The organism is Arthrobacter sp. K5, from assembly GCF_040448525.1.
Lineage (GTDB): Bacteria > Actinomycetota > Actinomycetes > Actinomycetales > Micrococcaceae > Arthrobacter > Arthrobacter globiformis.
Genome location: NZ_CP159279.1, coordinates 3,599,224 through 3,656,036, shown reverse-complemented (window position 1 = coordinate 3,656,036; position 56,813 = coordinate 3,599,224). Strand labels below are relative to the sequence as shown.

51 protein-coding genes, 1 tRNA gene and 1 pseudogene (2 of these 53 only partly in view) are annotated in these 56,813 nt (G+C 66.7%); 24 read left to right on the top strand and 29 right to left on the bottom strand.

The features are described from left to right. Both malQ and ABRP34_RS16595 read right to left on the bottom strand, forming a co-directional pair. Window positions 1-2,034, bottom strand: the 5' portion of a protein-coding gene (gene malQ / locus ABRP34_RS16600) for a 4-alpha-glucanotransferase (protein ID WP_353711033.1). 225 nt of this gene lie to the left of the window's left edge; 2,034 of the gene's 2,259 nt are visible here — the first part of the coding sequence; the start codon lies at window positions 2,032-2,034; the stop codon falls past the left edge of the window. A gap of 121 nt (window positions 2,035-2,155) precedes the next feature. Next, entirely contained in the window at window positions 2,156-2,494 is a 339-nt protein-coding gene (locus ABRP34_RS16595) for a hypothetical protein (protein WP_003799352.1), read from the bottom strand. A 482-nt stretch (window positions 2,495-2,976) separates the two neighbouring features. Between ABRP34_RS16595 and ABRP34_RS16590 the strand changes: the two genes are divergently transcribed. Beyond that, a complete protein-coding gene (locus ABRP34_RS16590) occupies window positions 2,977-5,454 on the top strand; it encodes a GH32 C-terminal domain-containing protein (protein ID WP_353713385.1) in 2,478 nt (825 codons plus the stop codon). Between the two features lie 120 nt (window positions 5,455-5,574). Here the strand turns inward: ABRP34_RS16590 and ABRP34_RS16585 are convergent, their stop codons facing one another. Next, complete coding sequence (locus ABRP34_RS16585) at window positions 5,575-5,868, bottom strand: putative quinol monooxygenase (RefSeq protein WP_003799355.1); 294 nt, start codon at window positions 5,866-5,868, stop codon at window positions 5,575-5,577. A 43-nt stretch (window positions 5,869-5,911) separates the two neighbouring features. Continuing rightward, window positions 5,912-6,910, bottom strand: a complete 999-nt coding sequence (locus tag ABRP34_RS16580; protein WP_003799357.1) for a LacI family DNA-binding transcriptional regulator — start codon at window positions 6,908-6,910, stop codon at window positions 5,912-5,914. Between the two features lie 164 nt (window positions 6,911-7,074). Here ABRP34_RS16580 and ABRP34_RS16575 point away from each other — a divergent pair, with 164 nt between their 5' ends. The 5 genes from ABRP34_RS16575 (at window position 7,075) to ABRP34_RS16555 (ending at window position 11,810) form a co-directional block, all read left to right on the top strand. Then, window positions 7,075-8,193, top strand: coding sequence for a substrate-binding domain-containing protein (locus ABRP34_RS16575; RefSeq protein ID WP_353711032.1), 1,119 nt, complete (start codon window positions 7,075-7,077; stop codon window positions 8,191-8,193). Window positions 8,194-8,342: 149 nt separating this feature from the next. Then, on the top strand, window positions 8,343-9,389 hold the full coding sequence (locus ABRP34_RS16570) for an ABC transporter permease (protein WP_353711031.1): 1,047 nt from the start codon (window positions 8,343-8,345) through the stop codon (window positions 9,387-9,389). Continuing rightward, window positions 9,386-10,180 (top strand): ATP-binding cassette domain-containing protein, encoded by a 795-nt coding sequence (locus ABRP34_RS16565; protein WP_003799362.1) that lies wholly within the window; start codon window positions 9,386-9,388, stop codon window positions 10,178-10,180. The genes ABRP34_RS16570 and ABRP34_RS16565 overlap by 4 nt, the downstream gene beginning before the upstream one ends. A 119-nt stretch (window positions 10,181-10,299) precedes the next feature. Beyond that, window positions 10,300-11,310: a carbohydrate kinase gene (locus ABRP34_RS16560; protein ID WP_353711030.1), complete on the top strand. Its 1,011-nt coding sequence runs from the start codon at window positions 10,300-10,302 to the stop codon at window positions 11,308-11,310. Window positions 11,311-11,423: 113 nt separating this feature from the next. Next, window positions 11,424-11,810, top strand: coding sequence for a VOC family protein (locus ABRP34_RS16555; RefSeq protein ID WP_353711029.1), 387 nt, complete (start codon window positions 11,424-11,426; stop codon window positions 11,808-11,810). Here ABRP34_RS16555 and ABRP34_RS16550 read toward each other — a convergent pair. Together ABRP34_RS16550 and ABRP34_RS16545 are read right to left on the bottom strand one after the other, a co-directional pair. Next, a complete protein-coding gene (locus tag ABRP34_RS16550; RefSeq protein ID WP_353711028.1) occupies window positions 11,807-13,471 on the bottom strand; it encodes an amidohydrolase in 1,665 nt (554 codons plus the stop codon). The genes ABRP34_RS16555 and ABRP34_RS16550 overlap by 4 nt on opposite strands. Beyond that, a complete protein-coding gene (locus tag ABRP34_RS16545; protein ID WP_353711027.1) occupies window positions 13,461-14,918 on the bottom strand; it encodes an APC family permease in 1,458 nt (485 codons plus the stop codon). The genes ABRP34_RS16550 and ABRP34_RS16545 overlap by 11 nt, the downstream gene beginning before the upstream one ends. A 159-nt stretch (window positions 14,919-15,077) precedes the next feature. Here ABRP34_RS16545 and ABRP34_RS16540 point away from each other — a divergent pair, with 159 nt between their 5' ends. Further along, on the top strand, window positions 15,078-15,701 hold the full coding sequence (locus tag ABRP34_RS16540; protein WP_353711026.1) for a TetR/AcrR family transcriptional regulator C-terminal domain-containing protein: 624 nt from the start codon (window positions 15,078-15,080) through the stop codon (window positions 15,699-15,701). On the opposite strand, the gene ABRP34_RS16535 is transcribed toward ABRP34_RS16540, so the two are convergent. The 10 genes from ABRP34_RS16535 to ABRP34_RS16490 form a co-directional block, all read right to left on the bottom strand. Then, window positions 15,698-16,741: a nickel transporter gene (locus ABRP34_RS16535; protein WP_003799375.1), complete on the bottom strand. Its 1,044-nt coding sequence runs from the start codon at window positions 16,739-16,741 to the stop codon at window positions 15,698-15,700. The two genes, ABRP34_RS16540 and ABRP34_RS16535, sit on opposite strands and share 4 nt — an antisense overlap. Continuing rightward, window positions 16,741-17,571, bottom strand: a complete 831-nt coding sequence (locus ABRP34_RS16530; RefSeq protein WP_083839591.1) for an urease accessory protein UreD — start codon at window positions 17,569-17,571, stop codon at window positions 16,741-16,743. Before ABRP34_RS16530 ends, ABRP34_RS16535 begins: the two co-directional genes overlap by 1 nt. A 59-nt stretch (window positions 17,572-17,630) precedes the next feature. Beyond that, window positions 17,631-18,248: an urease accessory protein UreG gene (gene ureG, locus ABRP34_RS16525; protein ID WP_003799379.1), complete on the bottom strand. Its 618-nt coding sequence runs from the start codon at window positions 18,246-18,248 to the stop codon at window positions 17,631-17,633. A gap of 12 nt (window positions 18,249-18,260) precedes the next feature. Further along, window positions 18,261-18,965 carry an urease accessory protein UreF gene (locus ABRP34_RS16520; protein ID WP_353711025.1) on the bottom strand — a complete coding sequence of 235 codons (705 nt, stop codon included), beginning with the start codon at window positions 18,963-18,965 and terminating at the stop codon, window positions 18,261-18,263. Next, a complete protein-coding gene (ureE, locus tag ABRP34_RS16515) occupies window positions 18,946-19,425 on the bottom strand; it encodes an urease accessory protein UreE (protein WP_003799382.1) in 480 nt (159 codons plus the stop codon). Before ureE ends, ABRP34_RS16520 begins: the two co-directional genes overlap by 20 nt. A 15-nt stretch (window positions 19,426-19,440) precedes the next feature. Continuing rightward, window positions 19,441-21,183, bottom strand: a complete 1,743-nt coding sequence (gene ureC / locus ABRP34_RS16510; protein ID WP_353711024.1) for an urease subunit alpha — start codon at window positions 21,181-21,183, stop codon at window positions 19,441-19,443. Then, window positions 21,180-21,512 (bottom strand): urease subunit beta, encoded by a 333-nt coding sequence (locus tag ABRP34_RS16505; RefSeq protein ID WP_353711023.1) that lies wholly within the window; start codon window positions 21,510-21,512, stop codon window positions 21,180-21,182. Before ABRP34_RS16505 ends, ureC begins: the two co-directional genes overlap by 4 nt. An 8-nt stretch (window positions 21,513-21,520) precedes the next feature. Then, window positions 21,521-21,823 carry an urease subunit gamma gene (locus ABRP34_RS16500; RefSeq protein WP_307099209.1) on the bottom strand — a complete coding sequence of 101 codons (303 nt, stop codon included), beginning with the start codon at window positions 21,821-21,823 and terminating at the stop codon, window positions 21,521-21,523. 122 nt (window positions 21,824-21,945) lie between these two features. Beyond that, the gene (locus tag ABRP34_RS16495) at window positions 21,946-22,515 is read right to left on the bottom strand and encodes an isochorismatase family cysteine hydrolase (protein ID WP_353711022.1); all 570 of its coding nucleotides are present in this window, start codon (window positions 22,513-22,515) and stop codon (window positions 21,946-21,948) included. Window positions 22,516-22,542: 27 nt separating this feature from the next. Further along, the gene (locus ABRP34_RS16490) at window positions 22,543-23,550 is read right to left on the bottom strand and encodes a LacI family DNA-binding transcriptional regulator (RefSeq protein ID WP_353711021.1); all 1,008 of its coding nucleotides are present in this window, start codon (window positions 23,548-23,550) and stop codon (window positions 22,543-22,545) included. On the opposite strand from ABRP34_RS16490, the pseudogene ABRP34_RS16485 reads away from it, so the two are divergent. Beyond that, window positions 23,549-25,222: pseudogene (locus ABRP34_RS16485) on the top strand (glutamyl-tRNA reductase); the annotation flags it as partial. The gene ABRP34_RS16490 and the pseudogene ABRP34_RS16485 overlap by 2 nt on opposite strands. A gap of 109 nt (window positions 25,223-25,331) precedes the next feature. Here the strand turns inward: ABRP34_RS16485 and ABRP34_RS16480 are convergent. Further along, window positions 25,332-25,404, bottom strand: a tRNA-Lys gene (locus ABRP34_RS16480). Between the two features lie 235 nt (window positions 25,405-25,639). On the opposite strand from ABRP34_RS16480, the gene ABRP34_RS16475 reads away from it, so the two are divergent. From ABRP34_RS16475 to ABRP34_RS16465, 3 genes are all read left to right on the top strand, one after another. Next, entirely contained in the window at window positions 25,640-26,299 is a 660-nt protein-coding gene (locus tag ABRP34_RS16475) for a hypothetical protein (protein WP_003799392.1), read from the top strand. A 257-nt stretch (window positions 26,300-26,556) separates the two neighbouring features. Then, window positions 26,557-27,174 (top strand): hypothetical protein, encoded by a 618-nt coding sequence (locus ABRP34_RS16470; RefSeq protein ID WP_003799394.1) that lies wholly within the window; start codon window positions 26,557-26,559, stop codon window positions 27,172-27,174. A gap of 1 nt (window position 27,175) precedes the next feature. Further along, window positions 27,176-28,192 (top strand): inorganic phosphate transporter, encoded by a 1,017-nt coding sequence (locus tag ABRP34_RS16465; protein ID WP_003799397.1) that lies wholly within the window; start codon window positions 27,176-27,178, stop codon window positions 28,190-28,192. A gap of 287 nt (window positions 28,193-28,479) precedes the next feature. Here the strand turns inward: ABRP34_RS16465 and pstB are convergent, their stop codons facing one another. The 4 genes from pstB to pstS all read right to left on the bottom strand — a co-directional run bounded on the left by pstB (window position 28,480) and on the right by pstS (window position 32,628). Beyond that, entirely contained in the window at window positions 28,480-29,259 is a 780-nt protein-coding gene (gene pstB / locus ABRP34_RS16460) for a phosphate ABC transporter ATP-binding protein PstB (protein ID WP_003799400.1), read from the bottom strand. Window positions 29,260-29,342: 83 nt separating this feature from the next. Continuing rightward, the gene (gene pstA / locus ABRP34_RS16455) at window positions 29,343-30,452 is read right to left on the bottom strand and encodes a phosphate ABC transporter permease PstA (RefSeq protein ID WP_003799402.1); all 1,110 of its coding nucleotides are present in this window, start codon (window positions 30,450-30,452) and stop codon (window positions 29,343-29,345) included. Beyond that, window positions 30,453-31,385: a phosphate ABC transporter permease subunit PstC gene (gene pstC, locus ABRP34_RS16450; RefSeq protein ID WP_306920474.1), complete on the bottom strand. Its 933-nt coding sequence runs from the start codon at window positions 31,383-31,385 to the stop codon at window positions 30,453-30,455. A gap of 121 nt (window positions 31,386-31,506) precedes the next feature. Then, complete coding sequence (gene pstS, locus ABRP34_RS16445; RefSeq protein ID WP_353711020.1) at window positions 31,507-32,628, bottom strand: phosphate ABC transporter substrate-binding protein PstS; 1,122 nt, start codon at window positions 32,626-32,628, stop codon at window positions 31,507-31,509. A 260-nt stretch (window positions 32,629-32,888) separates the two neighbouring features. Between pstS and ABRP34_RS16440 the strand changes: the two genes are divergently transcribed. After that, window positions 32,889-33,440, top strand: coding sequence for a flavin reductase family protein (locus tag ABRP34_RS16440; protein ID WP_353711019.1), 552 nt, complete (start codon window positions 32,889-32,891; stop codon window positions 33,438-33,440). A 91-nt stretch (window positions 33,441-33,531) separates the two neighbouring features. On the opposite strand, the gene ABRP34_RS16435 is transcribed toward ABRP34_RS16440, so the two are convergent. Both ABRP34_RS16435 and ABRP34_RS16430 read right to left on the bottom strand, forming a co-directional pair. After that, on the bottom strand, window positions 33,532-34,275 hold the full coding sequence (locus ABRP34_RS16435) for a hypothetical protein (RefSeq protein WP_353711018.1): 744 nt from the start codon (window positions 34,273-34,275) through the stop codon (window positions 33,532-33,534). Between the two features lie 75 nt (window positions 34,276-34,350). Then, on the bottom strand, window positions 34,351-35,085 hold the full coding sequence (locus ABRP34_RS16430; protein WP_353711017.1) for a DUF5058 family protein: 735 nt from the start codon (window positions 35,083-35,085) through the stop codon (window positions 34,351-34,353). A 285-nt stretch (window positions 35,086-35,370) separates the two neighbouring features. Here ABRP34_RS16430 and ABRP34_RS16425 point away from each other — a divergent pair, with 285 nt between their 5' ends. Then, window positions 35,371-36,804 (top strand): amidase family protein, encoded by a 1,434-nt coding sequence (locus ABRP34_RS16425; RefSeq protein WP_353711016.1) that lies wholly within the window; start codon window positions 35,371-35,373, stop codon window positions 36,802-36,804. Here ABRP34_RS16425 and ABRP34_RS16420 read toward each other — a convergent pair. The 3 genes from ABRP34_RS16420 to ABRP34_RS16410 are packed head-to-tail and all read right to left on the bottom strand — an operon-like array spanning window position 36,788 to window position 40,173. After that, complete coding sequence (locus tag ABRP34_RS16420) at window positions 36,788-37,741, bottom strand: Lrp/AsnC family transcriptional regulator (protein ID WP_353711015.1); 954 nt, start codon at window positions 37,739-37,741, stop codon at window positions 36,788-36,790. The genes ABRP34_RS16425 and ABRP34_RS16420 overlap by 17 nt on opposite strands. A 32-nt stretch (window positions 37,742-37,773) precedes the next feature. Then, window positions 37,774-38,247 (bottom strand): hypothetical protein, encoded by a 474-nt coding sequence (locus ABRP34_RS16415; protein ID WP_353711014.1) that lies wholly within the window; start codon window positions 38,245-38,247, stop codon window positions 37,774-37,776. 9 nt (window positions 38,248-38,256) lie between these two features. Then, window positions 38,257-40,173: a primary-amine oxidase gene (locus ABRP34_RS16410; RefSeq protein ID WP_353711013.1), complete on the bottom strand. Its 1,917-nt coding sequence runs from the start codon at window positions 40,171-40,173 to the stop codon at window positions 38,257-38,259. Between the two features lie 121 nt (window positions 40,174-40,294). Between ABRP34_RS16410 and ABRP34_RS16405 the strand changes: the two genes are divergently transcribed. The 3 genes from ABRP34_RS16405 (at window position 40,295) to ABRP34_RS16395 (ending at window position 43,180) form a co-directional block, all read left to right on the top strand. Continuing rightward, complete coding sequence (locus ABRP34_RS16405; RefSeq protein WP_043417887.1) at window positions 40,295-40,885, top strand: TetR/AcrR family transcriptional regulator; 591 nt, start codon at window positions 40,295-40,297, stop codon at window positions 40,883-40,885. Between the two features lie 85 nt (window positions 40,886-40,970). Next, entirely contained in the window at window positions 40,971-42,068 is a 1,098-nt protein-coding gene (locus ABRP34_RS16400) for a D-TA family PLP-dependent enzyme (RefSeq protein WP_353711012.1), read from the top strand. 152 nt (window positions 42,069-42,220) lie between these two features. Then, complete coding sequence (locus tag ABRP34_RS16395; protein ID WP_353711011.1) at window positions 42,221-43,180, top strand: helix-turn-helix domain-containing protein; 960 nt, start codon at window positions 42,221-42,223, stop codon at window positions 43,178-43,180. Between the two features lie 30 nt (window positions 43,181-43,210). Here ABRP34_RS16395 and gdhA read toward each other — a convergent pair whose 3' ends face one another. After that, a complete protein-coding gene (gene gdhA, locus ABRP34_RS16390; RefSeq protein WP_003799429.1) occupies window positions 43,211-44,548 on the bottom strand; it encodes an NADP-specific glutamate dehydrogenase in 1,338 nt (445 codons plus the stop codon). Window positions 44,549-44,745: 197 nt separating this feature from the next. Between gdhA and ABRP34_RS16385 the strand changes: the two genes are divergently transcribed. Continuing rightward, the gene (locus ABRP34_RS16385; RefSeq protein ID WP_353711010.1) at window positions 44,746-45,441 is read left to right on the top strand and encodes an AmiS/UreI family transporter; all 696 of its coding nucleotides are present in this window, start codon (window positions 44,746-44,748) and stop codon (window positions 45,439-45,441) included. On the opposite strand, the gene ABRP34_RS16380 is transcribed toward ABRP34_RS16385, so the two are convergent. Next, on the bottom strand, window positions 45,397-46,893 hold the full coding sequence (locus tag ABRP34_RS16380; protein ID WP_353711009.1) for an APC family permease: 1,497 nt from the start codon (window positions 46,891-46,893) through the stop codon (window positions 45,397-45,399). The two genes, ABRP34_RS16385 and ABRP34_RS16380, sit on opposite strands and share 45 nt — an antisense overlap. Before the next feature lie 356 nt (window positions 46,894-47,249). Further along, window positions 47,250-49,232 (bottom strand): FAD-binding monooxygenase, encoded by a 1,983-nt coding sequence (locus ABRP34_RS16375; RefSeq protein ID WP_353711008.1) that lies wholly within the window; start codon window positions 49,230-49,232, stop codon window positions 47,250-47,252. Between the two features lie 224 nt (window positions 49,233-49,456). Here ABRP34_RS16375 and ABRP34_RS16370 point away from each other — a divergent pair, with 224 nt between their 5' ends. The 7 genes from ABRP34_RS16370 to ABRP34_RS16340 form a co-directional block, all read left to right on the top strand. Further along, a complete protein-coding gene (locus ABRP34_RS16370) occupies window positions 49,457-50,923 on the top strand; it encodes a fumarylacetoacetate hydrolase family protein (RefSeq protein WP_353711007.1) in 1,467 nt (488 codons plus the stop codon). Beyond that, window positions 50,916-51,623 carry a GntR family transcriptional regulator gene (locus tag ABRP34_RS16365; protein ID WP_353711006.1) on the top strand — a complete coding sequence of 236 codons (708 nt, stop codon included), beginning with the start codon at window positions 50,916-50,918 and terminating at the stop codon, window positions 51,621-51,623. The genes ABRP34_RS16370 and ABRP34_RS16365 overlap by 8 nt, the downstream gene beginning before the upstream one ends. A 24-nt stretch (window positions 51,624-51,647) precedes the next feature. Then, on the top strand, window positions 51,648-53,162 hold the full coding sequence (gene hpaE / locus ABRP34_RS16360; RefSeq protein ID WP_353711005.1) for a 5-carboxymethyl-2-hydroxymuconate semialdehyde dehydrogenase: 1,515 nt from the start codon (window positions 51,648-51,650) through the stop codon (window positions 53,160-53,162). Window positions 53,163-53,198: 36 nt separating this feature from the next. Then, a complete protein-coding gene (hpaD, locus tag ABRP34_RS16355; protein WP_353711004.1) occupies window positions 53,199-54,281 on the top strand; it encodes a 3,4-dihydroxyphenylacetate 2,3-dioxygenase in 1,083 nt (360 codons plus the stop codon). Window positions 54,282-54,284: 3 nt separating this feature from the next. Beyond that, window positions 54,285-55,070, top strand: a complete 786-nt coding sequence (gene hpaH / locus ABRP34_RS16350) for a 2-oxo-hept-4-ene-1,7-dioate hydratase (RefSeq protein ID WP_003799448.1) — start codon at window positions 54,285-54,287, stop codon at window positions 55,068-55,070. Continuing rightward, entirely contained in the window at window positions 55,055-55,858 is an 804-nt protein-coding gene (locus tag ABRP34_RS16345) for an HpcH/HpaI aldolase/citrate lyase family protein (protein ID WP_353711003.1), read from the top strand. Before hpaH ends, ABRP34_RS16345 begins: the two co-directional genes overlap by 16 nt. Window positions 55,859-55,941: 83 nt before the next feature. Next, window positions 55,942-56,813, top strand: partial view of an NAD-dependent succinate-semialdehyde dehydrogenase gene (locus tag ABRP34_RS16340; protein ID WP_353711002.1) — the 5' portion only. It continues 649 nt past the right edge of the window; 872 of the gene's 1,521 nt are visible here — the first part of the coding sequence; it begins with the start codon at window positions 55,942-55,944; its stop codon lies beyond the right edge, outside the window.

The window sequence follows — 56,813 nt, the reverse complement described above, 5'->3', positions numbered from 1 at the left end:
GTGCAGCGCCTCGATGCGTTCCTGTTCGGAGCCGGCGTCGCTGGACGAAAGGAGGCCCCGCTGCCGGAGCAGGTCCATCATTTTCTCCAGCTTGGCGTTGTGCTCCAGGCGCTCCTCCTCCGCGGAACGCTCCAGCAGCCCCAGCGCGTTCCGGAGCGTCACGTGGTCACCGGCGAGGTACCCGGCCGTGGGCGGCAGGTCGTGCGTGTTCACGCTGGAGAGGGCCTGCAGCCGGTACTGTTCGGGCGGCAGCGGAGCGTCGCCGTCGTTCTCAAACCACAGGATCGAGGTGCCCAGGATGCCCCGCGCGGCCAGGTAATCCCGGACCCACGGCTCGAAGGTGCCCAGATCCTCGCCGATCACCACTGCGCCGGCACGGTGGGCCTCCAGGGCGAGGATGCCGATCATGGCGTCGTGGTCGAACCGGACGTAGGCGCCGTCCACCGGCGAGTTCCCTTCCGGCACCCACCACAGCCGGAAGAAGCCGAGGATGTGGTCCACCCGGATGCCGCCCGAATGCCGCAGCACGGTCGCGAGCATCTCCCGGAACGGCTTGTACCCGGCTTCGGCGAGGCGGGTGGGGTGCCATGGCGGCTGGTGCCAGTCCTGACCCAGCTGGTTGTACATGTCCGGCGGAGCGCCAACGCTGACGCCGGGCGCAAGGACGCCGTGCAGCGTCCAGGCATCGGAGCTCTGAAGGTCCACGCCCACGGCAAGGTCGTTCACCACGCCCAGGCGCATGCCGGCGTTGCGGGCGGCCTGCTGGGCGGATTCAAGCTGCTCGTCACAGAGCCACTGCAGCCAGCGGTGGAATTCGATCCTTTCCGCCAGCTCACCCCGCAGTTTCTCCGCCAGTGGCGAGCCCAGCGCTGCCGTCGGGTCCGCCCAAAACGGGTCGTCGGCATCGAGGTCCTCACGGATGGCGCACCAGAGCGCAAAGTCATCCAGGCCGGCGCCGGCACGGCGGCAGTAGTCCTCAAACGCGAGTTGCCGCGACGGCGAACGGCGGACGTCAAAGATCAGCTCCAGCGCTGCCAGCTTTGCGGAATAGACCTTGTCCCGGTCAAGCCGCGTCGCATCGTTGTTCAGCTTCCGCGCCCGCTTCATGAGGTTGTGGACCAGCGACTGCTTCTTGGGTTTCAGGTACGCAAGTTCGGCAATGGCCTCGATCCGAAGGTACAGGGGGTTGAAGAAGCGGCGGGTCGACGGTGAATAAGGCGACGGCTCCAGGGGCGGCACGGGATCGGCCGCGTGCAGGGGATTCACCAGCACGTAGTCTGCCCCGCGTGCGCCGGCAACCGCCGCCAGCTCGGCGAGGTCGGAAAAATCCCCCACACCCCAGGACCGCTTGGAGCGGACGGAGTACAGCTGCGTGGCCAGTCCCCAGCCCCGGCGCTGCTCAAGGTCGGCTGCCGTGGACAGCCGGGCGGGGGTCACCACCAGCGTGGCTTCGGCAACCACCCCGGCCGCCTTGGCACGCAGGGTGTGCCATCCAAGGCCCGTATTTTGTGGCACGGCGAAGGTGGCGCGGCCGGTCAGAATGCCGTCCACGTCGCGGGGTTCCACCCAGACATCTTCCTGGACGGCCTCCAGCTCGCGTCCGTCCTCGGTGATGGCCCACATACGGACGCTGGAACCGTGCGGGACATGGACGCTCACCTGCCCCGGCGTGCCCTCCTGAATCACGACGGCGGGCGGCAGCATGCGGCGCCAGGGCGCCAGTTCCGCCTCGGCCAGTTCGTGTTCGATGAGCTGATCGGTATGGGCGTGCACGCCCAGCGCGGCCAGGACACTGATCAGGGTTTCAGCCGCAACGTCATGCGGCTGCCCGTCCCACCCCTGGTAGGAGGTTCCGACGCCGTACGCCTCCGCCAGCCAGCGCAGCAGCTCGGGATTGACTGCGGTGCCGGCTACCGGGGCTCCGGTGTCCGCCGGCGCTTCAGAAGAACTTTCAGGTGAAGAAGGCTCAGGGGAAGAGGTTGCCGGGAAAGATGCCCCTGGGGAAGTCGCGTGCTGCTGGCTGGGAGCCTTCATATGTCCGCCTCGTCTGCTGTGATGGGCCCGAAACTAACGCTGCTGCCCGTTGCGGCCGGCCGTTTTCAGCACCCCCGCAACTGCTGGTTCCGATTATTGCAGGCTGCGCTGACTCCACGGTTCAGGCGGCGGCGCAGGCCTTCTGAAGCTCGCGGACAGAATCGCTGGGAACCTTGTCGCCCGCTTGGGCGATCTCCTTCAAGGGTCCGGTGATTTCGGCGGGCACGCCGGCTGTTTCGGCGCCGGCGACAAGGCCCGCGAGCGCAGCCTTGTCCGAGGCGCTCACCAGGCCGTCCTCGATCACGGTGCAGATCTGCCCCTTCACCTGTTCGGCCGCCGCGTTGGCCACCTGGGACACTGCCGAGCTAGCCGCATTCTGGGCTGCTTCCTCGGCCTGGGCGCAGCCCGCCAGCAGAACGACGACAGGAAGCATGGACATGGCGAGCAGGCTGCGTTTCATGATTCCACCCTAGCAACGGCGCCCCCGGCGAAGTTCGACGCCGGGCGTGTGACAACGGTGTCTGCCCTTGCCTTCTCCCCTGGAGACGGCGGCGGTACTGCCAGGCGCTTCCACCGGGGGCTGACAGCCGCTGGCCTGGCGGCAACCCCAGGGGCCTCCAGACCAGGCCCTAGGACGACGAACAGCCAGCCGATTTGCCGCCGTCGAATCCGTTGACTTGTCTTGTGGACATCACCTAGCGTTCCAGTCATTGACAACGTTGTCTACCTACCTGCGGGTGGGGAAAGGCACGCGCGATGAAGGGCGACACCAGCACAATGCACCAGAGAAAATTTGGCAGACTACAGCTATGTACCGCGTTGACCGTGGCCGGTCTCAGCCTGGCCACGGTACTCGCCGGAGCAGCGACGGCAACGGCGGCGGGCACTGCCGGCGACGAGCAGTTTCGGCCGGCATATCACTACACGCCACAGCAGAACTGGATGAACGATCCCAACGGGATGGTGTTCTACAAGGGCGTCTACCACCTCTACTACCAGCACAATCCGTCCGGCAACCAGTGGGGCAACATGTCCTGGGGACACGCCACGTCAACAGACCTGGTGCACTGGAAGGAACAGCCCCTGGCCATCGCCACGGACGACCAGCAGGACATCTTCTCCGGCAGTGTGGTGGTGGACAAGAACAACAGCTCCGGCCTGGGCACGGCCGAGAACCCTCCTCTGGTGGCGATCTTCACCAGCGCCTACAAGGACGCCTCACCGTACAAGGGGCTGCAGGCACAATCCCTTGCGTACAGCCTGGATGAGGGCAAGACCTGGACCAAGTACAGCGGCAACCCGGTGCTGAACCGCAACTCGGCGAACTTCCGGGACCCAAAGGTGTTTTGGTACGACTCCCCCGGCGGAGGCGGCTACTGGGTGATGACTGCCGTCGAGGCCACCGAGCACAAGGTGGTGCTGTACAAGTCCGGCAACCTCAAGGACTGGACGCAGCTCAGCGAGTTCGGCCCGGCGAATGCCACGGGCGGGCTCTGGGAATGCCCCGACCTGTTCCCGCTTGCCGTCGACGGCGACCCCGCGAACGTCAAGTGGGTGATGGTGGTCAACATCAACCCGGGAGGCGTGGCCGGCGGCTCGGCAGGGCAGTATTTCGTGGGCAATTTCGACGGCACCACATTCACCTCGGAGACAACGAAGGCCAGTGACGCGCTGCCCGCGGGCACTCCCCTGGCAGGCTTCAACGACGGCACGTACAACGGCTGGACGGTGAACAACGAACCCGGCAACTGGAAGGACGGGCCATTCGCCGGGGCACCCGCCGCCGGCACGATTGCCGGGCAGAACGCCGTCACCGGCTTTGCCGGCGCCGGCCTGATCAATTCATTCAACGACGGCGACTGGCCGCTGGGATCGATGACCTCGCCGCAGTTCACCGTGGACAGCGATTACCTCAACTTCCTGGTGGGCGGCGGACAGCACCCGCGAGTCTCGGACAAGCTGGACAACACCCCGCCGCCCGGGGACCTGTTGTTCAACGGCTTTGAGGTACCGGACGGCTCCACGCTGGCCGACGCCGGGTGGACAGGAACCGGGGATCTGGCCCCGGCGTTCCAGCCGGCAACCTCCGGCGGCGACTTCTATATCGGCGCCAAGCGGATCAACACGTTCGATACGGCAGGCGCGCCCGGCGACGACAGGCAGGGAACCCTGACGTCGCCGTCGTTCACGGTAAACCGGAACTTCATGAGCATGCTGGTGGGCGGCGGACACCGCACGGCCGGCTCCGGGCAGACGCTGGAAGCGCAGCTGCTGGTGAATGGCAACGTGGTCCGCAGCCTCGCCGGCGATGACGCTGGAGCCCTGAATTGGAAGGGCTGGGACGTATCCGAGTTCGCCGGGCAGCAGGCACAGCTGCGGATCGTGGACCAGGCCACCGGCGGCTGGGGACACCTCACCCTGGACCACGTCATGCTGACGGACCAGGCCGCAGTACCCCGTTCCGATGAGACCACCGTCAACCTCGTGGTGGACGGCAAGGTGGTCAGGTCGGCCACCGGGGCTAACAGCGAGGTCCTGGACTGGGCGTCGTGGAACGTTTCCGAGTTCAGGGGGCGGCAGGCCAGCATCCGGGTGGTGGACAACAACCGCTTCGGCTGGGGCCACATCCTGGCCGACGAGTTCGTCGCCTCCCCGCAGCCGGCCACGCCGCGGGTCCAGACCTACGACTGGCTCGACTACGGCCGGGACTACTACGCGTCCGTGTCCTTCAACAACATGCCGCAGAGCAAACGCATCATGCTCGGCTGGATGAACAACTGGGACTACGCCAACAACATTCCAACCTCGCCCTGGCGCAGCGCCATGTCCCTGCCGCGGGAAGTGGCACTCACGCAGACGGCCAATGGTCCACGGCTGACGCAGAAGGCAGTCCAGCAGGTGGATGGCCTCGGCACAAAGGAAAGCTACGCCGAAAAGCGGGCGCGGAACATTCCCGCCGGCACCCACGCGCTGCCGTCTGCGGCCTCGGGCGACGTGCAGCGGATCGACGTGACGTTCGCCCCCGGATCAGCGTCCAAGGCCGGGATCACAGTGCTGGGGAACGGCAATAAATCGACGGTCATCGGCTACGACAAGGCAGCCGGGGAGCTGTACATCGACCGAAGCAACTCCGGCAACACTGACTTCCACCCGCTCTTCGTTTCGGTGGACTCCGCCCCCGTGACCCTGGACGCCAGCGGCAACGTGACGCTGCGCATCTACGTGGACCGGTCCTCGGTGGAGGTGTTCGCCCAGAACGGCCTGCGGACCATTACGGACCAGGTCTTCCCTGAACAGGGCGCCAACCAGGTAGCGCTCTTCGCCGAAGGGGGAACCGCCCGCCTGAAGTCACTGACCGTCACGCCGCTCAGCCGGTCCATGTTCCTGGCAGCGCAAGTGCCCACCAAGAACAGGAAGTAAGGGCCGCTAAACGGGAGGCCGGTGTCCGCAGAACCTGCGGACACCGGCCTTTTTCGTGCCGGACCGGGCCGTTACGCACCGCCCTGGCCGGGCGGTCTTTGTGGTGAGGCGGCGCCGGGTTTAGTGGACCGGCTGCAGCCAGGTCAGCACCGACCCGTCCTCCTCGATGTGGTCCGCGAGCTCCCCGTTGAACCGGGCACCGTAGTCCGCCGTGATGTGTTCCTGGAAGGCTGCCTCGTCGCGATACACCTCGAAAACGAAGTATTCCCGGGGGTTGCTTTCCCGGGTGTACGGCAGGAACAGCTGGTTGCCGGGCTCACGGCGCACCTGTTCGGTGAGTTCGCGCATCATTTCGGCAACCCGGGCTTCGCTGCCGGGCTTGACGGTGAATTCGGCGTAGAGCGTCTTGGTCATGGTTCTCCTGTCGGGGCGGGTTTTGAGGGTTTGGTTGTTTGGTTCATTCCGGCGGGGGCAGTTCGCCGGACCCGCGGGTAATGAGCTCTGAGGGGACGACGTACGTCTGCGCCGCGCCGTGGTCGCCGTCGATCCGGGCCAGAAGGCGTTCGGCGGCGAGTTTTCCGATCCGGTCAGGGTGCTGGGCAATCACGGTCACGCCTGGCTCCATCATGTCGGCCAGGGTGAAGTCGTCGAAGCCTACGAGGGCAACGCGCTTGCTGGCGCCGAGCTCTTTCAGCGCCCGCATAACGCCGAACGTGACGAGGTTCTGACTGGAGAAGATGGCCGTGGGCGGGTCCTCCGACGTCAGCAACTGAAGGGCGGCCCGCCTCGCCGAATCCTCGTCGTGAAGGCCTTCAAGCACCGGAACCGAGGAGGTCGCGATGCCCGCCCGGCCGACTTCTTCGATGAAGCCGCGCCGGCGTTCGCGGGCAGTCTGGATATCTGTGCGGTCACCGAGATAGGCGAGCTTCGAGTGGCCCTGTGCAATCAGGTGGCTGGCGGCCATGGCTGATCCGACCGCGTTGTCCGTCACCACTGCGTCCGCCTCGATGCCCACGGGTTCGCGGTCGATGAAGACCATGGGCAGATCGCGTGAGTGCTCCGGAATGACATAGGACTGGCTTTTCGCGATAGGCGTCAGGACCAGGCCGTCCACGCGCCTGCCCAGGAAGGCGGCAACCAGGGCCTTCTCCCTTTCGGGGTCGTCATCAAGGCTGGCTGCGAAGACCGCAATGCCTCGGGCGGCCAGGGAGTCCTCCAGGGCGCGGTGAATCTCACCGCTGAAGGGGTTGGACACGCTTGGCAGCAGGAGTCCGATGGAAAGGGTCCGGCGGCCGGCCCGGCGAAGGCTTCCCGCTGCCATGTCCAGCTGGTAATTGAGCTGCTGGGAGGCGCCGAGCACGCGCTGGCGGGTTTCCTCGGACACCCCCGGTTCATCGTTCATCACCCGGGAGACGGTCTTGATGCCGACGCCCGCCAGTGCCGCGACGTGGCGCATGGTGGGCCGGTTCTTTGTCGTATCAGGCTGGTAACGATTAGACATCGTTGTCATTCATTGGTCCTTCATCATCGAATTTCTCTTGACTGTACCTTGTGATGTTGATTACATGATGCATGACATCGTTGTCAGGCACCAGAAGTGCCACGAAAACAGGAGATTCAATGTTGAGTTCCAAAGCCCCGCGGACAGTTACTCACCGCCTGCTTGCCATCGGTGCAGTCCTGACCCTCGGCACGCTCAGCCTCACCGCTTGCGGCGGGAGTTCGTCAACCGCCTCGCCAGCCGGAACATCATCGGGTGAGAAGGTCGGCGTGTCCCTCATCGTCAAGACCACCTCGAACCCGTTCTTCGTTTCCATGCAGGACGGCGCCAAGAAGGCCGCTGAAACCGACGGCGTGGACCTCAAGCTCGCAGCCGGCAAGGCCGACGGCGATGAAGAGACCCAGATCCAGGCGATCGAAAACGCAATCTCCAAGGGCGACAAGGGCATCCTCATCACGCCCAACGGCCCTTCGGTTGTCGATGCGCTGAAGAAGGCCAAGGATGCCGGGCTGTTCGTCATCGCCCTGGACACCCCGCCGGACCCCGCCGACGCCGCCGACATCACCTTCGCCACCGACAACTTCGCCGCGGGTGAGCTGATCGGCAAGTGGACCGCCGCCCAGCTCGGCGGAAAGAAGGCCACCATCGCGCTGCTGGACCTGTTCGACGACAAGGTCGTCTCCGTGGACTACAACCGGGACCAGGGCTTCCTCACCGGCCTCGGCATCGACACCGCAGACAAGAAGAAGAACGGTGACGAAGCCAAGACCGGCAAATACACCGGCGGCAAGGGCGGTGACTACGAGATCGTAGGCAGCCAGGCAAGCCAGGGCGCCGAGGACGGCGGCCGGACCGCCATGGAGACCCTCCTCGCCAAGAACCCGAACGTCAACGTTGTTTACACCATCAACGAGCCAGCCGCGGCAGGCGCATTCGAAGCCCTGAAGTCGGCGGGCAAGGAAAAGGACGTTCTGGTGGTCTCGGTGGACGGCGGCTGCTCGGGCGTCAACAACGTCAAGGCCGGCGTCATCGGCGCCACCGCCCAGCAGTACCCGGTGAAGATGGCGGAACTGGGCGTCAAGGCCATCGTTGAGCTGGCCAAGACCGGTAAGAAGCCGGCCAACTCACCAGGCCTGGACTTCTACAACACCGGTGTCGAGCTCGTCACGGATAAGGCCGCCGACGGCGTCAAGAGCATCACCACGTCCGAGGCCTCCAAGATCTGCTGGGGCAAGTAGCCAGCGTAGCCCTCGCACCGCGGGAAGGTGCTGAAGATGCAGTACCTTCCCGCGGTCCACAGCAGGAGAATTTAACTGCAAAATCAGCAGCCGCCGCACCAGCCCCAGCCGCACCAGCCCCAGCAGGACCTTGAAGTTCAGGAGCAACCGTGACCCAGCAACAGACCGCCGGCCCGCCCGCCGCAGGCCATGCCGACCCGGCCGAGGAATTCCTCGACCGCCAGACCCCGCTTAGCCGTATCCGCAACGTCCTCCACCGCTATCCAGCACTCAGCCCGGCCATCGTCCTGCTTGTTGCGGTGGTGGTCTTCGGCCTCCTCAATGAGAGGTTCCTGCGGGTCGAGAACCTGTCCCTGATCACCCAGCAGGTCTCGGTGGTGGGAACCCTCGCCATCGCCCAGACCCTTATCATCCTCACCGCCGGCATCGATCTCTCCGTGGGCGCCGTGATGATCCTCGCGTCCATGGTGGTTGCTCAGCTGGCCGTCGGCAGCGGCACGCCGGCGCCGCTCGCCCTCCTCCTCGGCCTCGTCGTGGGTCTGGCCGCGGGGGCGCTGAACGGTTTCCTGGTCACCAGGTTCCGGCTCCCCCCGTTCATCGTCACGCTCGGAACGCTGAACATCTTCATCGCCGTGACGCTTCTCTACTCCGGCGGCTCCACAGTCCGCGGCTCGGCCATGCCCGGCCTGCTGACGTGGATGGGCAGCACGTTCCCGGTCGGACCCGTCCGGATCTCCACCGGCGTGGTCATGATGCTCCTGCTCTATGTCGCGGTCGCCTTCATCCTCGGCAAGACCGCCTGGGGCCGGCACGTCTACGCGGTGGGCGATGACAAGGAAGCCGCCCGCCTGGCCGGTATCCCGGTGAACCGGGTCCTGATGAGCGTTTACCTCGCCGCCGGGGCCGTGCTGGCCATCGGTGCGTGGATCCAGATCGGCCGTACGAACGCAGCCAGCCCCAACGCCGGAGTGGACCTGAACCTCGACTCCATCACCGCTGTCGTCATCGGCGGAACCAGCCTCTTTGGCGGACGCGGCTCCATCTGGGGCTCCCTCCTCGGGGCGCTGATCGTTGGGGTGTTCCGCAACGGCCTCTCGCTGGCGGGCCTGGATGTGCTCTACCAGACCCTTGCCGTGGGCATCCTCATCATCCTCGCTGTGTCCATCGACCAGTGGATCCGAAAGGTGAAATCATGACCGCCACAGAATTCCAGCCGGCTAAGACCCCGGTCCGCCAGCCGATCCTGCAGGCAAGGGACCTCGTCAAGACCTTCGGACGCGTCGTGGGCCTGGACGGCGTCAGCCTCGATCTGTACCCGGGCGAAGTCCTGGCGATCATCGGCGACAACGGCGCAGGAAAGTCCACGCTCATCAAGTGCCTCACCGGCGCAGAGGTCCCGGACTCCGGCGAACTGAAGGTCTCCGGACAGACCGTCCACTTCAAGCGCCCGCAGGACGCCCGGGTACACGGCATCGAAACTGTCTACCAGAACCTGGCCGTGTCACCCGCGCTCGATGTTGCCTCCAACCTCTTCCTGGGCCGCGAAGAACGGCTCCCCGGCCCGCTGGGGAAGCTCTTCCGCGTCCTTGACACCAAGGGCATGCGCCGCAAGGCCAAGGAGGAACTGACCCGGCTCGGCATCTCCACGCTCCAGGACGTGACCGTCCCCGTGGAAAACCTATCCGGCGGCCAGCGGCAGGCCGTGGCAGTGGCCCGCGCCGCCGCGTTCGGCTCCAAGGTGGTTGTCCTCGATGAGCCGACGGCTGCCCTGGGCGTCCGGGAGTCGAACCAGGTCCTGCAGCTGGTCCGCGATCTCCGGGACCGCGGCCTCCCGGTCATCCTGATCAGCCACAACATGCCCCACGTGTTCGATGTCGCCGACCGCATCCACATCCAGCGGCTCGGGAAGTGCGCCGCCACCATCACCCCTCAGTCGCACAGCATGACCGACGCCGTCGCGATCATGACAGGTGCCGCCACAGCCTGACCGGCCAACGCTACCGAAAACCCCGCCATACCAAACCAGCGCCACCTTAGAACCAGCACGTCACCACTTCCGTCCGCGGGCCGGCTTCGGCCCGCGGACGGCCCCATGAAAGGCCCACCGTGATCCCAACCTCAAACCCCGGAACCGCCGACGCAGGACCTGCTGACTCAGCAACCCGCGCAGCAACGCCGGAAGTCATCGTCATCGGTGAAGCGCTGGTGGACGTCGTTGCCTCTGCGGAAGGTGCCGTTGAGCACCCGGGCGGATCGCCGTCGAACGTTGCCTACGGGCTGGGCCTGCTCGGCATCCGGACAGCGCTGCTCACCTCCATCGGCGACGACGACCGCGGGCGGGCCATCGAGGCGCACCTGCAGCGCGCCGGCGTCGCACTCCTGCCCGGCTCCAGGACACCGGGACGGACGGCCAGCGCCACCGCGACGCTGGCCGCAGACGGCTCCGCAACCTACGACTTCGACATCCGCTGGGAATTGCCTGCGGTGGCCCCGGCATCCCTTCCCAAGGTGCTCCACACCGGTTCGATCGCGACCTTCCTGGCTCCGGGCGCGGCAGCAGTCAGGACCCTCCTGGAGCAGGCACACCGCGAGTGCGTGGTCACTTACGATCCCAACATCCGCCCCGCACTCCTCGGCAGCCAGGCTGAGGCCCGGACCATTTTCGAAGAGCTGGTCCCGCTCACCGATGTGGTCAAGCTCAGCGACGAGGATGCCAGGTGGCTGTACCCGGACCTGCAGCTCGAGGACACCGCAGCACGGATCCTGGGGCTGGGTGCGGGGCTCACGGTGGTCACGCGCGGTTCCGGGGGATCACTCCTTGCCACTGCCGACCTGCAGCTGACAGTGCCGGCCGTCCGGTCCGCCGTGGCCGACACCATCGGCGCCGGGGATTCCTACATGGCGGCGCTGATCTACGGACTGCTTGCGCGTGGAACCGACGGCCTGGCGCCGGCCGTCCTGGAAACCTTGGGGCGCACCGCCTCGAAGGCCGCCGCGATCACCGTGCGCCGCCCCGGAGCCAATCCGCCTACGGCGGCCGAGCTCCTGGCGGACCTGCCTGAAGACACTGCGCCCGAGGGTGCAGCACCCGCGGAGGTGGCCCCCGCCGCCGTCTAAGAGAGCCGTCGACTAAGGATCGCGCGGGCAGGTCAGGGACGGCGACGAGCGCCGCCACACGCGGGCCGGGAAATTGCCGTGTCCGAGCCGGGCGTCTCCGTACACTGAGGTTCATGGCATGCCGTATCAGCGAACTTGTCCTCAGCTGCGCCGACCCCGAACTGCTCGCGCGGTTCTGGTGCGAGGTCCTCGGCTACGTCGAGCTCGACCGGGAGGATGGTGCGATTGAGATCGGCCCGCCCGACGCCGGGTTCGGCGGCCTGCAGCCCACCATCATCCTGAGCCCCAGCAGCGACCCCCGGATCGGAAAGCTGCCCCTGCACATCGACGTCAACCCCGTGGACCGGGACCAGGACGCCGAGCTGGAACGGTTGCTCGCCCTGGGCGCCCGGCCCGCCGACGTCGGGCAGACCGGCGACGAGCGATGGCACGTCCTGGCCGATCCTGAGGGCAACGAGTTCTGCCTCCTGCGAAGGCGGCTTGAGCCCATCACCGCCTAAGGCAGCGAGGAGAGCTGCCTGCCGGTCCCGACCGCCACGTGCTGCGCCTGCCCGTCCACGAATGTCGCCAAGACCCGGGCCGCTGCAAGGTCATCCGGAGCAGCCGCCAGCGGATCCACGTCAAACACCGTGAAGTCGGCGCGCTTGCCCACCGTAACGGAGCCGGCAACCTGCCACTCCCCCGCAGCCCGGGCGGCGTGCGAGGTGTAGCCTTCGAGCGCCTGACGGGCCGTGAGGGCCTGGCCGGGAACGATCGGCTGGTCACCGGGCCGGCCCGACCGCCGTCGCAGTTGCGCGTCCGCCAGGATGGGCAGCGGTTCGAAGGGGGCGATCGGCCAGTCGGAGCCGAGCCCCAGGATGGTTCCCGCCGCACGGAGATCCGCACACCGCCAGGCGTTGTTGGCCCTGTCCGTGCCCAGCCGGATGGACCAGTTATCCGAGTGGTCGGCACGGGAGTAGTGCGTGCAGTGGGTCGGCTGCATGCTGGCGATGAGCCCGGATCGGGAGAACCTCCCGATCAGCTCATCCGGGACGGTCTCGAGGTGTTCAATCCGGTGCACTCCCGGCAACGCCGGAGTAGCCCCTGTGCCCGGAGGCAGGGACTCGAAGGCGTCCAGGACCGCGGCCACCCCAGCGTCGCCGATTGCGTGCGTGGCCGTGGGAATGCCGCGCCCGGCGAAGTACCGTACAGCCGCCGCGTATTCCTCGGGCCGGGGCCAGAACGGCGCCACCGACTCGCCATACGCATCGGGCTCAAACAGCCACGCCGTGCCGTTGTCCACCGTCCCGTCAACGAACAGCTTGACTCCGGCCACCTCCCAGCGCCGCCCGCCGACGCCGATCTGTTCGGCCAGCCCGCGCCAGTCCGGCTCACCGGTGCCGGGCATGCACCAGGGCGAGATCCGCAGGCGCAGCGGGAGGCCGCCGTCGGTCTCTTCTTCGAGGGCCCGGTAAAGCTCCAGCGAATCGTCGTTGCAGTCCATCACGTGTGCCCCGGTCAGTCCGGACTGCGAAAACTGCGTAAGCAGTTCAGCCAGCCGTGCCTTCCGTTCGGCGAAGGACTCGGCAGGCATCACCCGCGCAACGAGTTCGACGGCGGCCGCCTCCAACAGGAGCCCTGTCGGCCGGCCGCTTCCGTCGCAGACTACCTCGGCGGCCTGGTCGAAGGAGCGTGGCCCGGTGACCCCGGCGATGTCCAGGGCCCGGGAACTGGCCAGCGCGGAATGCCCGTCAAACAGCCGGATGAGGCACGGCTGTCCGGAGACTGCGTCGTCAATCTGACTGCGGTGGGCAGCAGCGGATTTAAACACATTGGGATCCAGGCCCCAGCCGCGCACCCACTCGCCCGGCGCTGTTGCGGCCGCCTCAGCACGCAACAGTGCGCGCACCGCTGCCAGGTCCGCGGCGCCGGACAGGTCGCAGCCGCGGGTCAGTTCCAGCCCGAAGACAGGGTGGATGTGGCAGTCCACCAGGCCGGGGGTCAGCACGGCGTCACCGAAGTCGATGACCTCCGCTGCCGGCCAACCGGCCGCATCCGCACGGCTTCCGACGGCGGCGATCACGCCGTCCCGGATGGCAACGGCCTGCGGCGCCGGGCTCCCCGGCGGCCTGCCATCCATCGTGTGGACGGTGCCGGCAAGGATGATCACATCAGGGTTCATGGGTTTCGAAGCTTCCAATCTGGGCGAAGGTTTCCGGCCGGTGGCGGCGCACCCAGCGGGCGGCCAGGAGTCCGGCAATAAAGACGATGGGCGTCACCAGGATGAGGATGGTGTTGGTCAGCGCGTCGGCGAAGGTGAGCAGTTCGATGTTGAACCCGATCAGCAGCACCACGCCGAAGAGCAGGATGGCCGACGCCAGACTCAGCGGGACCATCAGCCGGTGCGTGACGGCGTCGGGATTCCGGCGCAGGTAGAGGAAGGCGGCCACAGACACCAGGCCCTGCAGCCCGACGATCCCGAAGATCCCCGGGGTGTTCACCCAGATCAGCAACTGCTGGTACGGATCGGCGTTCAGGAGGGCACAAATGGTGATGACGACGGCGGCCAGGATCGTCTGCAGCTGTCCGGCCCGGTGCGGTGATTTGAACTTCGGGTGGGTCCGCCCCAGGAAGGCCGGCAGCACGCCGTCGCGGGCCAGCATGTAGACGTAGCGGTTGATCGCGTTGTGGAAGGCCAACTGGGAAGCATAAACGCTGGTGACGATCAGGAAGTACATCGCCACCTCGGCCCAGGGACCCACGTAGTGGTTGATGGTCTGGAAGAACATGCCGCCGGCCAGCTCCCCGGCGGCTTCCACGGCACGGTCTTCGCCGTAGGCCTGCACCACGGCCCACACAATGAAGGCGTAGAACACCGACATGAAGCCGACGGCGACGTACGTGGCGCGCGGCACGGACCTGTCCGGGTCGCGGGCCTCTGAGCGGTATAGCACGGTGGACTCGAAGCCCATGAAGGCGGCGAAGCAGATGCCGAGGATGGCCAGCACGCCCGGCCCGAAGGCATTCTCCGGGTTGAAGGAACCCACGCTGATTCCATGCGCTCCGCCGCTGCCGAGGATCCCCGCCGCCATCAGGGCCAGGATGCCGGTCTCGGCAACGAGGAGCACGCCGAGCACCTTGGCGCCGACGTCGATGCCCCGGTAGCCGAGGAGCCAGACGGCTGCCACGGCGGCGAGGGCTATCGCCGGCCAGGGCACCTCGAGCCCGAAGACCACCTTGAGCATGTCGTGGGTCTGGACGGCGAAGAGGCCGTAGACACCGATCTGGAGGCAGTTGTAGGAGACGATCGCCAGGATGGCCGAGGCGAGTCCGGCCGTCTTGCCCATGGCGAGCGAGATGTAGGTGTAGAAGCCACCGGCTGCCTTCACGTGCCGGGTCATGGCCATGAAGCCGACGGCGAAGAGGGTGAGCACGATGCCTGCCAGGAGGTAGCCGGCCGGGGCGCCGATGCCGCCGACGTTGATGGCCACCGGGGCAACGCCCGCCATGACGGTCAGCGGCGCTGCCGCCGAAATGACGAGGAAGGCAATGCCGCCCGTGCCCAGGGCATTGCGCTTGAGGGCGCCGTCCGCAGACGACGCCGGAGGTCTGGTTTGGATATCCGGCACTGGTCCGTCCTTTCTGGGAAAGCCCGACTAAACGAAAGGCTTTCGTTTTAGTATGAGGGCGTGTGGCGCCGAGCACAATAGCTTTTTCAAAAGCGGCTGCAACCGCTGCCGGAGACTAGGCTGGGTTCCGATGTTCCAGAGCTGCAGACAGGAGATTCCATGGGGCGCCCGCTCCTCCCGCTGATATCCGTGGAGGCCCTGACGACGGCCGCGCTGGAGCTGGTCGATGAGAGCGGCGACTTCAGCTTCCCGAAGCTCGCGAAGAAAATCGGCGTCAGCCAGTCCTCCATCTACAACCACGTCAGCGGCCGGGACGAGATCCTGGAACTGCTGCGGCACCGGATCATCACCGAGGAGCCGTACCCTCCCGTGGACCACAGCGAGTGGGAGGGCGCGCTGCGGGTCCTGATCCGCGCGTACCGGGACGCCTTTGCCCGCCATCCGCGCCTGGCTCCGCTGCTGGTGCTGCAGTCCATCACCGATCCGGCGGTCATCGGCCTCTACGAGGACCTGGCGCTGGCCCTGGAAAGCGCGGGATTCAGCGGGCGTGACGTCGTGGCGGCCATTTCCACCATCGACAGCTTCGCCCTGGGCGCGGCCCTGGACCTGGCGGCGCCGGAAGTGGTGTGGGATCCGCCGGCGGAGGGCTACCCCACGCTCAAGCGGGCGCTCGGCAATGCCGGACCGTCAGAGGAGCGGGGCGGACACGCCTTCGACTTCGGCCTGGAGGTGGTCATCGGCGGGCTTCGGGCGAAGCTGGGAGGCCAGGAAACGCGGGCCTAGGAAACAGCCCGCCGGCGCGCCCTCAGGGTGGCCACTCCCCACAGCGCCAGGAAGGCAGCCACCAGGAGCAGCCCGGCATCGCCCAGGTCTATCCCGCCCAGCCAGGCCGTGAGCGGGTCCTTCAGTCCGAACGCCGCGTTGCAGAAACCGGCGAGGGTTATTCCGGCGACGAAAAGCGCGGACAGTGCCGAGAGCCCGGTGATGACGGCGTTGAACCCCAGCTTGCGCAGGGGATCATGGATGGCGGACCCGTACATCCGCATCATCGCCACGCCGTTCGCCGTGTCGCACAGGGTCATGGCGGCGGTGAAAGCAAGCGGCAGTGCCAGCAGCGCGGCGGGCGACACGCCCGCCAGGGATGCCGCCGTCGTCATCACCAGAAGTCCGATGGTGGTGGCCGTATCAAAACCGAGCCCGAACAGGAACCCGATCACGTACACGTTCCTGGGCCGCCGCACCTTGGACAGTGGCCGGGCCATGAGGCGGGCCACAAAGCCCTTGGCCTCGAGTTCCCCGGGGAGCACCGTGCCGCCGCCGCGGACCCTGCGGTAGGATCTGGCGGCTCCCAGAAACGCCGACCCGTTGAAGATCCCCATGGCCAGCAGGAACAGGCCGGAGACGCCGCTGCCGATCAGCCCCAGGACCAGGTTCCCGGTGCTGCCCTCGGTCATGAACCTGCCCACCAGCGATACCCCTGAAACCACAAGTGCCCCGGCCAGGATCACCACCGAACTGTGCCCCAGGCTGAAAGCAAATCCCACACTCGTGGGATCCTGCCGCTGGGCCACGAACTTCCGCGTGGAGTTGTCGATCGCGGCGATGTGGTCCCAGTCGTAGCTGTGCTTGATGCCGGCCAGGTATGCCGTGAGCACCAGTCCGAACGCCAGCGGCTGCCCCGACGCTGCCGTGCCGGCAATCAGGAGCACGACGGCGGCCAGATGCAGGATGCCCACCGCACCAAAGGTGGCCAGCAGGCGCGTCCGGAGCGGCAACTGCTCACGCTCGCGGTACATGGCTGCGAACTGGGTCAAGGTAGTCATCAGTACTTCCTGAGGTTCAGGGGCGCTTGGCCATACCAGCGTTGACGGAGAAGGCCGCTGCAGCCACCCAGTAGCGTATTGAGTTTTTCGGTGCTGTTGGACAGTGACCGGAGCACCAGGGCCGTGATGCCGTCCATTGTGGCACTGAGCGAGACCCCTGTGTAGGCGTCGAACTTTTCCGCCAGCCGGTGCAGGTCGTCGGCGAGCGCCTGGTCTACGCGGGCGTCCACCACCACCAGCGAACCCAGGTGGCTGTAGCCCTCCATGAAGCCGGTCCCCGTGACGTCGTCGAGCGGCGGCCGGACCAGCAGGTTGTCCAGGGCGAGCAGCCGGGTGCCCGCGTCCGTCTCCACGCGGATCTCGTTGCGGAGCCGCAGTTCCTCGTACCGGAAGGAGGCCCCGTCCGGGGACCATCCCGGCGTGATCACCTCCGCCATCATGAGGCTCGACGTCGGCCGTACCGTGATGTGGGTGTTCTGCCGGTAACTGGCCTCCCGGTAGGCGATGACTTGGTCCGGCGCCAGTTCCAGCCGCGAGCCCTCCCCCAGCCGGACGCTCATGCGCTGCTCGGCAAACGATCCCGGGGTCCGGTAGATCTTCGTCGCGGACTGCGTGGTGAGCAGCAGGTCAGCCCCGTCACCCACCTCCACGTCCAGAACGTAGAGATCTGCCCCCAAGTAGGCCCCGCCCGGATTCACGACGACATAGCAAACCTGCCCGCTGTCATCCAGGTAATGCGGCCGGAGCACCCGTAACGCGCCCCGATGGTACTGGTGCGTTGCCACGGACTTCCCCGCACGAAGCTCGATACGCAGGGCAAGCTCGCCCATGGGTGCGGGGGTGCGTCCGGCGGCTTCGTCACCTTGAGGGACCGCCAACGGGATCGTGCTCATGTCGCCAGGTCGAGCATCAGGACGTCGCGCCGGATCCATTCGATGACGTGCTCGAGGCCTTCGTCCGTCTTGAGATTGGTGAAGCAGAACGGCTTGGCGCCGCGGAATTCCCTGGAGTCGCGTTCCATGACGGCGAGGTCGGCGCCGACGTGCGGGGCGAGGTCGGTCTTGTTGATGATGAAGAGGTCGGACTTGATCATGCCCTGGCCGGCCTTCCGCGGGATCTTCTCGCCCTGCGCGACGTCGATGATGTAGACGGAAAAGTCCACCAACTCGGGGCTGAAAGTGGCGGAAAGATTGTCGCCGCCGGACTCCACGAAGATCACCTGCAGGTCCGGGTGCCGCTGTTTGAGCTCTTCGATGGCGGCCGTGTTCATCGACGTGTCTTCGCGGATGGCGGTGTGCGGGCAGCCGCCCGTCTCGACGCCGATGATGCGGTCCTCGGGCAGGATGCCGTTGGCGGCGAGGATCTTGGCGTCCTCGATCGTGTAGATGTCGTTGGTGATGGCGGCCATGGAAATCTCCGCGCTCATGTGGCGCGTGAGCCGTTCCACCAGCTGGGTCTTTCCGGCGCCGACGGGGCCGCCGATGCCGATCTTGATGGGTTCAGTCATGTTGTCCTCCTGCTAGCTCATGAACATGCGGGCACGCTGGCGCTCATGCCTCATCTGCGAAATCTCCAGTCCGGGGCTGACGGCACCGAAGTCGTCCGGTGTGAGGCGGGCGGCCCGCTCGACGGCGGCAGCAACGGCGTCGTGAGCGTTTCGCAGCACCCGCTGCCCGGCGGTCTGCCCGAGCGGGATGGCCCGGACGGCGTTCTGCGTCAGGGACGTGACGGTCGCGAAAAGGTGCGCGGCGATCGCCTCAGCCGCCGGAACCCCGAGGGAACGGGCGACGACGGCGAACGCCAGCGGCTGATGGCCGGCGGCCCGGCCACTACTCACCAATGCCCGGTACGCGGACAGTTCGGCCGAGGGAAACACTTCGGCGCCGATGTCGAGCATCCGGTTTCCCATCTTGATGCTGGCCTCACGCACCTGCCGCGGCAAAAGCTGCGCGGTCAGCAGCCCGTCCAGCTCGAGAACATCCCACCCCTCATACAGGAATCGCATGGTCGGGGCGTCGGAATAGGTCAGCTGCTGCGAGAGGAACGCTCCCAGCCACCGCCCAAAGGACTCCTCATCATGAACGACCCCCCGCTCAATGTAGGTCTCAAACCCCAGCGAGTGAGCAAACGCCCCTGTAGGAATCGAGGAATCAGTTAGCTGCCGCAGGGAGAGCTGGTAGCTGTTCCCTGAAGCCGACGGCTCGTCAGTGCGTGTGTTCAGCATGGCGGAAAGGCACTGGCATGACGCGTTCCTGGCGGTTGTAGGGCACTCCGACGTGTTTGAGGTAGTCCTCGACGGTGTGGTCGTACTGGCACACCATGACGTCGGCACCGTACTCGGAGGACGCGTCGAAGAACTGCGCCTGCAGGTGCCGGTTGCCCAGGGAATGTGCCACGACGCCCATTTCGTGAATGGTCCGTGGCGCGATCACCAGGACGTCGGTGGGCAACACGGAGACCACGATCATGTTGGTTTCGGCCAGGTGCAGCACGTCGCCGTCGCGGAGGTCTGCCGATCCCGCTGGAAGCCTGATGCCGATCTCGTTGCCGTGGTCGGTGGTGACGCGCTGGATGCGCTTGACCAGCTGGGCACTTGGCAGGACTACTTTCTCCCGGTGCAGGCCGGCGTAAGACTCGGCGGCCGGAAGGTCGTGCAGGTTGCCGAGGATTTTTTCGATGATCACGTCAGGCTCCGGGAGTTAGAAGAGGAAGTAGCGCTGTGCCATGGGCAGGACGTCCGACGGTTCACAGGTGACGTCCTCGCCGTCCACGCTCACCTGGTACGTTTCGGGGTCGACCTGGATGTCCGGTGTGGCGTCGTTGAACTTGAGGTCGGCCTTGGACAGCGTGCGGATCCCCGACACGGGGCGGATGTGCTTTTGGAGCCCCAGTTCTTCCGGCACCCCCGCATCGATGGCCGCCTGCGACAGGAACGTGATGGAACACTGCTGCACGGCTTTGCCGAACGCGGCGAACATGGGGCGCATGGTGCGCGGCTGCGGGGTAGGGATGGAGGCGTTGGCGTCGCCCATCAGCGCGTAGGCAATCTGGCCGCCCTTGAGGACCAGCTCGGGCTTCACGCCGAAGAACGCGGGGTCCCAGAGCACCAGGTCCGCGAACTTGCCTTCCTCGACGGAGCCGATGGAGTCGGCCATGCCCTGCGCGATGGCGGCGTTGATGGTGTACTTCGCCACGTATCGCTTGATCCGGAAGTTGTCGCTGTCTGCCGAGCCGTGTGTTCCACCGGCAGGGTCTTTGAGGACGCCGCGCTGCTTCTTCATCTTGTCCGCCACCTGCCAGGTGCGGGTGATCACCTCGCCCACGCGCCCCATGGCCTGGGAGTCCGAGGACGTGATGGCGAAGATGCCGAGGTCCTGCAGGACGTCCTCGGCGGCAATGGTTTCGGCACGGATGCGGGAATCTGCGAAGGCCACGTCCTCGGGGATGTCCGGATTGAGGTGGTGGCAGACCATGAGCATGTCCAGGTGCTCTTCGATGGTGTTGCGGGTGTAGGGCAGCGTGGGGTTTGTGGAGGCGGGAAGCACGTTCGGCAGGCCGGCGATTTTGATGATGTCCGGTGCGTGCCCGCCTCCGGCGCCTTCGGTGTGGAACGTGTGGATGACGCGCCCGCCGATGGCGCGGATGGTGTCCTCCACGAAGCCGCACTCGTTCAGGGTGTCCGTGTGGATGGCCACCTGGACGTCGTACGCGTCCGCCACTTTCAGCGAGGTATCGATCGATGACGTGGTGGAACCCCAGTCCTCGTGGACTTTGAGCCCGATGGCACCGGCCCGGATCTGTTCGGCCAGAGGTTCGACGGCGGACGCGTGGCCCTTGCCGAACAGCCCGATGTTGATGGGCATGCCCTCGGTGGCCTGCAGCATCCGCTGGATGTGCCACTTGCCGGGAGTGACGGTGGTGGCTTTGGTGCCTTCGGCCGGCCCGGTGCCGCCGCCCACCATGGTGGTGACGCCGCTGGTAAGGGCGGTGGGCACCTGGTCCGGGGAGATGAAGTGGATGTGCGTGTCCACGCCCCCGGCGGTGAGGATCTTCCGCTCCCCCGCAATGATCTCTGTACTCGCGCCGATGACGATGTCCACGCCGTCGGCAATCTGCGGGTTGCCGGCCTTGCCGATCCGGAAGATGTGGCCGTCCTTCAGTGCGACGTCGGCCTTGTAGATCCCGGTGTAGTCCAGCACCACTACATTGGTGATGACTGTGTCCGGCACACCGCCATCAGGACCGCCGTCCCGGGTGGCCTGGCCGTTCTGTCCCATGCCGTCCCGGATGACCTTCCCGCCGCCGAACACCACTTCCTCACCGTAGTTCGTGAGGTCCTTCTCAATCTCGAGGAACAGTTCGGTGTCCGCCAAGCGGATGGCGTCGCCCGTCGTCGGGCCGTACAGGTCCGCATACTGCCTGCGGGACAATTCGAAACTCATTGGCGGCCGCCGTCCCGGTCAGCACCGAGGCTGCCGTTCACCGCGTTGCTCAGGCCATAAACCTCACGGCTGCCGGCCAGCCGAATCAGCCGGACGGTTTTCCCGTCGCCCGGTTCGAACCGTGCGGCGGTGCCGGCGGGGATGTCCAGGCGCCGCCCATAGGCAGCGCTGCGGTCGAATTCCAGCGCCGGGTTCGCCTCCGCGAAGTGGTAATGCGAGCCCACCTGCACGGGCCGGTCACCGGTGTTGAGGACGACGACGTCGATCGCCTCCCTGCCCGCGTTGAGGACCAGCGGTTCGGGACGCAGGACGTACTCTCCGGGAATCATGATGCCCCCTATCGGATGGGGTTGTGGACGGTGACGAGCTTGGTGCCGTCAGGGAAGGTGGCCTCGATCTGGACATCGTGGATCATCTCCGGTACGCCCTCCATGACGTCGTCACGGCTAAGCAGCGTGGTGCCGTAGCTCATGAGCTCAGCCACGGTGCGGCCATCCCGGGCACCCTCGATCAATTCATAGCTGATGATCGCCACGGCTTCCGGATAGTTCAGTTTGAGTCCCCGCGACTGGCGCCTCCGGGCGAGGTCGGCGGCGACCACGATCATGAGCTTTTCCTGCTCACGGGGCAGCAGATGCATGAGGTTCCCTTCAACGGCCTACGGGTCGGCGTGGGACCCAGACTAAGCCCCGTTCGTTTCCACCACGTTTCCGGAGCATCAGGTCGGCCCCCAGCAGCCGCGTTTCCCAACGGCCTCCGCCGTCAGCGGTCTCGGCTCTTGTCTCCGCTGAGGCGGGCGAGGATTGCATCGTTCGACTGGACAGGCTGGCGGTATGTGGTGGACAGGATACGCAGCATGTCCGCTGCGTCCTGGCTGTCCTCCGAGGCCATGGCGTCCTCCGCATACGTCACCCGGATGTTGTGGGCGAAGGCGTCCGCTCCGGTCTGGGCGATGCAGTTGTGCGTGGAGACGCCCGCCAGCACCACTTCGTCGGCGTCCCAGTTCCGCAGCCGGGACAGCAGGTCGGTTCCCATGAAGGCGCTGTCCCGCGTCTTGCTCAGCTGCGGCAGGCCGTCGGTGACGAGGCCGGGCACAGCCTCCGCCTGCTTGCTGCCCCGAAAAATGAAGCCTTGGTCATCGTCCAGCATGCTCAGCGTCCACGTTGACTTGTCCCGCTCGTGCTCGGTGCCAACCAGCAGCGCCCTGTGTCCGTTGGACGTGAACCCCTCCAGCAGCCTGTTGCAGGAGGCGACCAGCCGCTCCCGCTGGGCTGCCAGTTCCGGCGCTTCGAAGTATGCATTCTGCATGTCGATGATGAGCAGGGCAATCATGGATCCACCTTTCGTGCACTGAGAATTTTAGGGGGCCGAGGCACGGATCCTCAGTTCAAATTGCGCTTCCACATGCGTGCCTTCGGCAGCCTTCCCGGATTCCTCAATCCGGTCGATCAGCAGCTGCACGGACCGCTCGGCGATCTCGTTCATGCCGGGGGCAACAGTGGTCAGCGACGGGGACGAGAACCGCGCCTCATCAATGTCGTCGAACCCTGCCACGGCAGCATCCTCGGGCACCCTGACCCCGCGGAGCAGCAGTTCGTGCATCGCCCCCAGAGCCAGGGCGTCGTTCAATCCAAAGACGGCGTCGAACGGCTGGCCGCCGTCCAGGAGCCTCGCCACCGCCGTCGAACCGCCGTCACGGCGCCACTCCGATGGCACAATCAGGGCCGGATCAAAGGCCACACCCGCCTCGGCCAGCGCCTCCCGGTACCCGGCCAGCCGAAGTCCAGGCGAGCCGGCACGGTCTTCGGGAGAGGCGCCGATCACCGCGATTCGGCGCCGTCCTCCCGCCAGCAGGTGGGCTGTCATGGCCTTGGCCGCGCCGACATTCTTCATGGTGACGAGGTCGAACCGCGGGTCGTCGATGTGCTCGCCGAGCATCACGACGGGTTTGGTGCCACGGCGGGCGGCGGCCACGGCGTCCGCGTCGAGCACCAGCGGAGTGAACAGGAGGCCATCCGTCAGCTGGCTCAGGGATCCCTGCAGGGCGGTGAGCTCGTTGGCCCTGGTCGCCGCGGACTGCTCGACCAGGACGCGGTAGTCCCGGGCGGCTGCCACAGTCATGAGTTTGGAAGCGAGCTCAGCGTAATACGGCACGGAGAGATCGGACACCACCAGGCCCAGCATGCGGGACTTCCCGGAACGCAGGCTCCTCGCCGTCAGGTTCGCCTCATAGCCAAGCTCGGCGATTGCGTCCAGCACCTTCTGCCGGGTGGCCGGCCTGATGAACTCATAGTTGTTGAGCACATTTGACACGGTTTTGAGGGAAACTCCGGCCGCACGGGCAACATCGTTCATTGTCACGGCCATGCAGGGTCCCTTTCGCGGCAGACATCCCCCTCGGACATCTCTCTTTCGATACATCGTTGCAGAATGCAGGCCACCCCGCCCATCAAGAATTTCCCAAGGTGGGTCCCCCACTCTTTCTGCAAGGTCTCTTGGCTCTGGGGCCAGGCAACGGCGCCTGGCCCCGGCGACAATCGGCGGTGTCCTCATAAGCGGCGGCCACCGGCGGGACCGGTCCGGAACGGGTGTCCTCTTAAGTGTTAAGCGGCGGCCACCCGGGCCGGCCACCAAGGATCGCGGCAGGACAGGGTGGGGAACGTTGCGGCGGAAGGGGGCCGATTTGTTGCAGGGTGCAGGGGGATCCATCGAGGGATTACCCCCGTCAGAACGGCAGTTTGCTCTTGTGGTTTCCCACCATGCCCGCACACCGCACCAGGGAGCCGTTCCCCGGTGCGGAGACGGGGGTCCCGAACCGGCTGACGGCGCGGACGGCCGGGGAACCGGCCTGGAGTTCCTGGCCCGCCTCGGTTCGGGACCCATCCGCATCACCTCGGACGTCATCGCGGACCTGGACGGCATCGCGGGAGCGGTTGTGCTTGCCACGTGCAACCGGTTCGAGGTCTATTGCGACGTCTGTCCGGCGGCCGATCCGGAAACCACCAGGAGGCACGTGCTGGGTATCATCAGCACATGCTCGGGTGTTTCCCACGATGAACTCAGCCGGGCGTTTGACTGCCTGACCGGCACCGCCCTGACCGAGCATCTGTTCTCGGTGGGGGCCGGCCTTGACTCGGCGGTGGTGGGCGAACGGGAAATCACCGGGCAGCTGCGCCGCTCACTTGCCTCGGCCCAGGAGACCGGATCGGCCAGCGGATCACTGGTCCGGCTCTTCCAGGCAGCCTCCCGCGCCGCCCGCGAAGTTGGATCGCTGACGGCCCTGGGTGAGGCCGGCCGCTCCATGGTGTCCGTTGCGCTGGACCTGGCTCTCTCCCGGCTGGGACGCCGGGACCTGTCCGGCCTGTCCGTGGTGGTCCTCGGCACCGGCGCCTACGCCGGATCCACCCTTGCCCTTCTGGCGGCAAAGGCGTGCCCGGCGGTGTCCGTGTTTTCCTGGTCCGGGCGGGCCGAGGCCTTTGCGTCAGCCCGGGGCGCCACGGGCCTGACCTCCGAGGATCTGCCCGCTGCCGTCCGCGGAGCGGATGTGGTGATCGGCTGCAGCGGCCGCGGCCCCCGGCTCGGCTCCGGGGACTTTCGCGCCTTCCGGCAGGGCGCTGCCGCACCGCTCGTCGTCGTCGACCTCGCCCTCAGCCGGGACTTCGAACCGGAAGTGGGCGAACTGCCGGGGCTTGACCTCATCACGCTGGAGCATGTGCGGCTGGCCTCGCCGCGTGAACAAACCGACGTCGTCCGGCAGGCCGGTGAACTGGTCCGGCAGGCCGCCCGGCGCTTCGAGGAGGACCGGCACGTGCGGCTCCTTGATCCGGCGATCGTGGCGCTGCGCGAACACATGCAGTCGGTGCTGGCGGGTGAAGTGGCCCGGGTGAAGAACCAGCATGGCTGCACGGCCACCGCGGAAGCGGTGGAATTCGCCCTGCGGCGGGTGGTGCGGCAACTCCTGCATGTTCCCACCTCGAGGGCACGCGAGCTGGCGGCAGCCGGCCGGCAGGACGAATACACCGCCGCCCTGGAAACGCTGTTCGGGCTGGACCTGACGGCGGCCGGGAAAGCGGAGGCCGGCGCAAATAAAAAGTCCCCGGATTCCTGTTCCCAGGAAGCCGGGGACTTTCCACTCTTCGCTAAAAGAGTGGGCCCTGTGGGGATCGAACCCACGACCCACGGATTAAAAGTCCGATGCTCTACCAACTGAGCTAAAGGCCCAAACTGTCTGCTGAAATGCGGGCTTCAGCAGCCTGCAAACGCGAAACAGTTCCTGTCCATTTCTGGACGTTTAATACTGTACCCCAGACGGTGGCGACTTCAGCACGGCGCCCCGCCGCCGCCGTCGAACGTGTCTTTTTTGGGAGACGGCAGGGTTTCGGGCTGCTGGTGCAGGACGGGCCGGGCGCTGCAAGGGGCGCTCGATTCCGGTTCCTTGCAGGAGTAGCGTGGGACCATGAGCCAGAATGCAGGAACCAGCGGCCCGGGCGGGGCGGAGCGGCACCACAAACCGAAGCCTTTTGCGCCCATAGATTTCGAACCTTTCGCGGGCGGCGCCGATCCGGCGCGTGTCTCGGAAGCTGCGCACCTGGCCGCCCAGGCCCTGGTGCGCCACGGGCGGGACAGCGATGATCCCGTCATCACCAAACGGCTGGTCAAGCTGGCCGACGAGCAGGGCCTGGAGGCAATCGCGGAGATGTGGGCTGAAAGCCCGGCACGTTCACTGCCCGGCGCGCTGTGGCGGCTGTATGCCCTCCGCGCGGCAACCGTGCAGGATCCCGAGCGCATCTCCGTTTATTTCAAGGCGGGCAAGGACACAGCGCAGGTCTCCAATGTGGTGGCCGGCGCGGCCGAACCGCCGGGCGCCGACGAAATGAAGACCATGGCGGACGCTATCCTGTCCGGGGCATTCGACGGCGACTTCGACGTTGCGCTGGAACGGTCCGCCGCGTTCTGCCGCGTGGTGGCGCTGGGACAGGCCACGCTCGCGGACGGTGCGGAGCATTCAAACGAGAGCCACGCGCGCAAACTGACGCGCAACTCGCACCTGCTCGTCAAGACCGCAGAGGACCTCGAACACGCCGCCAACGCCTGGCGACTGGGTGAGCTCGACTGACCCATCAGGCCCGATCTGTCAATGTTGACTTGGCCCAGCCAAAGTAGAACACTGAAATAGGTGCCGAACCGCGAAACCCCCGGGCTTCAACATTTAGCCGCCTAGAGCGGCCTACCGCCGAGAGGCGTATCCGGTTCGGCACCATTTTTATGCCCTCATCCAGCTGCCGGTAAAGTACTGGGTAGCTGCGGCTCCGAGGTCAAGTCAAAAGCCTCCCGCGGCGTCCCGCCCTGACGATCCTCCGGAGACCGGTACTCATGAAGCTGCGCCTTTTTCCCCAGGAGCCCGCAGGCCTGAACCTGCTGTCGCAGCTGGCCCGGCAGATCGTTCTTGCCAGCGCAACCATGGCTGAAATCCTCGGCGCGCCGGCCACCGAACACCACCGGCTGGTCGAGGACATGCACAACCACGAGGCAAAGTCGGCCGAGCTGCACTTCGCCCTGCTGACCCACATGCGCACCAGCTTTGTGAACCCCCTCCCGCGCGAGGACATGTACGCCCTTTCGCAGTCCCTGAATGAAGCCATTGAGAAGCTGGACGCCGCGGCCGAACTCGTAGCGCTCTACAACCTGGACCGGCTGCCCAAGCGCGCAGCCGACCAGCTGGAGATCATCAGCCGCCAGGCCGAGCTGACGGCAGACGCCATGCGCCGGCTGAACAACCTGGACGACCTTGAGGACTACTGGATCGAGGTCCTGCGCCTGGCCAAGCGGGCCGAACGGACCCACCGCGTCTGGGTCGCGGACATGCTCAAGGACATGAAATCCGCCCAGTACGCCCGCAACCGGGACATCGCCAACCAGCTGGTGGACGTCACCAAGGACATGCGCCGTATCGCCACCCAGGTGGGCAGCATCATCGTCAAGGAATCCTGAGGTGACGCTGTTCATCTTTGCCCTGGTGGTGCTCCTCACCGCGGCTTTTGCATTCATCAACGGCTTCAGGGACGTGTCCACCTCCGTGGCCCTTGCCGTGCGGACACGCGCCCTGACACCCACCGTGGCCGTGCTTCTGGCTGCCCTCTTCAACCTCATCGGCGCGCTGCTGAGTGCCGGCCTGGCCGTGGCCATCAGCCAGAACTGGGTTGTTCTCCCGCCGGGCGACAGCGGCCTGACCATCATCGCCGCGGGCCTCGCCAGCGCCTGCGCCTGGGGCCTGTTCCTGTGGTGGCGGGGCATTCCCTCCTCCTCCACTCACGCCCTGGTGGGCGGCCTGGCGGGCGCGGGAACCGCCAGCGTGCTGGTGGGCGGCAACTCCGTGGGCGGCGTGGACCAGTCACTCCTGTTCCAGGTGGTCCTTCCCCTGGCACTCTCGCCGCTCATTGCCTTCATCGCCGCCTACCTGCTGGTGTTTCCCGTCACCTGGGCCGCGCGGTACACCCAGCCGAGCGTGGTCAATAAACGGTTCCGGGCTGCACAGTCGATCGCGGCCGGCGCCGTGGCTTTCGGCCATGGGCTGCAGGATGGCCAGCGGGTCAGCGCGGTACTCATCCTGGCGTTGCTGGCCGCCGGTTACTCGGACGGCGGCTCGCTTCCTATGTGGGTGGCGCTGCTGTCCGCGGTCATGATCACGGTGGGCACGCTCTTTGGCGGCTGGCGCATCTCGCACACCATTGGCTACCGGCTCACCCGGATTGATCCGCTGCGCGGTGTGGTGGCCCAGGGTTTCAGTGCTCTCCTGCTGTTTATTGGCGCCATCGGGCTGCACTGGCCTGTCTCCACCACTCACACGGTCACGTCCGCCGTGCTTGGTGCGGGGGAAAACCAGCAGTTCGCCACCAGCCACCGCAAGCTGGTGACCCGGATCCTGTCACTGTGGGTCCTGACGCCGGCGGCCACCGCCGCGGGAGCCTTCGTCCTGGAACTGGCACTCTCCCCGCTCATCGCGGCCTAAAAAGATCGATTGCTCCCCACAGGCTCGGCGAGCTTGCGAGTCCGGGGTGCGGCTGGGTGGGCCCACAGCCGCAGGGGTCCCCGGGCGAGCTTGCGAGTCCGGGGTGCGGCTGGGTGGGCCCACAGCCGCAGGGGTCCCCGGGCGAGCTTGCGAGTCCGGGGTGCGGCTGGGTGGGCCCACAGCCGCAGGGGTCCCCGGGCGAGCTTGCGAGTCCGGGGTGCGGCTGGGTGGGCCCACAGCCGCAGGGGTCCCCGGGCGAGCTTGCGAGTCCGGGGTGCGGCTGGGGATTATCCGAAGCGGCCGGAGACGTAGTCCTCGGTGGCCTTCTGGCTCGGGTTGTTGAAGATGGTGCTGGTCTCGGCGAACTCGATGAGCTTGCCCGGCTTGCCGGTGCCGGCGATGTTGAAGAACGCCGTCTTGTCCGAGACGCGGGCGGCCTGCTGCATGTTGTGGGTCACGATCACCACCGTGTACTGGTCCTTGAGCTCGTTGATGAGGTCCTCAACGGCCAGGGTGGAGATCGGGTCCAGGGCGGAACACGGCTCGTCCATGAGGATTACCTGCGGTTCCACGGCAATGGCGCGGGCGATGCAGAGGCGCTGCTGCTGGCCGCCGGACAGTCCCGAGCCGGGCTTCTCCAGGCGGTCCTTGACCTCGTTCCAAAGGTTGGCGCCGCGGAGCGAGCGCTCCACCAGGGCATCGGCCTCGCCCTTGGAGATCTTCTGGTTGTTCAGTTTCACGCCGGCCAGGACGTTGTCCCGGATGGACATGGTGGGGAACGGGTTGGGCCGCTGGAACACCATGCCGATCTGGGAGCGCACCGTCACCGGGTCCACGCCGGGTCCGTACAGGTTGTCGCCGTCGAGCAGCACCTCGCCCTCGACGCGGGCGCCCGGCAGCACCTCGTGCATGCGGTTCAGCGTGCGCAGGAAGGTGGACTTGCCGCAGCCCGAGGGGCCGATGAACGCCGTGACGGACTTGGCCTCGATGTTGATGCTGACATCTTCCACGGCCAGGAAATTGCCGTAGTACACGTTCAGGTCTTTGACGTCGATGCGCTTGGACATGATGTTCCTTAACTTGCTGGGATGAATTGAAGTCTAGAGCCCGGCCTCCCGGGCCGGACAGCGATCGGTGTGGGCGGTCCGGCCTAGCGGCCCGTCTTCGGGGCGAAGACCCGGGCAATCAGGCGGGCGCCGAGGTTGAGCAGCATCACCAGGATGATGAGGACCAGGGCCGCACCCCACGCCCGCTGCGACGAGGGGTCGGGGTTGGACGGCGAGGTGGGGTTCAGGATCTGCGTGTAGATGAACGTGGGCAGCGAGGCCATCCATCCGCCGAACACGTTGTTGTTGATGCTCGTCGCGAACCCTGCGGTCACCAGGATGGGGGCGGTCTCGCCGATCACCCGGGCGATGGCCAGGGTGACGCCCGACGCAATGCCGGAGATCGCCGTCGGAATAACCACCTTGAGGATGGTCCGCCACTTGCGGACGCCCAGCGCGTAGGAGGCCTCGCGGAGCTCGTTGGGCACGATCTTCAGCATTTCCTCGCTGGACCGGACCACCACCGGGATCATCAGCACGGACAGTGCGACGGCGGCGACGGCGCCGGTCTTGGTGCCGGGCCCTACCACCGCGAAGAAGAACGCGGCGGCGAAGAGGCCGGCGACGATGGACGGGATGCCGGTCATGACGTCCACGAAGAATGTGATGGCGCGGGCCAGCGGGCGGTCGTTGCCGTACTCGACGAGGTAGATCGCCGTCAGCAGGCCCACCGGAACGGAGATGACGGTGGCCAGCAGGGTGATCTGCACGGTGCCCAGGAGCGCGTGGTAGATGCCTCCGACGACCGGCCCGGTGCCTTCGGCCGCACGGTTGTCGAACACGCCCGTGACGCCGTTCATCGAGGTGCCCAGGAAACCGGGGTTCAACAGGCCCGGGATGCCGTTGACCATGACGGTCCAGATAACGGAGATCAGCGGCAGCAGGGCAACCAGGAAGGCGCCCACCACCAGGCACGTGGCGAGCTTGTCCTTGGCCTTGCGCGCCCCCTCAACGGCACCGCTCCAGCCCACGAGCCCGGCGGCGAAAAGAACGGCGGATACGACTCCCCAGCCGAAGGCGTTGAAGCCGATCAGCGCGAGGATGGCGGCCCCGAGGACCAGCGCGACGCCCAGAACCACGTAAGGGGCATATTTGGGCAGCTGGCCCTTGGTCAGGGCGGACCGCTTGCGGACGGGGGTCAGGGTGGAGGTCATTTAGTTGGCTCCCGAGAATTCTTTGTGCCGGCTGATGATCCACCGGGCGATCATGTTGACGGCGAGCGTGATCACGAACAGGACCAGGCCCGCGGCGATCAGCGTGCTCACCTTGAGGCCGCTGGCCTCGGGGAAGTTCAGGGCGATCTCGGCGGCGATGGTCTGGTTGCCGGACTGGATCAGGCTGGCGGTGAGTGCGCCGGAGGACAGCACCAGCGCCACGGCCATGGTTTCGCCCAGCGCGCGGCCGAGGCCCAGCATGACGGCGCTGATGATGCCCGGGCGGGCGAAGGGCAGCACCGACATCTTGATCATTTCCCAGCGGGTGGCGCCCAAGGCGAGGGCTGCTTCCTCGTGCAGCTTGGGGGTCTGGAGGAAGATCTCGCGGGACAGCGACGTGATGATGGGGATAACCATGACGGACAGCACGATGCCGGCGGTCAGGATGGTCTTGCCTGTGGCGGAGGCCGGACCGTGGAAGATGGGCAGCCAGCCCATGTTCGCGGCGAGCCAGCCGTAGGCGGGCGAAATCTGCGGGGCCAGGAAGGCGGCGCCCCAGGCACCGTAGATCACGGAGGGGATCGCGGCGAGCAGGTCAATCACGTAGCCGAGGCCGGATGCGAGGCCGCGAGGGGCGAAGTGCGAGATGAAGAGGGCGACGCCGATAGAGACCGGCGTGGCGATGGCCAGGGCGATGATGGCCGCGATGAGGGTGCCGACGACGATCGGCCAGATGTAGGCGAAGAAGCCCTCGCCGCCCTGGATGTCCGCGGCGGGGGCGGTGAAGGCGGGAATCGCCTGAATGACGAGGAAGAGCGCCACGCCGAACAGCACGGCAAGAATCAGGCAGCCTGCCGCCAGGGCCGCTCCGGAGAAGACTTTGTCCCCGGCGCGGCCGGCGCCTCGGGAACTGGTCAGGGAGGTGGTGGTCATACCCGGCCCTTCGGTGTTGTTGATGCATCAGATGTGAATCGGGGTGGAACCGCGCTTACACGGCTAAGTTCCCCGCCCTGCCTGGCGGCTGGGCGGGGAATCTCGGCGAACAGGACAGACGTTACGACTTGACCTTGATCGACTCGATGGCCTTGGTGGCCTTCTCTGCCAGTGCGGCGGAGATCGGAGCCGACTTGGCAGACTCGGCGGCGGCGTTCTGGCCCTCTTCGGAAACTACGTAGGTCTCGAAAGCCTTGACCAGGTCGACCGTTTCCTGCTTGTCGTAAGTGGAGCAGACGATGTGGTAGGAAACCAGGACCACTGGGTAGGCGCCGGATTCGGTGGTGGTGCGGTCAAGCTTGATGGCGCCGTCGGTGTCGGCGCGGCCGTCAACCGGCTTGCCGGCGTCGACTGCCTTGGAGGCGGCTTCCGGGGAGATCTTGACGAACTCGGAACCGACCTTGATCTGGGCGATGCCCAGCTTGCCGCCTACGGCGGAGTCATCGGCGTAGGTCACGGCGCCCGGGGTGTCGGTGACGGTCTTGACGACGCCGGACGTGCCCTTGGCGTTCTCGCCCTTGAGGGATGCAGGCCAGATGCCGTCGGCCTTGTCCTTCCAGATCTCGGGAGCCGCGGCGGAGAGGTACTCGGTGAAGTTCTTGGTGGTGCCGGAGTCGTCAGAGCGGCTCACCGGAGTGACGGCGAGGTCCGGGAGCTTGGCGTCCGGGTTCAGCGCTGCGATGGCGGGGTCGTTCCACTTGGCGATCTCGCCGCGGAAGATCTTGGCCGCGGTGGGGGCGTCCAGCTTCAGCTCGGTGATGTCCGGCAGGTTGAAGGCAATGGCGATCGGCGAAATGTAGACGGGGATCTCGATGGCACCCTCGGGGCCGCAGACCTTCTTGGCCGAGGCCAGTTCCTCGTCCTTCAGGTAGGCGTCGGACCCGGCGAACTGTGCCGAACCGTCGAGGATGGCCTTGCGCCCGGCGCCGGAGCCGTCCGGGGAGTACTGGACGGTGGCGCCTTGGTTGGCGGAGGCGAAGTTCGTCTTCCAGACGTCCATGGCCGCGCCCTGCGCGGAGGAGCCGATGCCGGTCAGGGTGCCGGTGACCTTGGTGCCGGCGGCGGAGGCGCTGCCTGCCGGAGCGGTGTTGGTGGCATTGTCTGAACCACAGGCGGTGAGCGCGAGTGCGCCGGCGGCGATAACAGCGATAGCCGCGTGGCGGCCGAAGCGGAGTGCCTTCACTGGGTGTACCCCTTCCAGGGTTTTTCGATGCGGTACGGACCGGAGACGTCCGAACGTGACATGCGTACTTTTTGTACCTTCACTGAAGTTATGGGCCGCAGGTAACAAGTTTTGGGGTCCGAGGTGAACGCAGGGTTAACGACGGCGGGCCATTGGCTTACAGATGCTGAGTTGCCATTGCGTTAGTTTCGCCACAGTCGTAGTGATTCGGCTACACCGTTATCAGCCTTAACACTGGCCCCACGTGGCACGATGGGATCATGGAGACTTCAGGGCCCCTGGACGCGCGCCAGTGGGGTGAGGGGCCGCCGTCGGACGCCGACGTGGACCTGTACCGCAGGCTAAGTTCGGACATCACCGCCGGCGTGGCCGTCGTTTCCGCCCGGCTGCGGAACCGGGACTACGCCGCCACGGTGAGCGGCTTCCTCTCGGTGTCGTACGACCCGCCGACCATGCTGGTCAGCCTGTATGCGGAATCCCGCATTGGCGAGGCGGTGGAGGAAGCCGGCTCCTGGGCCCTGAGCGTGCTGTCCGGCAAGCACCAGGGCACGGCGACGTGGCTGGCCAGTCCGGGGACACCGCTGCACGGGCTCCTGGCGCAGGTCCCCTTCCGGCGAGGACCGGCCACGGGATCTGCGATCATCGACGGCTGCCTCGCTTACTTCGAGCTGCGGACCGTTTCGGTTCATGCTGCCGCCACCCACCTGCTGGTGGTGGGCGAGGTGGTGGCCATGGGCAGTGCGGCGGATCCGTCCGAGGTTCCGGACCCGCTGGTGCATTTTGGCTCGGAGTTCCGCCGACTGGCACCGTAACCGTTCAGCTCAAACCTGCTGGCACAGTAATAAAGGGTGCGTTCGGTCGGGAATCCCGGCCGAACGCACCCTGTTGTCGTCGCCTCGGGGGCTACTCGAGGTGGACAGGTTGGGCCGGACGGCCGGCCGGAGTGGGCTGCTGTCCCCGGAAGAACCACGCCAGCAGCACCGTCCCCAGCACGGCGATGGCGGTGGAGACCATGGCAAGTCCGGGAACCGCCGGGAGGACAAGAAAGACGACGGCTGCTGCCACGGCCAGGGCGATGACCGTGGTGCGGGGCTGCCTCATGGAGACGATGGCCTGGACCAGCACGGCGCCAAGGACGGCGGGCAGCACGTACAGCCGGGTCACGTTCATGACGGCAGGCGGGATAACGCTGATGAGCCAGCTGCCCAGCAGCCCCACGAAAATGGCCAGTGAGGCCAGGTGGACGGCGGCCGCACCGCAGATGGCGACGACGGACGCCAGCTGGCCGCGGCGGGTTCCGGGTTTGGCGCCGATGTTCGTCTGCGCGATGAGGGCGGCGGGAAGGAGCTTGTTGGAGATGTTGCCGATCATGAAGGCCTGGTACATGGCGGCCGGTCCGAGGATGGGGTAATACGTCAGCGGCTCGACGATCCAGATGATCCCGAATGTGGCGGCGACGGCAGCGAAGGCGATCCAGAGCTGCGCCGGCGCAATGTCCAGTCCTCCGGCGAAGACGAGATACAGGGGGCCGGCGACGGAGACCAGCAGGCCCGCGATCATGGTGGCCCGTCCCCAGCGCGAGGTGGTGCGGTCAAACTCGGTCATGGCCTGGTCCGTGGCTGCGAGTGCGGTGCTGCTGGCTGTCATACCTGGATTCCTGTCCATTGGTTTCGGGGGGGCGGGGTTGGCCGGTTCTGGCGGGTGGCTCGTGGTTGGCGCCGGTCAATTGCCGGACGCGAGAAGTGCGGCGCCAAGGGCGGCGACGATCGAGATGCCCAGGCCCCACTCCCGGAGCCAGCTTTTGCCGAGTGCCCTGGCCAGCAGCAGGGACACCGCCATGACGGAGGCGGATACGGCGAAGGTGACCACGTGGGTACCGGACTTTGGCAGCTCGGTGAAGCCCAGGCACGCGAAGGCTCCGATGAGGGCCGCCGCGGGGACGATGGCCATGGCCGCCGGGTTGATCGCGCGGACCTTCGCGTCGCCGCGGCGGAGCAGCGGGGTGAGGATCAGCGTGGCGATCATCCACATGGCTCCGCCGATGCTCATGGCAAAGAACGCCACCGCGAATACGCTTTGGGTGTAGCTCTCGTCGCCGAGCTTGGCGCCCAGGGTGCCTGCGGCGATGCCGGCCGCCGAGACGTCGTAGGCTGCCGAGCCGATCAGTCCGATCCTGGACAGCACGGCGGGTGCACCGAAAAGTGCCAGCAGCGCAATGGCCACGAGCGCGACGGCGAGCGACGGCCCGATCGCGGAGACAGCCCCGGACCGGAACGACGTCCTGATGTCCCCTGGTGTCATCTGCACCGACGGCGCGGCCCGGCGCACGGCCCGGAGGAAAATCAGTGACTGGACCACGATGACGCCGAAGACGCCCGCCACGCAGAGCCAGAGGACGGGGGCGTTGGCGATTGCAAGGATGTCCGTGGAGCCGGTGGGTGCCAGGGGTGCGTGCATGGGAGCCTCCTGATTGGGGCCCGCTGGGGGCCGGCGATGCTGATGCCGCGGGCAGGACCGCTGCGTTGCGGGATCTGTGACCTCCGACCGGATCGGCCAGCAGGTTAGGAATACTGTCCGGGACGCTGGCCCGGACAGGCAAGGGATGGCGGAATCGGCCAAAATTCTGGCCGGATCAGTCAAGCCGCGGATTCAGTTGCCGATGCCTTCCGTTCACGTTCCCGGTCCTCCACACTTCAGGGAAGTACAACCGCGCACTCTTGAACCACCGCCCGAAGGAGCACCATGTCTGACGCGATCAGCGAACTTTCCGCCGTCGAGCTCACCGCCGCCATCAGGAACAGGGAAATCTCGGCGAGGGAGGCCCTTGACTGCCACCTCGAACGCATTGCCGCAGTGAATCCCCGGCTCAACGCAGTGGTGACACTCGACCCCGAGGGCGCCGCGGAACTGGCAGCCCGCGCCGACGAGCTCACGGTCTCCGGCAACGAGCTGCCGCCCCTGCACGGCCTGCCCCTGACGCACAAGGACACCAACAACACCGCCGGCATGCGCACCACCCAGGGCTCGGTGGTGCTGAAGGACTTCGTGCCGGCCAAGGACGACCTGATCATCGCCCGGCTCAAGGCCGCCGGCGTGGTCAGCACGGGAAAGACCAACGTTCCCGAGTTCGGGGCAGGCTCCCACACGTTCAACGATCTCTTCGGCACCACCACTAATCCGTATGCGCCGGACCTCAGCGCAGGCGGAAGCAGCGGCGGGGTGGCCGCCGTCGTGGGTTCCCGCGTGCAGCCTATGGGTGACGGCAGCGACATGGGCGGCTCGCTGCGGATCCCCGCGTCCTTCTGCAACATCGTCGGATTCCGGCCGTCCCAGGCTGTCATTCCGGTGCCGTCCGATATCAACGCGTGGTCCTGGCTGGGGCGGACCGGTCCGATGGCGCGCACGGTAGAGGACATCGCCCTGTTCATGTCCGTCACCGCCGGACGGGATCTGCGGGTGCCCCACCCGCAGGTTATTGATCCGGCCGAATTCAGGGCCGGGCTGCAAACGGACATGCGCGGGGTCCGGATCGGCTGGTCACGGGACTTTGGCATTGGTGTTCCGGTGGAACCGGAAATCGCGGACCACCTGGAACGCCAGCTCGCGGTGTTTGAGGAACTGGGAGCCGTGGTGGAGGAAGCGTGCCCGGATTTCAGCGAGGCGGATCTGGTGTTCGGCACTACGCGGGCACTGGATTTCGCTGCCGGGCTGGGCGGGCTGGTCGCCGAATCAGGCGAGCTGATCAAGCCGGAGGTGCGGTGGAACGTCGGCAAGGGGCAGGCCCTCACCGCTGAGGACATCATTGCCACCAACGCCGCCCGCACCCGGCTGGAATACAGCGTGCAGGGCTTCTTCAGCCGGTACGACATCTTTGCGAGCCCGTGCGCGCAGGTGCTGCCGTTCGATGCCTCCCTGCGCTACCCGCAGGAGGTAGCCGGTGTCCCTACCGAAACCTATCTGGACTGGATGCGGTCGGCGTGCCTGCTCTCAGCCACCGGCCTGCCGGTGCTGAGCCTGCCTGCCGGGTTCAGCCGCTCCGGGCTGCCTATCGGACTGCAGCTGGCCGGCAACCACTACTCTGACGTGCAGCTGCTGCGCTGGGCGAGGGCGTTCGAGCAGGAGACGGACTACGCAGCCGTCGCCCCTAAACTGGCAGGCCTCAGCCAGCCCGCATGATGCGGCCGCCGCGTTTGCGGGCGTCCAGCAGCACGGACACGTCTACACCGGAGGCCTGCGCCGCCCATTCTGATGCCGTAATGAGGCGGTACAGGGATGCCAGATCGGGCACGGTCACGTCGGCCACGATCTGGTAGTCACCGGCAAGCGCTGCCGCGTAGCGCACGGTGGGCAGCCCGGCAAGGCTCTTGCCGAGCTGCTCCACCTGGTGCGGCGCGGCCCTGATCCACAGCAGTGCCTCGACGGCGAGCCCGAGGGCGGCCGGTTCCACCACCACACGGGGCTGGACCTGGTTGTTGGCGAGCAGCCATTCGCAGCGCCGGCGGGCCGTCGCCTCCGAAACTCCGACGCGCCTGGCCAGAGCTTCGAAACTGATCCGTCCATCCGCGCAGAGGGCCTCCACGAGCTCGGTGTCCTGGCGGTTCAGGACCTGCCGGACTGCGTACACGCCCGTGTCCGCAGCGACCGGCGAGCGCAGGGCGTCTGCCTGTTCCGCGGTGAGCATCTCCGGCCGCCAGCCCTGGATGGTCCGGAAATACCGCAGCACCGGATAGCTCACGGAGTGCCGCAGCCCGATCGTGGAAGGCAGTTCATCGGAGAGGATGTCCCCCATCCTGTCCGGGTCCGTGAGGATCTCGGCCACGCAGTCGCCATTGCCGGTGACGGTGTAAACGAACGTGGTGTCGGAGCGCTGCGCGAGCGACTGTGCGGCCGCGCGGGCCGTGCCCGGCGTGCAGCGCATTTCCACCAGCATCGACGCCGGATGGGGCCGCACGGCAGCGATGGAGACGGCGCCGGACTCCAAGAGCTGCGCCCCGCGGCGGGCCACGGTGCGTTCGGGCTCGCCCAGGACGGCGGCCATCTTCCGCCAGGGGCAGCGGGGATCGAGCTGCAGGGCAGCCACAATCTGGCGCTCCAGTGAATCGAGCAGGATCATCCGTGCACCGTCATCCTCAAAAGGGCCTTCCGCTAGAGCTTCATTTCAGCATGGACGGAGCGAAGGCGGGCGAGCAGCGTCGCGGCGAGGAACGCCGTCGTAATCTCCAGGACGACGACGGCCAGCAAGCCTTCGGCGCCCGACCCCAGGAAACCCGACACCAGGAAACCCGGCCCCAAAGAGCCCATCCCAAAGAAACCCGCACCAGGCGCCGCCGCGCCGGCGTGGAAGTGGCCCGGCGCGCCACTGCCGGAAACGGCGGGGGCGCCCAGCAGCAGTGCGGCGTGCAATGCAGCCATGGCCAGGGCACATCCCATCACCTGGCGCAGGGTCTTCTCCCGGCCGCCGCGCCACAGGTGCACAGCGCACGGCAGGCAAACCCCGACCATCGCGAGCATCACGACGCCCAGCCACGGTCCGTGCTGGTTTCCGGCCACCAGTCCCAGGTGCACCACGCAGGACGCGGCGGTCACCGCAGAGACGGCACGGGAGTGCAGGGCGGTCACGGCGTGGCCCTAGCCGTGGCAGTGGGAGCCGGACTGGCTGGGGTTGGCCGGGACATCGAGGACCGGGCTGCGGTCGAAGAAGCCCTCGGGACGGAGCTTGAAGCCGACGGTGTCCACCGGCATGATGGGCCAGTCCTCCACGCGCGGGAAGTGGGTCAGGCCGAAGGTGTGCCACACGACGATGTCCTGGCCGTCGATGTCGCGGTCCTGGGCGATGTAGGAGGGCAGGCCCGCGCCGCCGGAGTGCTGGTTGACGAAGTCGCCGGTGGGGTAGCGCTCGTCGTCGGCGTAGCGGGTGACCCACAGGTCCTTGGTGGCAAAGGCGGCCCGCCGCGCAATGGAGGACCCGGGGTCGGCCAGCAGGGTGGGCTGGTTGTGGGCGTGCAGCTTGTAGCCCACCGGCTCGTTGAGACGGTTCTTGGATTCGGGGTTGGAGATGATCCAGGTCCGGCCGGTGCGCGCATCGGCCTCGCGGACAGCCTCCGACTCACGGGTCAGCACGGTGCGCTTTCGGGAGAACGCGTTGCCGCGCTCGTTGCCCGGGCCCATGGTTTGCCGGACCACGTCCTCTTCCTCCACCCTGTTGGTGAAGCCGTCGATGGCCATGTCCAGGCGGGCGCTGAAGATGTGCTGGTGGAACGGCGCTCCCAGGCCCGGTGCCAGCTGGGAAATGTTGTCCGAGCCGCCTTCCGGGAATGCGGACGTGAAGACGACGCCGGTGGCTTTTGCTTCGAATTCGATGGTGCCGTCGAGGTAGAGGTACCAGTAGAAGCCGTAGTCGTAGTTGCCGATAGTGGTGAAGAAGGAGATCACCATGCGGCGGTTCCGGCGGGTGTAGTTGATGCCGGACCAAAGGTCGCTGTGCTTGGCCAGGATGCCCCAGTCCTCCTCGTGCATGCAGATACCGTTGCGGATCTCGCGGGGGTTGCCGAAGGCGTCGCTGATGACCGGGCTGAGGTAGGTGATGTCGCCGAGGCAGTCGCAACCCAGTTCGAGGGAGTTGGCGTACTGGCCCACCAGGTACTCCCCCGTGTCGAAGTAGTTCTGCCAGGACCTGATCGGGGACGGATCGCCGTACGGCACCACCATCTCGGCGATCGACGCGCGGTTGATGATGGGCCGGAGCCGGTCCCCGTCCCGGAAGGCGATGTTGTGCAGCACCACACCCTCGCGGACGTCAAAGCCGACGTCCAGGCTCCATTTTTCCCATTCGATGTGGTTGCCGCCGGTCACCGTGAAGCTGGGGCCTTCGGGCTGGGTGATGCTGATGGGTTTCTGGGTGGTGCGGAGTGGACCCGTGAGTTCGGGATCGGTGTAATTGCCGTGCTCTGCCGGGACGGGGAAGACGCCGGTATCGATCACCCGGGTGACTTCCTTGCTGACCACGTCCACGTAGGCCACCAGCCCGTCAACCGGATGAGCCCAGGCGCTGTCCTCCGGAAAATCCTGTACGAAGGCAAGCCCGCGGAGGATCCGGCGGCCCCTCTCCTCCGCATACTCGAAGACACCCGCGGACAGCGGGGCAACGCGCACCTTGCTGACGTCAAGGTTCCGGGCGGCCAGGGCCTTCAGCCACCGTTCGTCGGTGGCCAGCAGCTGCTCCACAACCTCGAACTCCTCTTCCAGGACCGGCAGTTCTCCGGTGGCCGCGGTGTCGAGTTCGACGGCGGAGATCACAGTGCCGTGGGTGACCGAGACAGTGACTTCCTGGGGCCGGGCGCCGGAGACGTCGTGGATGAAGACCCGGAAGCGCCGGTCTTCCGCTTCACTGCCGGCGCCGCGGGCCGGGTCAAGGACGCCCAGGTAGGCAATGCGCTTCTCCGGGCCAAGGAGGCCCGCGGTCCGAAGAATGCCCTGCACCTCACTGATTTCCCCAGCTGAGGCAAGGCGGAAGGGGCTGGCTGTTTGGATAGTGGAGGGCGTCATAGCAGCCTTCTGTCCGGGACCCTGGCGGGTCGGATTTTTATTTTCTATAGTTGTAGAGAATAAGCGAACGTAAGATGGCTCACAAGAGTCTGGGCGAAAATATTTACTGGGGAGCGGCCGCGTGCCAAAGATTGTTGACCATGACGAGCGCCGCCTGGAACTCGTCGATGCGACCTGGCGGATCATCGCCCGGCTGGGCATTGAAAGCGCCACGATGCGGGAAATTGCCACTGAGGCGGGCTTCGCAAACGGTGCCCTCAAACCGTACTTTCCCACCAAGGACACGCTGCTGACTTTCGCGTTCGGCCACGTCTTCAACCGGACCAACGAGCGCATCGCCGAAGTCACGTCGGGGCTTTCGGGGCTGGCGGCCCTGCGCGCCTTCTGCGTCGAAGTGCTCCCGCTGGATGAGGAGCGGATCAATGAAGCCCGGATCGTCATCCCCTTCTGGCAGAAGGCCATCAACGATCCCGGCAAGGCGCAGATCCACCGGGAATCGATGCAGCAGTGGCTGGATGCAATCCGGCGCCACCTGGCGGAGGCCAGGGACAGCGGGGACGTCAGTACCGCCGTCGACGACGACAGCCTCGCCGGCCAGCTGCTCAACATGCTGCTCGGCGCCCAGATCGCGGCAGCGCTGCTTCCGGAGGGGCAGACGGATCTCGGCCTGGACAGGCAGCTCGAGGGCTTCCTTTCCCTGCTGACACGCTAGCCTCCCGACCCGCTAGCCTCAGGACCCACGCATCGCGGACCGACCCGGACCGCGGAAACCGACCTACAGCCAGGAGACGCCGGCAGTGACCATCCCGCAGGAAATCGATACGCCGGAGCTCATGATTGACGTCGACATTCTCGACAGAAACATCGAGCGGATGGCGTCAGCCGTCCGGGCACGCGGCCTAAGCCTGCGGCCGCATGCGAAAACGCACAAGATTCCCCAAATAGCCGTCCGCCAGATCGCAGCCGGAGCCTCCGGGCTGACGGTGGCAACCATCGGCGAAGCTGAGGTGTTCGCCGCCGGCGGCGTCGGCGATCTCTTCATCGCCTACCCCCTCTGGATGTCCCCGCAAAAGGCCGAGCGGCTGCGGCGCCTGTCGCAGACTGCGCGGATCGCCGTCGGCGTGGACTCCGTGGAGGGCGCAACGGCACTGGGATCCGGCCTGGGAGGTGCCGCGGGGAGCACTAGCGTCCTCGTGGAGGTCGACAGCGGCCACCACCGCAGCGGCGTCCACCCGGAAGCCGTCGTACCGGTTGCCGAAGCAGCAGCGCGCGCTGGACTGGAAGTCGCGGGAGTGTTCACCTTCCCGGGACACAGCTACGCGCCGGGCATGCCGGTCGAAGCGGCCAGGCAGGAGCAGCAGGCCCTGAACCGGGCGTCCGAGGTTCTTGTGGCGGCAGGATTCGACATCACCTGCCGCAGCGGCGGATCCACCCCGACGGCGATGCTGACCGGGAATTCGGCTGCCACCGAGGTGCGCCCGGGCGTCTACGTCTTTGGCGATGCCCAGCAGCTGGAGCTTGGGCGGTGCGCCGCCGAGGACATCGCACTGACGGTGGCGGCCACCGTGGTCAGCCACCATGCCACCCCCGCGGACGGACCGGCGCGTTTCATCATCGACGCCGGCAGCAAGGTTCTCGGCAGCGACCGGCCCGCGTGGGCAAGCGGCTTCGGACGGCTGATGGACCACCCCGACGCCCGGATCACCGCACTGTCCGAGCACCACGCAACTGTCGAGTGGCCCGATCCCGGGACCGCGCCCGCCATCGGGCACCGGCTGCGCGTTATCCCCAACCACGTGTGCCTCGCAATGAACCTGGTGGATGACGTCGCAGTGGTCAGCGGCGGCGCGCTCGTGGACCGCTGGGTGGTGGCAGCCCGGGGCAAGAACAAGTAGGGGCCGACCGCTGTGCTTCCCGGAATCTTTTTTCGCCACATGTTGAAAAAAGATGACAGGGCGGAATTTCGCCGCTAACCTGAAATGACTGTGTCCCAGGACACAGTGTTGGGGACCCGCCACAAGACAGCCGACCGGCGTCAGGAACGTTCATGCCAGCAGCCACCATCCGCCCCGCGGACCAGACCCTCACCTCCAGCGTGGCCACCTCCTTTGACCACTGGAGACACCTCGTAGCGCAGTCCTTCGTGCCGCTGTCCGCCGAAACGGACCGGCCCGAGCTGTTCCGCGGCCGCATGCGCTCCAGGGTGCTGGACCGCACGTGCATCGTGGAAGTCTCGGCCTCGGGCCACAGCGTCCACCGCACACCGGCACTTTTGGCGCAGTCCGACCAGCGCTATTTCAAGCTCAACCTGCAGCTGGAGGGTACCGGGCTCCTCATCCAGGACAACCGCGAGGCAGTGCTCCGCCCCGGCGACCTGGCCATCTATGACACCAACCGCCCGTACACGCTCGCATTCGAGGAGCAGGCCCGCATGATGGTGGTCATGTTCCCGCACGATTCCCTGTCGCTGCCGCCCGACTATGTAGGGCAGCTGTCGGCCGTCCGCCTGGCCGGCGGGTCGGGACTGGCGGGCATTGTGGGGCCGTTCATCACGCAGCTCGCCGGCAACCTGGAGGCACTCAGCGGGCCGAGCGGCTCGCGGCTTGCGGCCAACACCCTGGACCTCGTTTCCACCATGCTCCATTCGGAACTGGATCTGGCTGCGGACAGCATGAAGCCCCAGGCTCTGCTGGCGACGTCGGTCCGTGACTACATCGAGGCGAACCTCGCCGACCCGCAGCTGTCACCGGCCAGCATTGCCGCGGCGCACTTTATTTCGACCCGCCATCTCCACAACGTCTTCCACGAGTCCGGCAGCACGGTTGCCAGCTGGATCCGGAGCCGCCGGCTGGAGCGGGTCCGCCGGGACCTCAGGGACCCGCTGCACTCCGGCACCTCCGTGGGAGCCGTGGCAGCACGGTGGGGCTTTCTGGACGCGGCGCACTTCAGCCGGACGTTCCGGGACGCCTTCGGCGAATCACCCAGCGACTGGCGGCGCGGCGCCTGAACCGGCACAGCCCCTGAACCGGCACAGCGCCTAGATCAAACCCTGCGCGAGCATCGCGTCTGCCACCTTGACGAAGCCGCCGATGTTCGCGCCCAGCACGTAGTTGCCAGGTTCGCCGTATTCGTCCGCGGTGGACGCGCAGCGGTGATGGATTCCCACCATGATGTCCGTGAGGCGCTGTTCAGTGTGTTCGAAGGACCATGAGTCACGGCTCGCGTTTTGCTGCATCTCGAGCGCCGACGTGGCCACACCTCCGGCGTTGGCGGCCTTGCCGGGCCCGAACAGCACGCCCGCCTCCTGGAACACTGCCACGGCGTCGCGGGTGGAGGGCATGTTGGCGCCTTCGCCGACAGCCAGCAGTCCGTTGCGGACCAGCCGCGCGGCGGCACCGCCGTCGAGCTCGTTCTGCGTGGCGCACGGCAGCGCGACAGTGGCGTCGACGTCCCAGACGCAGCCAGCCTCCACGTAGGAAACGCCGGAACGGCGGAGGACATAATCCTTGAGGCGTCCGCGCTCCACTTCCTTGACCTGGCGGAGAAGCCCGACGTCGATTCCCGCCTCATCGACCACGTAGCCGGAGGAATCGGAGCAGGCCACCACGGTGGCTCCGAGCGCCTGGGCCTTGGCGATGGCGTTGATGGCCACGTTGCCGGAGCCAGAAACCACCACGCGCTGCCCGTCGAAGGATGAGCCGCGGGTCTTGAGCATCTCTTCGGTGAAGATCACCGTGCCGAAGCCGGTGGCTTCGGGCCGCACCAAAGAGCCGCCCCAGGAGATACCCTTACCGGTCAGGACTCCCGATTCGTAACGGTTGGTGATGCGCTTGTACTGGCCGAACAGATAGCCGATTTCGCGGCCGCCCACGCCGATGTCACCGGCCGGCACGTCGGTGTATTCGCCGATGTGCCGGTAGAGCTCGGTCATAAACGACTGGCAGAACCGCATGACTTCGGCATCACTGCGGCCCCGGGGGTCGAAGTCGGAACCGCCCTTGCCGCCGCCAATGGGCATGCCGGTGAGCGCGTTCTTGAAGATCTGCTCGAAGCCGAGGAATTTCACAATCCCGAGGTAAACGGAGGGGTGGAACCGGAGGCCGCCCTTGTAGGGGCCGAGCGCCGAATTGAACTCCACGCGGAAGCCGCGGTTGATCTGGACCCGGCCGGAGTCGTCGGTCCACGGCACCCGGAAGATGATCTGCCGCTCGGGCTCGCAAAGCCGTTCCAGGATGGCGGCTTCCAGGAATTCGGGGTGCCGGTCGTGGACCGGGCCGAGGCTTTCGAATACCTCGACCACCGCCTGGTGGAACTCAGCTTCGCCCGGGTTCCGCGCCAGTACCGTGTCCCTGACGGCCTCCAGCCGTGCATCCATGAATCTTCCTTACGTCGGCTGCCGACGGTCGGAAAGCATGAAGTCCGCCGCCTTATAGTTGAGCTTTCAACCTAACCGATTAAGACCACAGCCAGGTAGGCGGCCTGGGTGTTATCCCTTATTCTCCGTATTGTGACAGTAAAATTCCGCATTATGAGAGGTGTGTTCACGATGACCTGCTCCCTGATGGCCGCCTGATGGCGTATGTGTGCCTCCTCCTCTCGGGCGCCGCGCTGCTGATCAACGGACTCGCCACCCTAGGAGCCCTCCCGCGCCGGGATGCAGCCGTGCTGAGCCTGGTCATCGGCAGCCTCCAGCTGCTCTTGGGCATCACCTACTTGGGCAACGTTCGTTTGGACAGCACGGCTCCGGACGCCGACGGCGGCGTGCAGCTGCTGCTTTCGGCGTCCGGCATGTTCCTGTTCGGCCTGACCTACGTCTACGTTGGCCTGGATTTCCTACTGGGGCTCGGGTCCAGGGGCCTCGGTTGGTTCTGCGGCATGGTGGCCGGGTGCGGCCTGCTGCTCGCCGCGGCCTGGTTCCCTGAGGACCCGCTCCTGGCAGTGCTGTGGCTCTGCTGGTCCTACCTGTGGATGCTCTTCTTCTTCTCGCTGGCCCTGGACTATAGCCGGCTGTCGCCGCTGATCGGCTGGTCCCTGGTTCTGGCCAGCCAGGCGACAGCTACGGTGCCTGCCCTTCTCGGGATCTCCGGGAAATGGCCCGAAGACCCCGCAACGGCCGGCGGGGCCGCGGCGTGCATCGCCGCGTTGCTTTTGCTCGCCGGCGGCATGGCCAGGCGGGACGGCAGGCGGAACCGCCGGCCCGCCGTCGTCGTCTCCAATGAGCCGTTAGTCGGCGGTGGCGGCAGCCTCATCGGCAAACGCGGAATTTGAGGCGCGGCCGCGCTTTTCCACCGCGATTTCCGCCACCACTCCGGCGACGAACATCACGGGGACGGCTACCAGCAGCCCCACGGCCGTTTCGGCGCTGCCGCCGATCAGGGAGGTGAAGTTGCTGACCACCAGGTACAGGACCCAGGCCAGCAGCAGCGAAGCAAGGGCCGGTGCAATGAGGGTCTGCCAGAGTTGCCCCGGCTCCCGTTCACGCCGGAAGAATGCGACGACGGCCAGGGAGCAGAGCATGTACAGCACCAGCAGCGCTGCAACGGCGAGTCCGCTGAACCACGAGAAGAGCGTCAGGACCGGATCCATCCCCAGTACCGCGAACGGGGCCACCAGCAGCACGGCGACACTTGTCTGGATCCAGGCGGCGGACGCAGGGGCTCTGTGATTGTTGGTCCGCGCCAGGACAGCGGGCAGGGAACCACGCAGGGCCAGCGAGTGGAGGTAGCGGTTGATGCCGTTGTGGAAGGCGATGATGCCGGCCAGCAGGGACGTCACCAGGAGGATTCCCGCAGTCAGACCGGCCCACGGGCCGAACAGCTCAACAAGCGGCCCGATCACGAAGGAGGTCGCGTCTCCCGACTCCAGGGCAGCTCCGGCGGCATCGATGACGTGCGAGGGCCCGTAGAAGCTCACGAGCATCCACGTGATGAAGGCGAAAAACACGGCGATGATGCCCACGGAGAGGTACGTTGCCCGTGCCACCGTCCGGTGCGGATCCTTCGCCTCGGCGGAGTAGATGGCCGTTGACTCGAAACCGAACATGGATGCAACGGCGAACATGATGGCAACGCCTGGCGCGCCGCTGGCGATCGCTTCAGGGGAGAACGAGGCTGCCATGTTGAGGCCTTCGGGGCCTCCACCCTTCAGCAGGACGGTGAATCCGAACAGCAGCAGAATCGCCACTTCCAGGCCCACAAGGAAGGCCAGGACGCGGGCGCCGAGTTCAATGTTCATCGAGCCAAGCACCTGCACGCCTGCCATGGTGGCAATGGCGAGCAGCCACCAGGGAACGGCCACGCCGGCGGAACCCAGCAGGCCGGAGAAGGCCGCACCATAGAGCCCGTACATGGCGGCCTGCACCGTGCTGTACGCCAGCAGTGCCAGCCAGGCAGCTCCCGTGCCTGTCTTTCGGCCGAAGGCAGCGGAGATATAGGCGTAGAAGGCGCCGCTGGCCTGCACCTTCCGGCTCATCGCCACGAAGCCGACGGCGAAGATGACAATGACGATGCCCACGACGAGATACGCGCCCGGCGCCCCGGCGCCATTGCCGAGGGCAGCAGCCAGGGGCGCTGCGCCGACGATGCCGGTCAGCGGGGCCTGGGCGGAAAGAACGAAAAAGAGAATGCCCAGGACGCCGATGCTGCCCGCGCGGAGGGCGGTGGACTGCTCCTTGCGCGGATTTGCTTCTGCAGTCCGGGACTCGGAATTTGAAATACTCATTGGATCCTTCTTAACGGTCATGAGCGTTGGAGAGGGGTGCCGGCAATGGCCTCGCACCGCTACATCCAGCTTGGCAGTCCCGGTCGGATGGGGCTTGTCTGGCAGCGATCAGTTGTTGTGCCTCAGCGCACTGGTCGGCTGGCGCAGGCTTTATTCAGAGGGTCCCGCGGCTGCAGCGCGCGGTCAAGGAGGCTGCTGCCGCGGGCCGCGGGCTCGGCTGAGGCGGGTCCCGGGAACAATGCGCACCCGGAAACAAGAAAGTCCGGATCCCTTGCCGCAAAGGGACCCGGACTCTGTTGTTCCGACGGAGTGAGAGGCCTGCCGGCGAGGCTGCTGCGCCCCCGGCAGACCGGCTCCTACACCAGGTTGGCGACCAGCCCCGTGCCGGCGGACTGAAGCCCCTCGGTCTGAACCGGCTCGGCCTGATGCCCTTCGGCCAGGACCGGCTCGGCACGGCGGGCCGGCAGGAGGGGCGCAAAGAACGCCCCGAGCTCCGCCGTCGCGGTCAGCGGCAGGACGTTCGCCACGTACTGGTCCGGGCGGACCACCACCACGACGCCGCCGCGGTCGAGGCCTCGAAGCTCGAAGATGTCGGCCTTCGGGTCGGTGCCGTAGACCTTCTCGAGGTTGGTGAGCTTGAACGGCCCGACCTCCGGCTTGAACACGGCCGGGACGGCGTTGATGTCGATGCCCCTGTGGTCCTGCTGGTAAATGACCTTCACGTCGAACCAGGCGTCGGCGTCGGCACCCTCCGGCGTGGCCGCGAGCGGCGACTCCGGAGAGTTCTCCAGCCAGTGCGCGAAGTCAGTGGTCGGCGACGCGGCTCCGGCTTCGGCGGGGTCGGCGAACACGTAGATGCGCCAGCGGCCATCGGCCGTAGCCTGGTGCCCCAGGTGCAGCGGGTTGGTGTCGCAGACGCGCTGCACGGGGGCGGACTTAAAGCGCTTGCCGGTGGGAAAGCCCGTGGCCAGCCCGGCATGCTTCGCCTCGGCGACGATCATCGACGGCGCGTACTCGGTCATGAAGCCGGCCGGGAATTCGGCAGTGCGCACGTAGAAGTCCTCAAGCTCGGAGGGGTCCTCGAACTCCTCGGGCTTCTTGGCCATCAGGGTGGACCATTCCTTGTCGAAATCGATCAGGTTTTTCGCGACGATCTGGCGCTCGGCGGAGTACGTGGCCAGCAGCGACTCCGGGCTGCGGCCCTCCAGCACGTGGCCAAGCTTCCAGCCGATGTTGAAGCCGTCCTGCATGGACACGTTCATGCCCTGGCCTGCCTTGGCGCTGTGCGTGTGGCAGGCGTCGCCGGTGATGAACACGCGCGGCGTGCGGGTGTCCCGCTGCTCCGGGAGAACGTCGTCGAACCTGTCGGTGAGGCGGTGGCCAACCTCGTACACGCTGTGCCAGGCGACGTTGCGGACGTCGAGCGTGTAGGGCTGCAGGATCTGGTTCGCGTGGGCGATGATCTGCTCGATGGTGGTCTTGCGGATGGCACCGTTGTCGTTCTCCGGCACGACGCCGAGGTCGACGTACATGCGGAACAGGTGGCCTCCCTCGCGCGGGATCAGCAGGATGCTGCCGCCGTCGTGGGACTGGATGGCGCATTTGGTGCGGATGTCCGGAAAGTCGGTGGATGCGAGGACGTCCATGACGCCCCAGGCGTGGTTGGCCTGGTCGCCGGCGAGCGTGCAGCCAATCGATTCGCGGACCTTGCTGCGCGCACCGTCAGCACCCACGACGTATTTGGCGCGCACAACACGTTCCTGGCCCGCCAGCTCACCGGTTGTGTGGACCAGGGTCACGCTGACCGGGCACTCCCCCGTCTCCGCGACGTCGAGGCTGCTGAATTCGTAGCCATAGTCGGGGGTCATGCGGGTCGGGGAAAAGGCCATGACCCTGGCGAAGTAGTCCAGCACCCGGGCCTGGTTGACGATCAGGTGCGGGAATTCGCTGATGCCCATCTCGTCGTCGACCGCCCGGGCGGCGCGGACGATGTGCTTCGGGTTCTCCGGACTCGGCTTCCAGAACGCCATTTCGGTGATCCGGTAGGCCTCCGCGGTGATCTCCTCGGCGAAACCGAACGCCTGGAACGTCTCGACACTGCGGGCCTGGATGCCGTCGGCCTGGCCGATGGCGAGGCGGCCGCCGCGGCGCTCCACAATGCGCGTGGTGATGTCCGGGAACTGGGAGAGCTGGGCGGCTGCGAGCATGCCTGCGGGGCCGGAGCCCACGATGAGCACGTCGACCTCGTCGGGCAGCTCTTCGGGGCGGTTGATGCCGACGCCGGCGGCCGGCTGGATGCGCGGGTCACCGGAAACGTAACCGTGGTGGTGGAACTGCACGGGCTTTCCTCACTTCACTGTGTGGCTGGCTTTCGCCAAATCTTGTGTTCTATATTGGAACAGATGGTTCGATAATAGAAATGTGGTTATGCTTCAGTACTGTACGTCACATATGACCCGCGTTACAAGCAGCTTCCCCTCCCCCGAAAATCAGGGGTTGACGCAGCCACCGGCAGCGTCCAGTATGTTTCGTATACGATTTCGTACCTGATGAGGAGAACGCTTTGGAGCAGGTCAACGACGACACCCTGGCAGCAGCACGCAAGGTGATCGCGGTGCACATCAACTACCCCAGCCGTGCCGCCCAGCGCGGCCGGACGCCGGCGCAGCCCTCCTACTTCCTGAAGCCGTCGTCCTCGCTTTCCCTGAGCGGCACCGCCGTCGAACGCCCGGCCGGCTGCGAACTGCTCGGCTTTGAGGGCGAGATCGCGATCATCATCGGCAAGGCGGCCCGCCGCGTCGAGCCCGAAGACGCCTGGAGCCACGTTGCCGCGGTCACGGCCAGCAACGACCTCGGCGTGTACGACCTCCGCTACGCCGACAAGGGCTCCAACCTCCGGTCCAAGGGCGGCGACGGCTTCACCCCGGTGGGCCCGGCACTGATTGCGGCAGACGCCGTCGACCCCGCCAACCTGCGCATCCGGACCTGGCACAACGGGGAACTGGTGCAGGACGACACCACCGAAGACCTGCTCTTCCCGTTCGCCCGGCTCGTGGCGGACCTGTCCCAGCTGCTCACCCTCGAGGAGGGGGACATCATCCTCACCGGCACACCGGCCGGCGCCTCCGTCGCCGTGCCCGGCGACGTGCTGGAGGTGGAAGTCAGTACCGCCGACGGCGGGCTGAGCACCGGCCGCCTCACCACCACAGTCAAGGAAGGCACGACGGCGTTCGCTGACTTTGGTGCCCGGCCCAAGGCCGATGACCTGCAGCGGGAGGAGGCCTACGGATCGCGGGAAGCCGCCGGCCTTCCCGCCACACTATCTGCACTGAGCCCGGAGCTCAAGGCCAAGCTGGAGAGCGTCTGCACCGCCACACTGTCCTCCCAACTGCGCAAGCGCGGCCTTAACAACGTCAGCATCGACGGCCTCACCGCCACCCGCCCGGACCGCAAGGTAGTCGGCCTGGCACGGACCCTGCGCTACGTGCCCAACCGTGAGGACCTCTTCAAGACCCACGGCGGCGGCTTCAATGCGCAGAAACGCGCCATCGACTCCGTCAACGAAGGCGAAATCCTGGTCATGGAAGCCCGCGGCGAGAAGGGCACCGGGACCATCGGCGACATCCTGGCCCTGCGCGCCCAGGTCCGCGGCGCCGCAGCCATCATTACCGACGGCGGGGTCCGCGATTTCTCCGCCGTGGCCGCCATGGAGCTGCCCACCTACTACTCCAACCCGCACCCCGCCGTGCTGGGCCGCCGCCACATCCCGTGGGACACCGACATCACCATCGCCTGCGGCGGCACCACGGTGCAGCCCGGGGACATCATCGTGGCTGACTCGGACGGCATCCTGGTGATCCCGCCGGCCCTGGCCGAGGACGTCGCCAACGACTCCATCGCCCAGGAACGCGAAGAGGTTTTCATCGCCGAAATGGTGCAGCAGGGCCACAGCGTGGACGGACTCTACCCGCTCAACGAGGAATGGCGCACCAGGTACGAAGAGTGGGAAGCAGGCAAAGCCAATGACTGAAACGGCGACCGCCCCCGCCGCAGCGACCATTGCTGACGGCACCACCGGCAGCAAGTCCGAGCAGGCCTACCAGGCCATCAAGGCGCGGATCGTGGAAGGCACCTACACGCCCGGCTACCGGCTGGTTCTGGCCGCCATCGCCAAGGACCTCGGCTTCAGCGTGGTCCCGGTCCGGGAAGCCATCCGCCGGCTCGAGGCCGAAAACCTGGTGAAGTTCGAACGCAACGTCGGAGCCACCGTGGCCGGCATCGACCCCACCGAATACCTCTACACGATGCAGACCCTGAGCATCGTGGAGGGTGCGGCCACGGCGCTGTCCGCGCCGCTGGTCGGCGAAGCGGACATTGCCCGGGCCCGCGCCGTGAACGCCGAGATGCGGGAATGCCTGCAGCACTTCGACCCCGTCCGTTTCACCCGGCTCAACCAGGACTTCCACAGCGTCCTGTTCGAGCACTGCCCCAACCCGCACATTCTGGACCTGGTCCACCGCGGCTGGAACCGGCTGGCATCACTGCGGTCCTCAACGTTCCGCTTTGTTCCTGGCCGGGCCCACGAGTCCGTGGACGAACACGAGGCCCTGCTGAAGCTCATTGAAACCGGCGCCGACGCCGACACCATCGAAAAAGCAGCACGGCTCCACCGCAGCGCCACCCTCGACGCCTACCTCTCCCAAACCAACCCCCAAGACAACACTCCTTAAGACCACACAGTTAGGACCTCAACGATGACGACCCCTGTAGAAACAGCAGCAAAGCACTACGTCCCAGAGAACCTGCCCACCCATATCCAGCACTTCATCAACGGCAAGTTCGTTGACTCCGTGGGCGGGAAGACCTTCGACGTCCTGGACCCGGTCTCCAACCAGAACTACGCCACCGCCGCCGCCGGCCAGAAGGAAGACATCGACCTCGCTGTCGCCGCCGCCCGCGAAGCCTTCACCAGCGGCCCCTGGCCCAAGATGAAGCCGCGCGAGCGCGCCCGCGTCCTGAACAAAATCGCCGACGCCGTTGAGGCCCAGGAAGCCCGGCTCGCCGAACTGGAAACCTTCGACACCGGCCTGCCCATCACCCAGGCCAAGGGCCAGGCCCTGCGCGCGGCCGAGAACTTCCGCTTCTTCGCGGACCTGATCGTGGCCCAGTTCGACGACGCCATGAAGGTCCCCGGCTCGCAGATCAACTATGTGAACCGCAAGCCGATCGGCGTCGCCGGGCTTATCACCCCGTGGAACACCCCCTTCATGCTGGAGTCCTGGAAGCTGGCGCCCGCCCTGGCCACCGGCAACACCGTGGTCCTCAAGCCGGCCGAATTCACCCCGCTGTCCGCATCGCTCTGGGCCACCATCTTCAAGGAAGCAGGCCTGCCGGACGGCGTCTTCAACCTGGTCAACGGCCTGGGCGAGGAAGCCGGCGACGCCCTGGTCAAGCACCCTGACGTCCCGCTGATCTCCTTCACCGGCGAGACCACCACGGGCCAGACCATCTTCCGCAACGCCGCAGCCAACCTCAAGGGCCTCTCCATGGAGCTCGGCGGCAAGTCCCCCTGCGTCGTGTTTGCCGACGCGGACCTGGACGCCGCGATTGACTCCGCGCTGTTCGGCGTCTTCTCCCTCAACGGCGAACGCTGCACTGCCGGCTCCCGCATCCTGGTGGAACGCGCCATCTACGACGAGTTCTGCGAGAAGTACGCCGCCCGGGCCAAGAACATCGTCGTCGGGGACCCGCACGACCCCAAGACCCAGGTGGGTGCCCTGGTGCACCCGGAACACTACGAGAAGGTGGCCTCCTACGTGGAGATCGGCAAGTCCGAAGGCCGGCTGCTGGCCGGCGGCGGACGGCCTGACGGACTGCCAGAGGGCAACTACATCGCCCCCACCGTTTTCGCCGATGTCTCCCCCGACGCCCGGATCTTCCAGGAGGAGATCTTCGGTCCTGTGGTCGCCATTACCCCGTTTGAGAACGACGACGAGGCCCTCGCCCTGGCCAACAACACCAAGTACGGCCTGGCGGCCTACATCTGGACCCAGAACCTGACCCGTGCCCACAACTTCTCGCAGAACATGGAAGCCGGCATGGTGTGGCTGAACAGCCACAACGTCCGAGACCTCCGCACCCCGTTCGGCGGGGTCAAGGCCTCCGGCCTGGGCCACGAGGGCGGTTACCGCTCCATCGATTTCTACACCGACCAGCAGGCCGTGCACATCACGCTCGGCGCTGTCCACACCCCCAAGTTCGGCGCCTAAGCGCCAGCCACCCCCTTTCAAAGAAGAGAGAACATCATGACCAACTTCGTTCCCACCCCCTCTGTCCCGGCACCGGATATCGTCCGCTGCGCCTACATGGAAATCGTGGTCACCGACCTCGCCAAGTCGCGCGAGTTCTACGTGGACGTCCTGGGCCTGCACGTCACCGAAGAGGATGACAACACCATCTACCTCCGCTCCCTGGAGGAGTTCATCCACCACAACCTGGTACTCCGCCAGGGACCCATCGCCGCCGTCGCCGCCTTCGCCTACCGGGTGAAGTCCCCCGCCGAGGTGGATGCCGCCGAGGCGTACTACAAGGAGCTGGGCTGCCGCACCGAGCGCCGCAAGGAAGGCTTCACCAAGGGCATCGGCGACTCCGTCCGCGTCGAGGACCCGCTGGGCTTCCCCTACGAGTTCTTCTACGAGACCGAGCACGTGGAGCGCCTCACCCAGCGCTACGACCTCTACTCCGCCGGTGAACTGGTGCGCCTGGACCACTTCAACCAGGTCACCCCGGACGTTCCCCGTGGCCGGGCGTACCTGGAGGACCTCGGCTTCCGCGTCTCCGAAGACATCAAGGACTCCGACGGCGTCACCTACGCCGCCTGGATGCACCGCAAGCAGACCGTGCACGACACCGCCCTGACCGGCGGCAACGGCCCGCGCATGCACCACGTCGCCTTCGCCACCCACGAGAAGCACAACATCATCCAGATCTGCGACAAGATGGGCGCCCTGCGCATCAGCGACCGGATCGAACGCGGCCCCGGCCGGCACGGCGTCTCTAACGCCTTCTACCTCTACATCCTGGACCCGGACGGCCACCGCATCGAGATCTACACCCAGGACTACTACACCGGCGACCCGGACAACCCCACCATCACCTGGGACGTCCACGACAACCAGCGCCGCGACTGGTGGGGCAACCCCGTGGTCCCGTCCTGGTACACCGAGGCCTCCCTGGTCCTGGACCTGGACGGCAACCCGCAGCCGGTCATCGTCCGCGAGGAAAAGTCCGAAATGGCCGTGACCGTCGGAGCCGACGGCTTCTCCTACACCCGCAAGGATGAAACCGGCGAGGCCGCTGAAGGTTTCAAGCTGGGAGCCCAGGTCTAAACCATGCTGGACGCGAAGACGATTGAGGCCATCGCGGACGAGCTGGTGGAAGCCGGCCGGACCCGCACCCCGGTGCCCCGCCTGACTGCCCGCTACCCGGACATGACGGTGGAGGACTCCTACGCGGTGCAGCAGCTGTGGCGGCGCCGCAACGAGGACGCCGGCCGGACCCTGGTGGGGCGCAAGATCGGCCTCACGTCCAAGGCCATGCAGGCGGCCACCGGCATCACCGAACCCGACTACGGTGCCATCTTCGATGACATGGTGCTGGAAACCGGCTGCGCGGTGGAATGGGACCGCTACACGCACCCGCGGGTGGAGGTGGAGCTGGCGTTCGTCCTCAAGGACGGGCTCAAGGGCCCGGGCTGCACCATCTTCGACGTCCTGAACGCCACGGACTACGTGGTCCCGGCCCTCGAAATCCTCGATTCCCGGATCGAGATGGAGGGCCGGACCATCGTGGACACCATCTCCGACAACGCGGCCATGGGTGCCATGGTGGTGGGCGGCCGCCCGGTCAAACCCGACGCCGTCGACCTCCGCTGGGTCTCCGCCATCCTGTACAAGAACCAGACCGTGGAGGAAACCGGCGTGGCCGCCGGTGTCCTGGACCATCCTGCCAACGGCGTGCACTGGCTGGCCAACAAGATCGCCGCGCACGGGGACTCGATGAAGGCCGGCGACATCATCCTGGCCGGCTCCTTCACCCGACCGCTCTGGGTGTACAAGGGCGACACCGTCCACGCCGACTACGGACCCCTCGGGAGCGTCACATGCCGCTTCGAGTAGAAGGCACCTTCCGGAAGGCTTTAGCGGCGGCGGACCGGCCGCTGGCGGGGATGTGGGTGTGCTCCGGCAGCCCGCTCATCGCCGAACTCTGCGCCGGGTCCGGCCTGGACTGGCTCCTGGTGGACGCCGAGCACAGCCCCAACGGACTTGAATCCATCCTCGCCCAGCTCCAGGCCATCCACGGCTACCCGGTCCACACCCTGGTCCGGCCACCCGTGAACGACACCGTCCTCATCAAGCAGTACCTGGACCTCGGAGTGCAGAACCTGCTGGTCCCGATGGTCAACTCCGTGGCCGAAGCGGAAGCCGCGGTGGCTGCCACCCGTTACCCGCCCCACGGGGTCCGCGGTGTCGGCTCCGCACTGGCCCGGGCCGCCCGCTGGAACCGGGTCCCGGACTACCTCGCCCGGGCATCTGAAACGGTGAGCGTCACCGTCCAGATCGAATCGACGGCCGCCGTTGAAGCGGTGGAGGACATGCTGAAGGTCGACGGCGTGGACGCCATCTTCGTGGGTCCGTCCGACCTTGCCGCATCCATGGGGCTGCTGGGACAGCAGGAACACCCCGAGGTGCGCGCCGCCGTCGAACACTGCCTCGCCGCCGCACAAGCGGCCGGCAAACCCGCCGGCGTGAACGCCTTCGCTCCCGCCACTGCCCGGCACTACCTGGCGGCCGGCGCCGACTTCATCCTGGTGGGCGCCGACGTCGCCCTGCTGGCCCGCGGCTCCGAAGCACTCGCCGCCGAGTACATCCAGACCGCCGACGGCGAAACACCGGCCAGCTACTGACCCCGCTGGTTGGGCCCGCCGAAACCTCTTCCACGGCAGACCCAACCACTGGACCCCACACACTTGTCCAAGGAGACTCCCGCATGACCACTTCGCCCGTACTCTCCCCTGCCCTCTCACCGACCACCGTCTCGCCCGACCGTGAGGCTGAGCTGCTCGCGTCCGTGCCCACCGGACTGCTCATCAACGGCCAGTGGCGGGAAGCGTCCGACGGCGGCACGTTCGATGTCCACGATCCGGCCACCGGGGAGGTCCTCGCCACCCTGGCCTCGGCCACCAGCGACGACGCCCTCGCCGCGCTCGACGCCGCCGACGCTGCCCAGGCCTCCTGGGCCCGCACCGCACCCCGGGTTCGGGCGGAGATCCTGCGCCGCGCCTTTGATTTGGTCACCGCACGCGCCGAGGACTTCGCCCTGCTGATGACCCTGGAAATGGGCAAGCCCCTGGCCGAGGCCCGCGGCGAAGTGACCTACGGCGCGGAGTTCCTGCGCTGGTTCTCCGAGGAAACCGTCCGCGACTACGGCCGCTACCTCACCACCCCCGAGGGCAAGAACAAGATCCTCGTCCAGCACAAACCCGTCGGGCCCTGCCTGCTCATCACCCCGTGGAACTTCCCGCTGGCCATGGCCACCCGCAAGGTCGCCCCCGCCATCGCCGCAGGCTGCACCATGGTCCTCAAGCCGGCCAAACTCACCCCGCTCACCGCCCAGTACTTCGCGCAGACCATGCTCGACGCCGGGCTGCCCGCCGGCGTCCTCAACGTCGTCCCCTCCTCCAGCGCTTCCGGGATCTCCGGGCCGCTACTGGCCGACCCGCGCCTGCGCAAGGTCTCCTTCACCGGCTCCACCCCTGTGGGCAAGCGGCTCATGGCCGACGCCGCGCAGAACGTGCTGCGCACCTCCATGGAACTCGGCGGCAACGCACCCTTCATCGTGTTCGAAGACGCCGATCTGGA

Coding starts and splice junctions, on each gene's coding strand:
- ABRP34_RS16595 (WP_003799352.1), bottom strand. CDS start 2,494: ATGAAACGCAGCCTGCTCGCCATGTCCATGCTTCCTGTCGTCGTTCTG.
- ABRP34_RS16590 (WP_353713385.1), top strand. CDS start 2,977: ATGAACGATCCCAACGGGATGGTGTTCTACAAGGGCGTCTACCACCTC.
- ABRP34_RS16585 (WP_003799355.1), bottom strand. CDS start 5,868: ATGACCAAGACGCTCTACGCCGAATTCACCGTCAAGCCCGGCAGCGAA.
- ABRP34_RS16580 (WP_003799357.1), bottom strand. CDS start 6,910: ATGCGCCACGTCGCGGCACTGGCGGGCGTCGGCATCAAGACCGTCTCC.
- ABRP34_RS16575 (WP_353711032.1), top strand. CDS start 7,075: ATGTTGAGTTCCAAAGCCCCGCGGACAGTTACTCACCGCCTGCTTGCC.
- ABRP34_RS16565 (WP_003799362.1), top strand. CDS start 9,386: ATGACCGCCACAGAATTCCAGCCGGCTAAGACCCCGGTCCGCCAGCCG.
- ABRP34_RS16555 (WP_353711029.1), top strand. CDS start 11,424: ATGGCATGCCGTATCAGCGAACTTGTCCTCAGCTGCGCCGACCCCGAA.
- ABRP34_RS16550 (WP_353711028.1), bottom strand. CDS start 13,471: ATGAACCCTGATGTGATCATCCTTGCCGGCACCGTCCACACGATGGAT.
- ABRP34_RS16540 (WP_353711026.1), top strand. CDS start 15,078: ATGGGGCGCCCGCTCCTCCCGCTGATATCCGTGGAGGCCCTGACGACG.
- ABRP34_RS16535 (WP_003799375.1), bottom strand. CDS start 16,741: ATGACTACCTTGACCCAGTTCGCAGCCATGTACCGCGAGCGTGAGCAG.
- ABRP34_RS16530 (WP_083839591.1), bottom strand. CDS start 17,571: ATGGGCGAGCTTGCCCTGCGTATCGAGCTTCGTGCGGGGAAGTCCGTG.
- ureG (WP_003799379.1), bottom strand. CDS start 18,248: ATGACTGAACCCATCAAGATCGGCATCGGCGGCCCCGTCGGCGCCGGA.
- ABRP34_RS16520 (WP_353711025.1), bottom strand. CDS start 18,965: ATGCTGAACACACGCACTGACGAGCCGTCGGCTTCAGGGAACAGCTAC.
- ureC (WP_353711024.1), bottom strand. CDS start 21,183: ATGAGTTTCGAATTGTCCCGCAGGCAGTATGCGGACCTGTACGGCCCG.
- ABRP34_RS16505 (WP_353711023.1), bottom strand. CDS start 21,512: ATGATTCCCGGAGAGTACGTCCTGCGTCCCGAACCGCTGGTCCTCAAC.
- ABRP34_RS16500 (WP_307099209.1), bottom strand. CDS start 21,823: ATGCATCTGCTGCCCCGTGAGCAGGAAAAGCTCATGATCGTGGTCGCC.
- ABRP34_RS16495 (WP_353711022.1), bottom strand. CDS start 22,515: ATGATTGCCCTGCTCATCATCGACATGCAGAATGCATACTTCGAAGCG.
- ABRP34_RS16490 (WP_353711021.1), bottom strand. CDS start 23,550: ATGGCCGTGACAATGAACGATGTTGCCCGTGCGGCCGGAGTTTCCCTC.
- ABRP34_RS16475 (WP_003799392.1), top strand. CDS start 25,640: ATGAGCCAGAATGCAGGAACCAGCGGCCCGGGCGGGGCGGAGCGGCAC.
- ABRP34_RS16470 (WP_003799394.1), top strand. CDS start 26,557: ATGAAGCTGCGCCTTTTTCCCCAGGAGCCCGCAGGCCTGAACCTGCTG.
- pstB (WP_003799400.1), bottom strand. CDS start 29,259: ATGTCCAAGCGCATCGACGTCAAAGACCTGAACGTGTACTACGGCAAT.
- pstA (WP_003799402.1), bottom strand. CDS start 30,452: ATGACCTCCACCCTGACCCCCGTCCGCAAGCGGTCCGCCCTGACCAAG.
- pstC (WP_306920474.1), bottom strand. CDS start 31,385: ATGACCACCACCTCCCTGACCAGTTCCCGAGGCGCCGGCCGCGCCGGG.
- ABRP34_RS16440 (WP_353711019.1), top strand. CDS start 32,889: ATGGAGACTTCAGGGCCCCTGGACGCGCGCCAGTGGGGTGAGGGGCCG.
- ABRP34_RS16435 (WP_353711018.1), bottom strand. CDS start 34,275: ATGACAGCCAGCAGCACCGCACTCGCAGCCACGGACCAGGCCATGACC.
- ABRP34_RS16430 (WP_353711017.1), bottom strand. CDS start 35,085: ATGCACGCACCCCTGGCACCCACCGGCTCCACGGACATCCTTGCAATC.
- ABRP34_RS16425 (WP_353711016.1), top strand. CDS start 35,371: ATGTCTGACGCGATCAGCGAACTTTCCGCCGTCGAGCTCACCGCCGCC.
- ABRP34_RS16420 (WP_353711015.1), bottom strand. CDS start 37,741: ATGATCCTGCTCGATTCACTGGAGCGCCAGATTGTGGCTGCCCTGCAG.
- ABRP34_RS16410 (WP_353711013.1), bottom strand. CDS start 40,173: ATGACGCCCTCCACTATCCAAACAGCCAGCCCCTTCCGCCTTGCCTCA.
- ABRP34_RS16395 (WP_353711011.1), top strand. CDS start 42,221: ATGCCAGCAGCCACCATCCGCCCCGCGGACCAGACCCTCACCTCCAGC.
- gdhA (WP_003799429.1), bottom strand. CDS start 44,548: ATGGATGCACGGCTGGAGGCCGTCAGGGACACGGTACTGGCGCGGAAC.
- ABRP34_RS16385 (WP_353711010.1), top strand. CDS start 44,746: ATGGCGTATGTGTGCCTCCTCCTCTCGGGCGCCGCGCTGCTGATCAAC.
- ABRP34_RS16380 (WP_353711009.1), bottom strand. CDS start 46,893: ATGAGTATTTCAAATTCCGAGTCCCGGACTGCAGAAGCAAATCCGCGC.
- ABRP34_RS16365 (WP_353711006.1), top strand. CDS start 50,916: ATGACTGAAACGGCGACCGCCCCCGCCGCAGCGACCATTGCTGACGGC.
- hpaE (WP_353711005.1), top strand. CDS start 51,648: ATGACGACCCCTGTAGAAACAGCAGCAAAGCACTACGTCCCAGAGAAC.
- hpaD (WP_353711004.1), top strand. CDS start 53,199: ATGACCAACTTCGTTCCCACCCCCTCTGTCCCGGCACCGGATATCGTC.
- hpaH (WP_003799448.1), top strand. CDS start 54,285: ATGCTGGACGCGAAGACGATTGAGGCCATCGCGGACGAGCTGGTGGAA.
- ABRP34_RS16345 (WP_353711003.1), top strand. CDS start 55,055: ATGCCGCTTCGAGTAGAAGGCACCTTCCGGAAGGCTTTAGCGGCGGCG.